This is a genomic window from Neoactinobaculum massilliense (assembly GCF_900604955.1).
Lineage (GTDB): Bacteria > Actinomycetota > Actinomycetes > Actinomycetales > Actinomycetaceae > Neoactinobaculum > Neoactinobaculum massilliense.
Window position 1 is genome coordinate 632,265 of the sequence record NZ_UWPE01000001.1, and the last position, 57,671, is coordinate 689,935.

The window sequence follows — 57,671 nt, forward strand, 5'->3', positions numbered from 1 at the left end:
ACCATCGCGGCAACTAAGTAGCGCAAGCTAGCGGAAAGGGCCCGGCAGTGCCGGGCCCTTTTGCGACGTAACAGCGCCCGCGGACGCGGACTCAACGCCGTACCGCGGCTTCTTCCGTGTCTGATGTTCGCGCACGGACAAGGATGTTCCGGCGTGTCGGCACCACGCGGTATCTTGAACGGGGTGCAGGCGCTGTCTGCCGGCCCCTATTTTCTGGAGGAGACACATGACCAACCCGTTGCGTGCGGTGCCGGACCGGCGCCTGGAGAAGATAGCCGGTCCAAGCGGCGTCGTACTGTTTGGCATCACCGGTGACCTCGCCCGGCACAAAATTCTGCCGTCCATCTATGACCTGGCCAATCGCGGCCTACTCCCGCCCTCCTTCTCTCTTATCGGTGTGGCACGGCGTCACATCGAGAACATCTGGGACAAGGTCACGGACTTTATCCGGGCCGGCGCGAACACGGAGGTCACGGACGCCACGCTGGCCCAGCTGCGGTCCGGTTTTCGCATGGTCGAAGGGCTCTATGAGGAGCCTTCCACCTACGCGGAAATCGGCCGTGTCATGGAAGAACTGGATGAGCACCGCGGGACGGCCGGTAATTTCGCCTTCTACATGGCTATCCCGCCCAAGCTCTTTGAAACGGTGGCGGACGGCCTAGCGGGTGCCGGTATTGCGCGCGCACCCGAGGGCTCATGGCGCCGCGTGGTGATCGAAAAACCCTTTGGCCATGATATTGCTTCCGCACGCGAGCTCAACGGCGCCATTACGCGTGTTTTTCCTGAAAACTCCGTGTTCCGCATTGATCACTATCTGGGCAAAGAAACCGTCCAGAATATTCTCGCGCTTCGTTTTGCCAACGAAATGTTCGAGCCCATCTGGAACGCGCAGCACGTGGATCATGTCCAGATCACCATGGCGGAAACGGCCGGTATTGGGAGCCGCGCCGGCTACTACGACGGCGTGGGTGCGGCGCGCGATGTCATCCAGAACCATCTACTTCAGTTGCTTGCACTGACAGCCATGGAGGAGCCGATCTCCTTCGACGCCGCTGCGTTGCGCGCCGAAAAAGAGAAGGTGCTCTCCGCCACCCACCTGTGGTCGACGGCCGCGGAGTCCTCCATTCGTGCCCAGTACACGGGTGGCTGGCAGGGTGGCCGCTGGATCAAGGCGTACCGGGATGAGGATAATATTCCCAAGGATTCGACGACGGACACCTACGCGGCTCTTAAACTCGCGGTCGATACCCGCCGCTGGGCGGGTGTGCCATTTTACTTGCGTACCGGGAAACGCCTTGGCAAGCGTGTTTCCGAGATCGCCATCGTGCTCAAAAAGCCATCCTTCCTCCCATTCCCGGAGCAAGCAGGCCTGGAACGGAACGCTCTGGTGATGCGCGTCCAACCGCATGAGGGCGCCACCTTCAAGTTCGCCTCCAAGGTGCCAGGTCCGAACATGAAACTCCGTGATGTCACCATGGATTTTGCCTACGGCCACGCATTCACCGAGTACTCGCCGGAGGCTTACGAACGTCTTATTCTCGACGTACTGCTGGGAGAACCACCGCTGTTCCCGCAGTGGCGTGAGGTGGAGGAATCGTGGCGCATCCTCGATGTGGCCGAAGCATATTGGGAGGCACATCCTGAAACGCTTGAGTTCTACTCACCCGGCACCTGGGGGCCAGCTGGTGCCGAGGCCATGATTGAGACAGATGGCTACGCCTGGCGGCGTCCGTAGGCTGGAGGAAGCATGAAGAAGACCATTACTGACACCACATCGGCCGCCGTTGATCTGGAACTTAATTCGCTGCGCGAAACCGTGGGTAGCTCGGCCCTGGGCCGCGTACTCACCCTCGTCGTCGTGAAGAGTGAAGCGGCTGTTAAAAAAGCGCTTGATGCCGCCTACGAATCCTCTCAGGCGCATCCTTCCCGCGTGATCGTCATACTCCCCCAGCCCGGCGGCGAGCCGCGGCTGAACGCAGAACTGCGTGTGGGCAGTGACGCCGGCGCCTCAGAGATTGCCATCCTGCGGGCACGCGGCGGAGCGGCCGACAACCTGGATACCCTCGTCACCCCGCTACTACTTTCAGACACGCCCGTGGTGGTGTGGTGGTTGGATGAGATTCCGGCGGATCCCGGGCATTCCGCGCTGGGGCGGATCGCTACCCGTCGGATCACTACGCTACAGCGTTCCCATACAAATCCGGCGACGGCGCTGCGCAGCCTCCGGGCCACCTATACGCCGGGCGATACCGATCTCGCCTGGGCCGCCACCACCCGGTGGCGCAACTATCTGGCGGCGCTGCTCGATGAATTCCCTACTCGGCAACCGGCTTCCGCACGTGTGGTAGGCGAGAAGGATCGCGGTGCCACGCTCATGCTCGGCGCGTGGCTGGGGCTGAGGCTGGGCGTACCCGTCGCTCTTGAGCATGAGGATGCAGCAGGCCTCATTACCTATGCAGAAATCACTTTTGCCGACGGCGAGGCCGTGTCCGTCCACCGCCCCACCGGAAATACCCACGCGATGCTGCACCGTCCCGGTCGTCATGATCAACAGGTCGGCCTGGCGCCCCGCACTCTTGACGCCATGCTGATTGAGGAACTCCAGGAGATGGGCCGGGATCATGCCTATGAGGACGTGCTGCTGCACGGCCTGCCGGCGGTTGGTATCAGCTAGGGCCGCCGGTACAAATAATGGGGGCGGCTAAGCCGCCCCCATTATTTGCATGGACTTTACTGATACTTAACGATGAGGCCCATGATGGCCACCACGACCACCCACACGATGGCCACAGCCACGGTGATGCGGTTGAGGTTTCGCTCAGCCACACCCGAAGAACGCATGGAGGTGGAAATGCCACCACCGAACATCTCCGAGATGCCACCTCCCTTGCCCTTGTGAAGCAGGATGGACAGGGTGAGTAGGAGGCTGGTGATGATCAGCAGTACCTCGCACACAATGAGAATGACATGCACTGTGGTTGTTCCTTCCTCGATAGGGACAGCATACCTTAGGAGCCAAGCGCTCCTAAGGTATGGGGCGAGTTACATCTTCTGATACTCAGCCATAGCGGCGAAATCCTCCGGTTTGAGGCTTGCACCGCCCACTAGAGCACCATCGATATCTCGCTGTGCCATGAGTTCCTTAATGTTGCCGGGCTTCGCGGAGCCACCGTACAGCACACGTATGGATTCTGCCGCCCCCGCGCCGAAGCGCTCAGAGATGCGAGCGCGGATAGCGCCGCACACCTCCTGGGCGTCAGCCGGCGTAGCTACCTTCCCGGTGCCGATGGCCCAGATCGGCTCGTAGGCTACCACCACGCGGCCAACAGCATCCGCCTCCCAGCCGGAGAACATGGCGTCGATCTGCCCCAGCACGTGTTCAACGTGCTTACCGGCCTCGCGCACCTCCAGCGCTTCGCCACAGCAGATCACGGGCACGATGCCGGCGGCGAGGGCCTTCGCGGCCTTCGCTCCCACTTCCGTGTCCGTTTCGCCGTGGTACTGACGGCGCTCCGAGTGCCCCACGATCACGTAGGAGCACCCGAGCTTGGTCAGCATGGACACCGAGATATCACCCGTGAATGCCCCGTTATCCTGGGCCGACACATCCTGCGCACCATAGGCGATTTTCAACTCATCGGAGTCCACGAGGGTTTGCACGGAACGAATGTCCGTGAACGGCGGAAACACCGCCACCTCTACCCGGTTGAAGTCATGCTGGGCGTCACCAAGCGTCCACGCCAACTTCTGCACCAGATGCGTGGCCTCCAGATGATCCATATTCATCTTCCAGTTGCCCGCAAGGAGCGGTGTGCGTGCCATTAGTCCTCCAAAACAGCGATACCGGGGAGTTCCTTGCCCTCGAGGAACTCGAGGGAGGCGCCGCCACCGGTGGAAATGTGGTTGAACTTGCTCTCGTCAAACCCTAGCAGCCGGACCGCAGCCGCAGAATCTCCACCGCCCACGATGGTGAAGCCGGGCGCATCCTGAATGGCCTCGGCGATGCCCGCGGTGCCCTTGGCGAAGGTGGGGAACTCGAACACGCCGACCGGCCCGTTCCACACCACCGTCTTCGCGTCCGCAATCTTGGAGGCAAACAGCTTGACCGTTTCCGGTCCAATATCCAGGCCCATCTTGTCCGCCGGAATGTCATCAACGGACACTACGTCGCCGGCGGCGTCGCGATCAAACTTTGCCGCAACCACCTCATCGACGGGCAGGACGATCTCCACGCCCTTCTCCTTGGCCTTGGCCAGGTACTCCTTGGCGGTTTCCACCTTGTCCTCTTCCAGCAGCGAAGTACCCACTTCCTTGCCCTCAGCCTTAAGGAAGGTGAAGGCCATGCCGCCGCCAATAAGAATGCGGTCCGCCTTCTCAATGAGGTTATCGATCACCGGGATCTTGTCCGAAACCTTGGAGCCGCCCAGTACCACCGTGTAGGGGTGAGCCGGATTGTCCGTGCCCTTGGAGAGCGCCTCAATCTCCTTCTGGACCAGCAGGCCCGCGGCGGATGGAAGCTTGGAGGCGACGTCGTAGACGGACGCCTGCTTGCGGTGCACCACACCGAAGCCGTCGGACACAAATACGTCGGCCAGGGACGCATACTCCGCGGCGATCTCTGCGCGCTCGGCATCGTCCTTCGAGTTCTCACGGCCGTCAAAACGGACATTCTCCAGCAGGAGAATCTCGCCGTCCTTGAGAGCGGCCGCCTTGGCGTGCGCATCCTCGCCCGTGGTATCCGCGGCGAGTACTACCGGCTGACCCAGCAGCTCGGAGAGACGCTTGGCAACGGGAGCCAGGGAAAGCTTGGGGTTCACCTGCCCCTTCGGGCGGCCAAGGTGAGCGGCATTGATGATACGGGCCCCATCGCCCAGCAGCTTCTTCAGCGTGGGGAGAGCGGCGCGGATACGGCCGTCATCCGTGATTTCGCCATTCTCATCCAGTGGCACGTTGTAATCCGAGCGGACAAAAACCTTCTTGCCCGCGAGGTCACCCAGAGATTCGATCGTCTTCATTTTGGTTCCTTACCTTGAAAGCTTAAGAAAAGGGTGCCCGCTAGAGCCTTGAACTCTGGCGAGCACCCTTAATCGCATTGAACTAGGCGAGCTTGGAGCCGACATACTGGGTGAGCTTCACCAGGGAGGTGGCGTAGCCCCACTCGTTGTCGTACCAAGCGCCGATCTTCACGAGGCCGTCCACAACCTTGGTCAGGCCGGCGTCGAAGATGGATTGGTTCGGGTTGCCGATGATGTCAGAGGATACAATCGGATCCTCGGTGTACTGGAGGTGACCCTTGAGATCGCCCTCAGCGGCAGCCTTGAACGCAGCGTTGATCTCCTCAACGGTGATGTCCTTCTTCTCCGGGATGAAGGTCAGGTCCGTGAGGGAGCCGGTGATGACCGGCACGCGGAGCGCGTAGCCGTCAAACTTGCCGGCCAGCTCCGGGATCACCAGGGCCACGGCCTGGGCAGCGCCCGTGGACGTGGGGATGATCGAGTAGGTGGCGGCGCGAGCACGGCGCAGATCCTTGTGCGGGCCGTCCTGGAGGTGCTGATCCGCGGTGAAGGCGTGCACCGTGGTCATGAGGCCCTTCTCGATACCGAAGTTGTCCACCAGTACCTTGGCGGCAGGCGCCAGGCAGTTGGTGGTGCAAGACGCGTTGGAGATGACGTTGTGCTTCTCCGGATCGTAGGTGTTCTCATTGACGCCCATCACGAAGGCGGCATCCACGCCCTTGCCCGGGGCGGAGATGATGACCTTCTTGGCGCCGGCCTTGATGTGGGCCGAAGCAGCCTCAGAGGTGCGGAAGCGGCCGGTGGACTCGATGACCACGTCCACGCCAAGATCCTTCCAGGGGAGGTTGGCGGGATCCTTCTCCGCAAGCACCTTGATGAGCTTGCCGTCCACCGTGATGCCCTCATCGGTGGCCGCAACCTCGTTCTCAAGGACGCCGTTCGCGGTGTCATACTTGAGCAGCGTGGCCAGCGTCTTCACGTCGGTCAGATCGTTGACGGCGACAACCTCGAGGTCAAAGTTGTACTTCAGGATCGAGCGGAGAGCAAGGCGACCGATGCGGCCAAATCCGTTGATACCAATACGAGTGGTCACTATTTTCCTCCTCCTGCAGTTCATGCAGATCGGTTGATTCTCACCAGACGTGAGAAGTTGAGTGCTGGTTTTCACCAGAACCATGGACATTCTAGCGAAAGGCCATACTTAGCGGCAGGCCAAGGGTCCTGAGAATCCGCGGGTAGGAGAAAACTAGCGTCCGGTGGCCAATCCGTGCTGTTCAGCCACCGCATCCATGGTGGTGGGAATGCCCTGCCGCGCTGCTTCCTTATCCGCGAGCGATGTGAGGCGCCGTAGGCGCCCGGCCACGGCGTCCTTTGAGGCGGGTGGATCCAGGTGCTCGCCCAGTACAGCGAGGGAATCGCTCGGATAGGCCAGCCGCACATCACCAGCGGCCCGCAGATTATCGGGAACGGAGGCGCCCAGAATCTCAAAGGCACGCTCCACCCGAATAACGGTGGTGACCGCCGCTGCGGCCGAGCGTCTGATGTTCGCATCGTCAAAGTTGGCCAGTCTGTTCGCTGACCCCTTGACCTCACGCTCTACTCGCAGTTCCTCCCACTGCAGCACGGCGTCATGCGCCCCCATCCGCGCCAGCATGTCGGAGATCGCCTCTCCACCCCGAATATCCACGCGGGCACTCCCCCGTGACTCGCGGACACGGTAGGGAATATCAAGCCGCCTCGCTAATCCGCCCAGCGCGTAGGCGGCCTCCATACGGGGGCACACCACCTCCAACGCCGCATTACGCCCCGGTTCCATGAGGCTGCCCCGCGCCAGAAACGCCCCGCGCCAGGCCGCGGCCGCGTCCGCCTTGGTGCCGGACATGATCCGGTGGGACAGGCCCAGTACCTGGCGTCCATGCATGTCCAGAAGCCCGAGCTTGCGCGCGATACGTTCGGCGTCGTCCGAAACGGTGACCACGAAACGCTGCCCGTTACGCATCTCCCCGGACACCTCAATAAGCGCCGGCTCCACATTGAAAACGCGTCTCATGCAATCCCACAGGCGCTCCGCACTGGCGCGATGCGAGAGGCCGGCTTCCAGATCCAGGTGCCGTTCGTGAATGGAGATGCCGCCGGCAACGCGAAACATGGCGGACATCTCGGCTAGTACGGCACTGGTGCCCACGGGCCGCACGTGCACTAGTTCTTCTTTGACGGCGGTGGTCATTGCCGGCATTTACTCCTCCTCCACATCGCCCACGGCGCCCTCGAAGGCGTCACGCAGCGCCGCGGCAAGTCGAATCGAATCATGCCGTGCGGGTTCACCGCGCATACTCACCTGCCGCAGCATAAGCGTGGCGCCCAGTTGCTCGGCCGCGGTTGTTACGGCGTCGATATCCCCCACCGCCGCAGGATCGGCTATGACGACGTCGACGCCGAGGTCGGGCGCGTACTGGTGGAAGGAACGGAGGTGGCCGGCCGCGTCCATGCCCTTCGTTTCCCAATCCGAGCACAGGTTAAGTACCAGCGCCTTGCGGGCGCGCGTGGTGCGTAGAGCGTGCTGAATCTCCGGAACCATGAGGTGCGGAATGACGGAGGTGTACCAGGAGCCGGGGCCGAATACGGCCCAGTCCGCGTGCTCGATGGCCTCCAGCGTCTCGGGAACAGCCGGCGGATCCTCGGGAAAAATGCGGACGCGCTCCACGCGGCCCTCAGCCGTTGCCACGGCCACCTGGCCGCGCACGACTGTGTGGACGCCATTATTGTCCACGTCCGCCTCCACCGTGAGCGGAATGGCGGCCATGGGCAGCACGCGGCCCGTCACCTTGAGCAGACGCCCCACCCAGTCCAGGCTGGCTACGGTGTCCCCCAGTTCCTCCCACAGGGCCACAATGAGGAGATTACCCAGCGAATGGCCGTTAAGCGGTCCGTTCGAGGTAAATCGATGCTGAAGCACGTCCCGCCAGATAAGGCCCCACTCGCCATCCTCCGTGAGCGCAGCCAGTGCCATGCGCAGGTCCCCGGGCGGGATCACGTCAAATTCTTTACGCAGCCGTCCCGAGGAACCACCGTCATCGGCGACCGTCACGACGGCGACGATATTGCGGGTGAGGACCCGCAGCGCGGACAGGGTGGCGTAGAGCCCGTGTCCCCCGCCGAATGCGACCACGCGTGGTCCGCGCGCACCACGGCCCAGGAACGTCGGTTCCACGCCCAGATGCGGCCCGCTACTCACCTGCGCATCCGTCCAAGGATCCGCGGCGGTAGGAGGAACCCCGGGAATAGCAGGCGTAGGAACCCGGTGTTTCGCCGCGCTTCCTCCTTTTTCGCGTTTCGCCGCGGTCTGTTGTTCGCGCATTACTCGCGCCCCAGGTCCCGATGAATAGTGCGCACGTTGTGCCCGCGGCTGCGCAGATACTCGGAGATCGCATTGGCGATGGCAACCGAGCGGTGCTGCCCGCCCGTGCACCCAATGACGATGGAGGTAAATGGCTTCATTTCGCGCTGATAGCCGGCCAGCACCGAGTCCATGAGATGACCATACTGCTCCACAAACTCACGTGCCCCCGGCTGGGCCAGCACGTAGTCTGCCACCGGGGCATCATTCCCGTTGAGGTGCCGCAATTCCGTCACCCAGTACGGGTTCGGTAGGAAGCGCACATCCGCCACGTTGTCCGCATCCAGTGGAATACCGTACTTGAATCCGAATGAGGTGACCGTCACGCGCGGGGCGGCGGCGTCCTCCCCCACCAGTGTGCGTACCTTCCGCGCCAAATCATGGACGGATAGACCCGTCGTGTTAATGACGTAGTCCGCACGCCGCGCCAGATCCGCGAGAATTGCGCGTTCCTTGACAATGCCATCCAGGAGACGACCATCCCCCTGCAGCGGGTGCGGCCGGCGCACACTCTCGTAGCGGCGCACCAGCTCTTCATCCGAGGCATCGAGGAAAATGATCCGGTAGGCAATACCGCCGGTCTTGAGCTCGTGGAGGGCATCCACCAGCTCCGCGAAGAACTCCCGCCCGCGCACATCCACCACCACGGCCAGGCGGTTAACCCCACCGTCCGGAGTGATAAGGCCGGCCAGCGCCCGGATAAGCCGCGGCGGAATATTGTCCACCACGTACCAGCCCAGATCCTCAAGTGTGGCTGCGGTGCGGGAGCGGCCGGCGCCGGACATACCGGTCACAATGAGCACTTCCGGCACATTGGGCACAATTGGCGTGGCAGCCTCATCTTTGGCCACCACGGCGGGGATATTGGCCGTGGCCGACGGATCATAACGGCGAGTTTCACTCATGGGGCCATCTTGCCACAGGCACCACGCGGTGAGCGGGCGGCGCTAAGCCCGCGGCTGCCCGGGCGTGGTATCGGAAATCTCCGGCGAGGAAGCATCCTGACCGGGCTGACTTGACGTCTCTGCATGAAATGCCCGATATACGGTGTCCGCCAGCTTGGGGCCGATACCTTCCACCGCCTCCAAGTCCGCACGGTCCGCCTGCCGAATTCTGGCCAGTGAACCAAGAGCCTTCAGTAGGGCCTTTTGCTTAGCCGGGCCCAGACCCGGGATGGAATCAAGCGCCGAGCGCGTCATATTCTCCCCGCGCTTCTTGCGGTGGAACATAATCGCGAAACGATGGGACTCGTCGCGCAGCTGCTGAAGTAGCCGGAGCGCCGGCGAGGTGCGCGGAAAAATCACCGGGAATTCCTCGCCGGGGATCCACACTTCTTCCAGGCGCTTGGCAAGGCCCACAATTTGCACGTCCGCGTGGAGTTCGTCTACCACCTTTTGGGCGGCGTTCACCTGCGGTAGGCCACCGTCCACCACAATGAGGTCCGGGTGATAGGCGAAGCGCCGCGGCCGCGAACTGGATTCATCGGCGCCCCGTGCGTGCAGCTCCGCGGCGCGGGCCACGTCCTCTTCACCGCCGGCGTCACTGGCCGCGGCGTCGTCGTCCTTTAAGCGCGAGAGCCTACGCCGCAACACCTCATCCATGGCCGCCGTATCGTCCGGAACACCGTGTCCCTCCGGACCGCGCACGATGTAGTGACGGTAATCCGCTTTCTTTTTCAGCCCGTCCTCAAATACCACCATCGAACCCACCTGCTGATTTCCCTGGGTGTGGGAGATGTCGTAGCCCTCGATCCGGAGCGGGGCACGCGGCAGATCCAGTCCATCCCGCAGTTCCTCAAGCGCCTGCGTCCGCACGGTCATATCCTGCGCGCGAGCCAACTTGTTGCGCTGGAAAGCCTGCCGCGCATTCTCGTGCACAATTTCCGCCAGATGGGCCTTCTTGCCACGCTGGGGACGCTTGAGGCGCACCGGTCCGCCACGCCGATCCGAAAGCCACCGTTCCATCGCGGCCCGGTCCGTGGGAAACTCCGGCACCCAGATCTCCGCCGGAATCGCGCCGGTGGGCACATGATCCCGATCATCCACCGCATTACCCGCCTCCACCGTACGATCCCCCTGGGTGCCCACGCCCCGATAGGCGTCATACGCCGGATCGCCGTATACGTGCAGGAGTAGCTGGTTGACCACCTCCGCCGGGGAGGTACCGTCTGTTTCGCTCACCCAGCCGCGCTGCCCGCGGATACGGCCCCCACGCACGAAGAACAACTGCACGGAGGCGTCAATCTCATCGGCCTCAAGGCCCACCACGTCCGTGTTGAGATTGCCCTCAAATACCACGTCATTACGCTGTACGGCTGTTTCCAGCGCCTTCACTTCATCGCGTAGCTTCGCCGCGCGTTCGAAATCCTCCTGCGCGGCGGCCAGGCGCATCTGCCGTTTCTTGGCATTAATGATCGTGGAACCGTCCGAATCCATGAAGTCCACGAACGCCTGGCACTGTTCCCGGTTGTAAGCCTCGCTCACACGCCCGGCACAGATCCCGTTACACAGCCCAATGTGCGTATTAAAACAGGGTCTCCCAGAGCGGCGCGCCTGCTTGAACTGCGCATCCGTGCACCCGCGCATGTGAAACACGGGGCGCAGCGAATCCAGGGTCTGCCGGATCGCCCACACCTTCGTAAACGGACCGAAATAAACGGAATCGCGGCGATGCTTCTCCCGGGTGATATACGGGCGCGGATACCGCGATCCCATGGATACCGCTAGGTACGGATAGGACTTATTGTCCCGGAACATCACATTAAACGGCGGTTCCAGCTGCTTAATGAGCGAATACTCCAGCGTGAGTGCTTCAATTTCGGAGCCTACCACCACCCACACCACGTGAGTGGCTGAAAAAACCATTTTCCGGATACGCGGAATCAGGTTTTCGGGGGGCTGGAAATAGTTGGCCAGCCGTTGGCGCAGGTTTTTCGCCTTCCCCACGTAGAGCACGCGCTCTTCGGCATCGAGAAAACGATAGACGCCCGGGTCCGTGGGGATGGTGCCCTGTGGCGGCCGGTAGGACTGCGGATCGGCCACCTAGGCACGCCCTCCCTTCAGCATCTCCGCCAGGTAGTGCCCCGTGTAGGAGTCCGGCACCTTCGCCACCTGTTCCGGCGTGCCCGTGGCCACCACGGTGCCGCCGCCGTTACCACCCTCCGGCCCCATGTCAATAATCCAGTCCGCGCACTTAATAACGTCCAGATTATGCTCGATCACAATCACCGTATTGCCCTGCTCCACAAGGCCTTGAAGCACCAGGAGCAGCTTGCGGATGTCCTCAAAATGCAGCCCCGTGGTGGGTTCGTCGAGGATATATACGGAGCGGCCCCGCGTCCGGCGGTGAAGTTCGGAGGCTAGCTTGACGCGCTGTGCCTCGCCTCCGGAGAGCGTGGTGGCGGATTGCCCCAGCCGCACGTATCCCAGGCCCACCTGTTCCAGCGTGGCCAGGTAGCGGGTGATGGACTGCACCGGCTCGAAGAACTCCCGCGCCTCATGAATGGTCATGCCCAGCACTTCGGAGACGTTCTTGCCCTTGTAGTGCACCTCCAGTGTTTCGCGGTTGTACCGCGCACCATGGCACACCTCGCAGGGAACGTACACATCCGGTAGGAAATTCATTTCGATCTTGATGGTGCCGTCACCCTTGCAGTTCTCGCAGCGACCGCCCTTCGTGTTGAAGGAGAAGCGGCCCGGCCCATAGCCGCGCACCTTCGCTTCAGGGGTCTCGGCGAAAATGTTGCGCACCTTGTCCCATAGACCCGTATAGGTGGCCGGGTTGGAGCGCGGTGTCCGGCCAATGGGTGACTGGTCAACGTGCACCACCTTGTCCAGGTCCTCAGGCACCTCCACACTCCGATGCTTACCCGGCACCAGTCGGGCTCGATTCAGCTGATTGGCGAGCGCGCGGTAGAGAATCTGATTGACCAGGGTGGACTTGCCCGAGCCGGATACGCCGGTCACGGCAATAAAAGTGCCCACGGGGAATTTCACCGTAATGTTTTTAAGATTGTTCTCCGCCGCTCCACGCACGACAATCTGCCGCTTCGTGTCCCGCTTACGGCGTTTCGCGGGAACGGCAATGGCGCGGCGCCCAGCCAGGTAATCCCCGGTGACCGAATCTTTGCACTCGATCAACCCGGCCACGTCTCCGGCGTAGACAATCTGGCCGCCCAGTTCACCCGCACCCGGGCCCACATCCACCACATAATCGGCGCTGCGAATGGTGTCCTCGTCATGCTCGACCACCAGCAGGGTGTTCCCGAGGTCCCGCAACTTTTTGAGGGTGGCAAGCAGCTTGTCGTTATCGCGCTGATGCAGCCCAATGGAGGGTTCGTCCAGCACATAGAGCACGCCCACCAGCCCCGAACCAATCTGGGTGGCAAGGCGAATACGCTGCGCCTCCCCTCCCGAGAGCGTGGACGCCGAGCGCGCCAAGGTGAGATAGGAGAGCCCCACGTCCTCAAGGAAGTGCATACGAATCTTGACTTCCTTTAGCACCTGCGCGGCGATCTGCGCCTGCCGGGAATCGAGGGTCACGGTTTCAAGGAAACGGGTGGCCTCGTCGATGGGTAGCCGCGTGAGCTCGTCAATGTTCAGTTCTCCGAGCCGCACGGCCAGTACTTCGGGCTTGAGGCGCGCGCCGTGGCAGACCGTGCAGGGTACCTCCCGCATGTAGCCCTCATAGCGCTGCTTCGACCAGTCCGATTCGGTCTCTGCCCGCTTGCGCTGCACGTAGTTGAACACGCCCTCAAATCCCGTGGAGTAGGTGCGCATTTTTCCCCACCGGTTGCGGTACTTGACCTGCACCTCGTAGTTGGAGCCGTGCAGCAGTGCGTCCCGGGCGCGCTTGGGTAGGGCCTTCCACGGTGTGTCGACGTCGAAGCCGAGCTCTTCCCCCAGCGCCTCCATCTGACGGGTAAAGAAGTCACGATGCCCGGTCCAGGGCGCAATCGCGCCATCCCGGAGGGTTTTCGTGGGGTCAGGAACCACCAGGTCCTCGGCCACCTCCAGCTTGGACCCGATACCGTCGCAGGCCGGGCAGGCGCCGTAGGGAGCGTTAAAAGAGAACGTACGCGGCTGGATTTCCTCGAGAGCCAGCGGGTGGCCGTTAGGACACGCACGCTGCTCGGAGAAACGCCGCTGCCGCTCCGGATCGCCGGGATCCCTGTCCGGCAGCTCCACCACCAGGCCCTTGGAAAGCCGGAGCGCCTGCTCCACCGAATCCGTGAGTCGGGTACGAATACCATCGCGGATCACCATGCGGTCCACCACCACATCGATGGAGTGCCGCAGCTTCTTATCCAGCTTGGGCGCCTCATCGAGACGCACAATCTCCGAGTCCACGCGTGCTCGCGTGAAGCCCTCGGTGCGCAGATCGTTAAATAGTTCGGTGTACTCGCCTTTGCGGTCCCGGATCATGGGTGCGAGAACCAGGAACCGGGTGCCTTCCGGATAGGCGAGTACGGCATCCACGATCTGCTGTGCGCTCTGCGCCTGAATTCGTGCACCGCAGACGGGGCAATACTGAATACCGGCACGCGCGTAGAGCACGCGCAGGTAGTCATAGACTTCGGTCACCGTCCCCACCGTGGAGCGCGGGTTGTGATTCGTAGATTTCTGATCGATCGCCACGGCGGGTGAGAGTCCCTCGATGAGGTCCACATCCGGCTTATCCATCTGCCCGAGGAACATGCGCGCATACGAGGAGAGTGATTCCACATAACGCCGCTGTCCCTCGGCAAAAATAGTGTCAAATGCCAGCGACGATTTTCCCGATCCGGACAATCCGGTGAATACGGCGAGCGTATTGCGAGGGATTTCCAGCGACACGTCCTGGAGATTGTTCTCTCGAGCGCCCTTAACGCGAATCACATCATTCACGCCGGACACTTTACACAACCGAACAGTTGTTCGGCATTCCGAGGCTCACCGTCACCGTCTTGCGTGAGAAGCCCGACGACGCCGAACGCGAGCGTACTAACTACGCGCGCGCCCACGACGTCGTCGCGCTACTTCTCCGTGGAGCGCTGCTTAAGCCACGACGCCACAACCGTAATCACCAGGACCACCATGATGACCGCCAGTGAACTGAGCGGGCTAAACGCGGGGATAACCGTCAGCCAGCCGTAGGCATGGCATGCCTCGACCACCAGTTTCAGGCCGATGAAACCGAGGATAACGGCGAGTCCGTAATGCAGGTACACGAGACGGTTGAGCAGTCCATCCACCAGGAAGAACATTTGCCGAAGCCCCATGAGCGCGAATGCGTTGGCCGCGAAAATGATGAGCGGCTGCTGGGTGAGGCCAAAGGAGGCCGGGATGGAATCGAGGGCGAACATGAGATCCGCGCCGCCGATCGCCATGATGCAGAGAATGTAGGGGGTGAGCTCTTTCCGCCCCGTCGCCGGGTTGAGGGTGCGCGCACTGTCGTCGGTAAAGTGGTCGGCCACCGGGTAAAAACGGCGCACCAGCTTTACAAAACCGTTCTCGTTGTGCGTTGTTTCTTCGGTTTCCTCCTCCTCGCCGGTACCCTCCCGCGCCTGCTTGATGGCCGTGTAAATAAGGAAAGCAGCGAAGATAAAGAAGACCCAGGAGAAGCGGGCAATGAGCGCGGCGCCGGCCAGAATGAACACCAGGCGGAGCAGGAGCGCGATAATGATGCCCCAGAACAGCACCTTTTGTTCATATTTCCGGGGCACCGCGAAGGAGCCCATGATGATAATGAACACGAAAATGTTGTCCACGGACAGCGAAAGCTCCGTGAAGTAGGACGAGTAGAACTGGACGCCAAATTCGGGAGCATGCTGCCACATCAGATACAGGCCCAGTACCAGCGCCAACGCCACGTAGAATCCGAGCCAGCCGGCGCTTTCCTTCATGGACGGTTCGTGCGGCTTACGCACGTGCGATACCAGATCAAATCCAAGCAGACCGATCACCACAACGGCCAGGATGCCCCACTCAAGAGGATGCACCGCCATTTGGGCGGCCGACGCCGCGGACACAGTGCCCGCCATAAGTACAGAGTTCAAGAGATCCTCCGGTTGCTAATAGACCGGAGGTCTTCTCCGCCCCGTGGGCGATCCGCCCGGGCAGAGCCGTGATGACGAACGAATACTTATGGAGTACTCCCCTCCGGAGGCGAGTCTATCCGCCCGGAGCTACGGATCACCTGGATGTGAGCAATTTCCGGCTACTTCTGCGCCTGCTGGGAGTGCCACAGCTCCGATTTAAGATCCTTAATCTCATCGCGGTAGCGGGCAGCGAGCTCGAATTGAAGGTGATCAGACGCGGCGTGCATTTGTGCTTCCAGGTCCTCGATCATCTTGCGCAGCTCGGCCCCGCCTTTGGCACGTGCAATCTCCGCCGCCGACGCGCGCCCCTTCGCGCTGTCCGGCTCCTGCCGGTAGCCGCCCTCCAGGAGCGTTTCCGTGTCCACGTCCTCCCGCGCCAGCATGTCCGTGACATCCGCGATCTTCTTGCGAAGTGGTTGCGGATCGATGCCGTGTTCCTTGTTGTAGGCGATTTGAATTTCACGACGCCGGTTTGTCTCGTCGATAGCCTGCTTCATGTTGGGGGTGATCGTGTCCCCGTACATGTGCACCTCTCCGGACACGTTTCGGGCCGCGCGGCCAATGGTCTGGATGAGCGAGGTGGTGGAACGCAAAAAGCCCTGCTTATCCGCGTCCAGAATCGCAACGAGCGACACCTCCGGGAGGTCCAGACCCTCACGAAGCAGATTGATGCCCACCAGAACGTCAAACTCGCCGAGTCGCAGCTCACGCAGCAATTCCACGCGCCGCAGGGTTTCGACGTCGGAATGCATGTACTCCACCCGTACCCCGCGGTCCGCGAGGTAGTCCGTGAGGTCCTCGGCCATCTTCTTCGTGAGCGTGGTGACCAGGACGCGCTCGTTCTTCTCCGTTCGCTGACGGATCTCCTCCAGTAGATCGTCGATCTGGTGCTCGGTGGGTTTGACCTTGATGAGCGGATCCACCAGACCGGTGGGGCGGATAATCTGTTCCACATAGCCATCCGAACGCTCGCGCTCGTAATTGCCGGGCGTAGCGGACATGTAGACGGTCTGCCCCACGCGCGCCTCGAATTCGGCAAATTTCAGGGGACGGTTATCCATGGCGGAGGGCAGGCGGAACCCGTACTCGACGAGTGTGCGCTTGCGGGACATATCGCCCTCATACATGGCCCCAATTTGCGGCACGGTCACGTGGGACTCATCAAGAATGAGCAGGAAATCATCCGGGAAGTAATCCAGTAGCGTGTTTGGCGGCGTGCCCGGCCCGCGCCCGTCAATGTGCCGCGAATAGTTCTCGATGCCCGAGCACGTGCCAATATTGCGCATCATCTCCAGGTCATAGGTGGTGCGCATCTCCAAGCGCTGCGCCTCAAGGAGCTTGTTCTCACTGCGCAATTCCGCCAGGCGCCCATCGAGCTCCTCCTCGATGGAATGGATGGCGCGTTCCATGCGCTCGGGGCCGGCAATGTAGTGCGACGCCGGGAAGATGTGGGCCGTTTCCACCCGGTCTATTACCTCCCCCGTCAGGGGATGCAGGGTGGAGAGCGAATCTATTTCGTCCCCGAAGAACTCAATCCGAATGGCCAGCTCCTCATAAACGGGGATGATTTCCACCGTGTCCCCGCGCACCCGGAATGTGCCGCGAGTGAAGGCAATGTCATTGCGCGTGTACTGCATCCCCACGAAGGTGCGCAGTAGTTCATCCCGGTCCACCCGGTCCCCCACGGTGAGCTGGACCATTCGGTCCACGTACTCCTGCGGCGTGCCCAAACCATAGATGCAGGAAACCGAGGCCACCACCACCGTGTCTCTGCGCGTCAGCAGCGAGTTTGTGGCCGAATGCCGCAGCCGCTCCACCTCGTCATTGATCGATGAATCTTTCTCAATGAAGGTGTCCGTTTGCGGTACGTAGGCTTCCGGCTGGTAGTAGTCGTAGTAGGACACGAAGTACTCCACCGCATTGTGTGGGAGTAGCTCGCGGAATTCTGCCGCCATCTGCGCGGCCAGTGTTTTATTCGGTTCAATAATGAGCGTGGGGCGCTGCACCTGCTCCACCAGCCAGGCGGCCGTGGCGGATTTGCCGGTGCCCGTGGCACCCAGGAGCACAATGTCCTTCTCACCGTTGTTCAGGCGTTCGGTGAGTTCTTTGATGGCACGCGGCTGATCGCCGGACGGGGTGTAGTCCGTGATTACTTCGAAGGGGTTTTCCGCGCGCCGAATGTGAGTCTCGAGGGCCATACTGGCCATCGTAGCGGTATACGAAGGGCCCGCAGCAGCGGGCCCTTACGTTATGAGCAAACGGAACGGCGCAGTGGGACTGCTCGGCCGCTTGCCGGCACGTCCTAGCTCAACGCCGCATGGAGCGTGAGGATAGCGCTCTCGCCCGCGTGGAGCCTCGGCGCGCCGTCGCGCACGCGGGTGGCCTTCACACACACAAAGTGCTCCCACGCGTCATCGGGCATGTCCGTGTTGGACTGTGACCCAGCTGTGCCTGGGTTCCACACCACCGTCTTGTCCGATTCCGGTGACGTCACGGTGATGGTGCGGCCGGCGGTCCCGTCCGCGATGGCGATGGGGCCGGTGAACGGGTAGAACCGGTCCACTGTTTGCCCCGTGAGCGCTTCGAAGGCACCGTCCGGGAGCGCTGCGTTTCCGTTCAGACGGTCAACACCGCCCGATTCCACACCGCTGAGGCTCACGTGCCTTGCGTCCACCGCCCAGTACGCGTGCAGCGCCAGCTCGGGTTGCACCTCGCCGCCGCCAGCGTTGGTCACGGCGAACTCAATGCCTAGCTCCCGGCCAAACACCACCGTGTAGCGCAGCGAAAGCGCCGCAGAATCACGCTCACCCGGACGCTCACCAGCGAGAGTGAGTACCACGGTGACGGTGCCGGCGTCGTTACGAACGTCCTCGAGCTCCCAGGTGTGGATACGCGCCCACCCGTGCAACCCATCCTCCGAGGGGCCAAACCATGGTGTAATGACCGGAATGCCGCCGCGAATGGGCTCTCCCTGAGTAAAGACGGAATCCGGGCTCATATAGAGTGCGGACGGCTGGCCAGCCGGTGCCCACGCGGCCACGTGCGCCCCATAGAGATACACCAGGCCGGTGGCCACATCCGTCTTCACCTCGACGGCCTGCAAACCGTGCTTCGTTACCAGTTGCACCCCATCGAGTGCCGAAAAATCAACCATGCTTCTCCTTTGAACAATCCAAGTTTAAGGGGTACCGAGTACCTCCCCGGCGTCGCGCTAGTGGATGAATACGGACAGAACCATCACGTAGGCGAGGGACGCCAGCGAACCCGAGGCGAGCAGGCCGCACCATGTTCTGAACGTGTCCTTAATGGACAGGTTGAAATACTCCTTAAACAGCCAGAACGAGGCATCGTTGATGATCGTCATGAAGTTGGAGCCGGCCGCCGTGGCCAGTACCAGGAGCGTCGGATTAATACCGGCCATCATGGCGCCGGTGGACGGATCCACCACCGCAGCGGCAATAATACCGGCCGACGTGAGTGCCGCCACCACACCCTGGCCGGTTGCTAGCCGAATGAGCACGGTGATCAGCCACGCCATAATGTAGGGCGAAATCGAGGAGGCCGTCATGAGGTTACCGATGTAGTCGCCCACGCCAGAATCGATCACCACCTGCTTGAAGGCGCCGCCGCCGCCAATGATCATGACCACGCCGGCGATGGTGCCGATCGCGCCCGTGAAGGCCTTCATGCACCACTTGGAATCGTGGTGCTGCGCCGTGCCAAACAGCAGGAAGGCGAGCACGAGGGCGATGGACATGGCCACCGGGGAGGAGCCAAAGAAGTTAATCCACTGCCCGGCGGCTGATTCCTTGTCAATGAACGTATTGAGGATGGTCACCGCGATCATGATGAGCGCCGGCGAGAGCGGCACCAGCAGGGATACCCAGAACGACGGCGGATTGGTCGCCTCGGTCGCGGCATCCGCATCCTGCTCCATGAATTCCGGGGTGGGACGCTCCAGGTTTCCAATCAGCTTCGGCCACAGGAGCCCGCCCACCAGCACCCAGATAATGGCCATGGGAATGCCGAGCAGGTACACCATGCCGGTATCCGCACCGTAGGTTTCCACGAGCGCCACGGGGCCGGCCTGCGGCGGGAAGATTGAATGCGCCACGGTGGTGGCCGCGACGGCTGGAATAGCCAGGCCCAGCCACGGGACACGCGCTTCCTTGGCGATGGAGATCACCAGCGGCGCGATCATGATGAACGCGACCTCGTAGAACATGGCGAGACCGAATACAAGGCCGATGATAATGACTGCGGCCTTCACCCATCGCACGCCAAACTTGCGAATGAGCGTGGAGGCGAGCACATGGGAGGCACCAGAATCCACCATAAGTTTGCCGATCGCGGCACCGAACACCACGATGATGGCCAGTGAGCCCAGCGTGGAGCCAAAACCATTCGTGATGGTGGTAAGCGCGTCACCCGGCGCCATGCCGTTCAGTAGTGCAACGGCCAGAGCCGAGAGCAGGAGCGCCAGCATCGAGTTGACGTTGAACTTAATGTTGAGAAACAGCATCAACGCGATGCCGACCACGAGCCAAACTATGGGCAAGATATTCCCCCTCAAAATTGCGTGGAGCCCGTAAAGGGCAAACATTTCTCAATATAGGCAAAATCGAGACCGGAAATTCGGGACCTTTGTGGAGCGCGACGACGCCGTTGCGGGCACCCGCTACCACGCGCGTATGCCCACCACCACGCATGTAGCTCTTAAACGCTCATCCCCAGCCAGGTACGCGCGAGATCCGCAACAAGCTCCTCTAGTTCCGGCGTGCTCCCCGCATTGTTCACCCAGATATGCGTCACCTCCCGGCGTTGCGCATCACTCACCTGGGCGCGAATCCTGGCCTGCGCCTCCTCGCGCGGCAGGCCGCGCTCCTCAAGCCGCTTCAACCGGAGGCGAAGGGGTGCCGTCACCATGACGACGGCGTCGTACTCCCCCGCCGTGCCCGTCTCCACCAGCAACGGGATATCCGCAACGCCCACCGCCCCCGTGGGGAGCGCGTCAAGGCGGCGTTTCGTTTCCGCCAGCACCCACGGAACGATAATGTCCTCAAGCGTGTGGCGGCACGCCGCGTTGGCGAAAACAAGCTGCGCAAGGCGGCGCCGATCTAACTGGTCCCCCGCGAATACGCCCGGACCAAATGCCTCCCGCACCCGCTCTGCGCCCGAAGAACCCGGAGCGGTGGCCTCACGCGCCAATTCATCGTTATCCACCACCACGGCACCCAAACGCTTAAGAACTCGGGAAACCGTAGACTTCCCGGTCCCAATCCCGCCCGAGACAGCCACATGAAGCGCACGATGGGCCGGCAGTGTAATGGGGCGGAGGAGTTCGGCGCGCGCAGCGCCGCGAGTAAGCATTCCGGGCATAGAAAAAGGGTAGCGGGAAATGAACGGCTCCCTGCCTATCGGAACTGAATTGCACAGTCCAACAAACAGGGAGCAGCTCAATCCGCTACCCGGCGGGTAACGATCCGCACGCCGCGGCGGCGTGCTTAGTTGTTCGTCAGCTTCTCACGAAGAGCGGCCAGCGCCTCATCGGCGTCGGAATCGAGCGAACCCGCGGACTCCGACGTGGAGGAATAGCTGGTTTCGTGGGACACGGACGCGGTATCGGCCGAGTGGCCGGCATCCGCCTCGAAAGCGCGGGAAACCTGAGCCTTGTGGCCCTCCCAGCGCTCCTGCGCGGCCGCGTACTCCTGCTCCCAGGCCTGACGCTGCTTCTCGTAACCCTCGAGCCACTCGTTGGTTTCCGGATCGAAGCCTTCGGGGTACTTGTAGTTGCCGTTTTCGTCGTACTCCGCAGCCATGCCGTAGAGCGACGGATCGAAATCATCAGAGTTCGGATCCACGCCCTCGTTCGCCTGCTTGAGCGAGAGGGAGATGCGGCGGCGGTCGAGATCGATATCGATCACCTTGACGTAAATGGTCTCGCCAACCTTGACCACTTCCTCCGGGGAATCCACGTGGCGCGGAGCAAGCTCGGAGATATGGACCAGGCCCTCGATGCCGTCCTCGACGCGAACGAAGGCGCCGAACGGAACCACCTTGGTGACCTTGCCCGGCACGATCTGGCCGATGGAGTGCGTACGAGCGAAGGACTGCCAGGGATCTTCCTGGGTGGCCTTGAGGGACAGGGACACGCGCTCGCGATCCAGGTCCACATCCAGCACCTCGACCATGACCTTCTGGCCGACCGACACGGCGTCGGACGGGTGATCGATGTGCTTCCAGGACAGCTCCGAAACGTGCACGAGGCCGTCCACGCCACCGAGATCCACGAAAGCGCCGAAGTTGACAATGGAGGACACAACGCCCTCGCGTACCTGGCCCTTGTGCAGCTGGTGAAGGAATTCGCCACGAGCCTGGGACTGGGTCTCCTCCAGCCACGCGCGGCGAGAGAGCACCACGTTGTTGCGGTTCTTATCCAGCTCGATAACCTTGGCTTCGAGCTCGCGGCCGATGTACGGCTGCAGGTCACGGACGCGACGCATCTCCACCAGGGAGGCCGGCAGGAAGCCACGCAGACCGATGTCCAGGATGAGGCCGCCCTTGACGACTTCAATGACGGTTCCGGTAACAACACCTTCATCCGCCTTGATCTGCTCAACCTTCTTCCAGGCGCGCTCGTACTGGGCACGCTTCTTGGAGAGGAGCAGACGGCCTTCCTTGTCCTCCTTCTGGAGAACCAGGGCTTCGATGGTGTCACCCACCTCGACTACATCGTCGGGGTCAACGTCATGCTTGATCGAGAGTTCCTTGGAGGGAATAACACCCTCGGTCTTGTAGCCGATGTCGAGGAGAACCTCATCACGGTCCACCTTGACGACAGTGCCTTCGACAATGTCGCCGTCGTTAAAGTACTTGATCGTCTTATCGATCGCGGCGATAAGTTCTTCCTCGCCGCCGATATCGTTAACGGCGACCTCGGGAAAAGTCGAGGACTCGTTGGTGTTATTGGCCATAAATTAATGACTCCGGTTAATTAGAGTAATAGTTCGGGAGCGCTACGCGCCCAGTGGCAGCGGGTGCCGGCACCAATCCCTCACTCTACGGCCTGATAACGGCCCGAGCAAGCCAATTTGAGCGAATCTAACTAGTGGGCTGCGGCACGCGAACCGCGGCCGCCTGGCTAGTGAGCCGCGGCACGCCAGTCTGTCCCGTATCCCACACCAACCGAGAGCGGCACGGCCAGCGGGTAGGCGGAGCCCATTTCCCGCCGCACAATCGCCTCAACCGCTTCCCGTTCACCCGGCGCCACTTCAAGCACCAGTTCGTCGTGGACCTGAATGAGGATCCGCGAGGAGAGGTGCGCGTCCCCGAGCGCTGCCGCCACCTGCACCATCGCCACCTTGATGATGTCCGCCGCGCTGCCCTGGATGGGTGCGTTAAGTGCCATGCGTTCCGCCGCGTCCCGCAGGCGCGGGTTCTTGGAGGTGAGTTCGGGCAGATACCGACGCCGTCCGAGGATCGTTTCGGTGTAGCCGTCGCGTTTCGCCTGTTCCACCAGCGAATTGAGGTAGGTGCGCACATTGCCGAACCGAGCAAAATACGCGTCCATTAGTTCCTGCGCCTCGCGGGTGGGCACATGGAGTTGGGCGGCCAGTCCGTAAGAGGAGAGGCCGTAGGCCAGTCCGTAACTCATGGCCTTCACTTTGGAACGCTGGGCTGGCGTCACGGATTTCTCCGGAATGTTGTATACAAGCGAGGCGACGTAGGAATGGAGATCCTCACCCTCCTGGAACGCTTCGATGAGCCCCTCATCCCGGGAAAGCGAGGCCATGATGCGCATCTCTATTTGCGAGTAATCGGCGGTCAGCAGGCCTTCAAAACCCTCACCCGGGATAAATACGGAGCGGATTTGGCGTCCTTCCTCTGTGCGCGCGTGAATATTCTGCAGGTTGGGTTCCGTGGAGGAGAGCCGGCCGGTCGCGGCCACCGCCTGCTGGAAGGTGGTGTGAATGCGCCCGTCCGGCTGCACGGCGGCGCTTAGCCCCTCGACCGACTGCCGGAGTTTCGTCACTTCTCGGTGAGCCAGTAATGCGCCGAGGAACTGCTGTCCCGCCACGGCCTGTGCGTCCTCACGCGCCGCGATCTTCTCCGCCAACGTAGCTAGCGCATCCGCATTTGTGGTGTAGCCGGATTTCGTCTTCTTCGTTTTCGGTAGCCCGAGCTCGTCGAAAAGCACGGCCTGCAATTGCTTCGGACTGGCCAGGTTTACTTCATGCCCGATAGCGGCATAGGCCTCCTGCGCCGCCATGGACACGCGGGAATCAAAGTCCTTCCACATGCCGTCCAGCTTGACCTTGTCCACCGCGATCCCGGTTGCCTCCATGCGCTCGAGCGCCCTCTCCACGGCTAATTCCAGCCGCGTGAGATCCCCGTTTTCGCCGTGCTTAGCCAATTCCTTATCCAGGGCTTGCGCCAGCGGCACCTCAACGGCAGCGAGGCGCGCCAGTTGATCGTCACCGGCCTCCAGCCCTGGAATCTGGCCGGCGGATTCGGGCGCATTGACTTCCACACCAAGGTGACGAATGGCCAGGTCCCCCACGTCATAGGTGCGCTGTCCCGGATAAAGCAAATACGCCGAGAGCATCGTGTCCCGCGCCACGCCATTCAACTCGTAACCTGCACCGTGCCAGGCATGCCAGGCACCCTTCGCGTCATGGACAACCTTCTTGGACTCACCGCTGAGGAACGCGGCCAGCGCCTTCGTGCCCTTCTCATCCACATCGGCGAGGTCCACTGACAGCACATCCTGGCCGGCTGCGATCGCAAACCGTTCCACGTCGCCCTGACCAGGCCCGAAGGCGCCGCGAACCGCCATGCCGTAGGCGGGCGCATCCCGGTGCGCCTCCAGCCAACCGGCCACATCATCGGTACTTACGCGGAGTTCGTCGGCTCCGGATGGCTCACCGGTGCCACCTTTCTCCGGAAGCGCCGCGAGCACGCGCCGTCGCAGTCCGGTGAAGTCAAAACTGTCAAAGAGCGCGTGCATGCGCTCCCGCTCCACCCCGGCGGGCCGCAGTTCCTCAAGATCCGCCACTATGGGCAGGTCCCGTACGGACTGATTAATACGGCGGTTGAGCCGTACCTGCTCCTCGCTGGCTCGTAGTGCCTCGCCAGCCTTTCCGCGAATATCCGCCGCGTTGGCGAGAATTCCCTCGAGGTCCCCGTACTTGGCGATCCATTTGGCGGCCGTCTTAGGCCCCACGCCCTTCACCCCGGGAATGTTGTCCGCGCCTTCTCCCACCAGTGCGGCCATATCCGGGTACTGCGCCGGGGTGACGCCGGTGCGCGCCACAATCGCGTCCGGGTCCAGCTCTACCATGGCCGAACGCGGCATGGGGTAGAGCACGTGCACGTGATCCGAAACTAGCTGATAGGAATCCTTATCCCCGGATGCGACCCAGACCTGCCACCCGGCCGCTTCACCGCGCGTGGCGAGGGTGGCCACAATGTCATCCGCCTCGAAATCCTCCACGGTGAGCCAGCGGATGCCGAGTACATCCAGCACCGCCTGGATGAGGCTGATCTGTCCCTTGAATTCCTCCGGCGTGGCCGCACGCCCACCCTTGTAATCGGGGTACTCCCTGGTACGGAATGTGCCACCCGGCAGATCAAAGGCCACCGCCACGTGTGTGGGGTGATGATCCTCGATCATCTTGAGCAGCGTGGAGGTGAACCCGTAGACGGCATTTAGGTATTGTCCGGCGGCATTGCGGAAGTTATCAGGCCGCAGTGCGTAGAAGGAGCGAAATGCCATGGAATGGCCGTCAAGTAGCAGGAGCGATTCAGTCACTCCCCCACCTTACCGTGCCGGCGCCCCATCACCGGGGCGCCACGACGTCGTACTACCGCGCAGGTACGGGCCTACTTTGAGCGACCCACCTGCTCAATGACAGCGTCCGCAACTTCGCGCATGGTGAGGCGCCGGTCCATGGATGTCTTTTGGATCCAGCGGAAGGCTTCCGGCTCCGTCAGGCCCATGTGGCTCTCCAGCAGACCCTTTGCGCGGTCCACCCGCTTACGGGTTTCAAACTGCTCACTGAGTGAGGACACCTCGCTCTCCAGGGCAGCGATCTCCTCATTACGGGATACAGCGATCTCGATTGCGGGTAGCAGATCCGCGGCCGTGAAGGGCTTGACCACGTAGGCCATGGCGCCCGCGTCGCGGGCGGAATCCACCAATTCCTTCTGCGAGTATGCCGTAAGCATCACGATGGCCGTGCGCTGGTTGTCGAGGATCTGACCGGCCGCCGTGATGCCGTCCATACCGGGCATCTTGACGTCCATGATCACCACATCGGGTTCTAGTTCGGCCGCAAGTTTGACCGCCTGCTCACCATCGGAGCCTTCGCCCACAACTTCGTAGCCCGCATCCTCAAGCGTTTCCACGATATCCAACCGGATAAGTGTTTCGTCCTCCACTACCAGAGCACGAGTTTTCTCCTGCTCCTGTGTGGCATTGGCCTGCGTCATCCTCGACTCCTTTCGGCCTTAGTGCTTAGTGCTTCGGGCGGGACTCGAACCCGCATGCCTTGCGGCGCTGCATTTTGAGTGCAGTGTGTCTACCATTTCACCACCGAAGCGTGGCGGAGGCCGAAGCCCCCAGCAGCTTACTAATACCGGTCGTCTTCTCCAACCTTGATGAGACGCAAGGTATTCGTGGAACCGGACACACCCGTGGGCATACCCGTCACGATCTCCACGCGCTCGCCCTCACCGGCAATGTGCAGGGACTGCAGACGCTCGGACACCTGGTGCACCACCTCGGCCATTGAGCGAGCCGGATCCACCGTGTAGGCCTCCGTACCCCAGAGCAGGGAGAGCTGGTTACGCACCTTGTCACTCGGGGTCAGCGCGATGAGGCGAATGTGGGACCGCTGCCGTGCCATGAACCAGCGGTGTGCCCCGTGCTCGTGTACACCACCATGGCATTGACATCGAGCTCCTCGGCCACCTTGACGGCAGCCTTCGTCAGCGCGCGGGTACGCCCACCGTGCTCATCGTCGATTTCCGGAATACGATCCAGGCCATTTTCCTCGGTGAAGCGAACAATGTTCGCCATGGTTTCCACCGTCTTCGTGGGATAGAGGCCCACGGAGGTTTCGCCGGAAAGCATCACCGCATCCGCGCCGTCCAGGATCGCGTTAGCGCAATCGGACGCCTCAGCGCGAGTGGGCCGCGGATTGGTGGTCATGGAATCGAGTACCTGGGTGGCGAGAATCACTGGCTTTGCGCGCAGGCGAGCCAGTTCAATCGCCTTCTTCTGCACCAGCGGCACCTGCTCCAGGGGCAGTTCCACGCCCAGATCACCACGGGCCACCATGATGCCGTCGAACGCATCCACGATCTCCTCGAGGTTCTCCACGGCCTGCGGCTTCTCAATCTTGGCAATCACGGGGAGATGAATATCGAGCTCATCCATGATCGCGTGCACCGGCTCAATATCCTTAGCGCTCCGCACGAAGGACAGCGCAATCACATCCGCGCCGTACTGGAGGCCCCAGCGCAGATCCGCCGCATCCTTATCCGTCAGTGCCGGCAGCGACACCGGCACGCCGGGAAGATTGACACCCTTGTGGTCAGAGACCGGACCCGGCACCACCACGGAGGTCACCACGTCCGTATCCGTAACCTCCTCCACGCGGACGGCCACCTTGCCATCGTCAATGAGGATCATGTCCCCCTGGTGGCAATCTCCCGGCAGCCCCTTGTAGGTGGTGGAAACGCGCTCCTTCGTACCCTCCACGTCATCAACGGTGATGGTGAACTTGTCACCAGCGGCCAGCTCCACCTCGTGGTCAATAAACGTACCGAGACGGATCTTCGGACCCTGGAGGTCAACCAGCACGGCGATCGACCGGTCAATATCCTTGGCCGCCTGGCGTACGCGATCGATGCGCTCCTCATGCTCCGCGTGGGAACCGTGGGACGCGTTAGGGTGCATACAATCTTTGCTTTGCGCATGGCCTGATTCTAACGGAGAATGGACATGCGTGCGGACCATAGACCTAGATGCAGTCATTCTCTCACGTTGACGCGGTACCCGCGCAAAGGCTCATCCGATAGACGGCACCGCGGACCATAGGACCTTCCGGCACCTGTCACATCCTAAAGCGACTTCGCGCGGCGATGGTTATGCCGCCGCTCCTTGCGCACCTCTTCCCGGCGCTCCTCCTCCGCAATCTTCTGTTCGAAGGTGACCCGGGCGGCGTCGGACATCCACACCTCCCCCATCTCAGGATGCTGACGCAGGCGCCGCGTCAACCAGATGAAGAGGATAAGGCCCAGCGCAAACACGATAATGCTGGTCCACACGTTAAGCCGAAGGCCGAGGATGTGGTTAGCGGTGTCAATGCGCAGATTCTCAATCCAGCACCGCCCTGCCGTATAGATCATGATGTAGGCCGCGAATACCTGGCCGCCACGCAGACGGAACCGCCGCTCCAGCCAGACCAGGGCGGCCGCGCCAAGCAGACACCAGATCATTTCGTAGAGGAACGTGGGGTGGAACAGCGTGCCCGGCGCGTATCCGACGGGCAGGTGAGCGGCGTCGATTTCCAGGCCCCACGGCAGCGTGGTGGGCTTCCCGAACAACTCCTGGTTAAAGTAATTACCCAGTCGACCAATGGCCTGCGCCACAAAGAGAGCAGGTGCAATCGCGTCAGCCAGCGGGGCGAGCCGAAGCCCCATGCTTCGGGCGGTCAACCATACGGCAAGCGCGCCGAATAGCACGGCACCCCAGATGCCCAATCCGCCCTCCCAGATGGCGAAGGCGCGCCACGGATTACGGCCCGACCCAAAGTAGAGCTGGTGATCCGTCACCACGTGGTAGATACGTGCGCCAATAATGCCCACCAGCACGGCCCAGAACGCAATATCGGGCAGTGCGGCTACCGGACCGCCCCGCTTCACGTAGCGGCGTTTAAGGATCACGTAGGCCACGATGATGCCCACAATGATGGCCAGCGCGTAGGCGTGGATAGAAACCGACCCGAGGTACAGCGCAGAACGGGACGGAGACGGGATCGATGCGGAAATCATGGTGCCTCCCTGATAGCGACGCGCCCACGCTACCATTTGGCGTTACCCTTGCCGGGTGATTGACATCGACTCCTACCTGGCCGTTATTGAAGCGCGCCACCAGGCTGCCGGCCGGCAGATTTATGCGGCCCTGGACGGGCGTAGCGGAGCGGGGAAAACATCCACCGCCACCCGCATGGCGGGAGCATTACGCGCTCGCGGCCTCACCGTCACCGTATTGGAGGTGGAGACGTTTGTGGCCGGCTGGGATGGCCTGGAGGCGGGTACGCACCGCGTTGCGCACACCATCCTGGCCCCGCTATCCCACGGCGAAAGTCCCCTGGTGGCGAGCTGGAACTGGGTAGAGAACCACTGGAATGAGCCCGCGCCCATTCCGCTGACCGACGTACTGGTACTGGCCGGATGCGGTGCGACGTCCTTTGCCTGCGCGCCCTACATGGACGTTACCGCCTGGCTTGAGGCGCCCGAATCCGTCAGGCGCGCCCGCGTTGCCAAGCGCGACGGCGATCCATCCGCGTGGTGGGAGCGCTGGGCCCGTCAGGAAACCCAGTTGCTTGCAGAGCGAGATTCCCCCGCACTCGCCGATTTTTTGTGGACGACGGCGTAGCGGGATCCGGCCCGGGCCAGTCATTCGGACCGGGCCGGGCTCACCTAAGCCGCCGCGGCCATCTGCGCGATGAGCGCATCCACACTCGCGTCCGCCGCCGCCAATGGGTCCGGTAGCGAGATGGCCGTAGCAATACCGGGCAGTTCTACCTTTGCCCAATCCGCCTTGATATCACGGTGATGGCGCTCCGCGGCCGCAATGAGATCCCCGCGCACTTTCGCCCTCGTGGTTTGCGGTGGCGTAGTCACAGCGATCCGCACCTGTTCGGGGGTGACCAAGCGGGCCAGGAGGCCCCCGGCTTCCATCCGGGCACCGAGACCGTCCTCGGTGATGTCGTGGTAGGCCAGCTCTAGACGTGCTAGGCGTGGGTCATCCCAATCGGCTCCGCTGCGTGCCCGATAGCGCTCAAGCAGCCGCCGTTTTGCCACCCAGTCAATTTCTGTTTCCACCCGCTCGGGATGTCCATCCGCAATGGCGTCCAGGGCGCGCGTCCACAGATCAAACAGATGCCGGCGTGTTGTGTCCAGCTCTGCTGTGTAACCGTGACGGTCGTAGTAGCGGCCGACGGCGTCACGCATCGTGCGTTGAATATCCAGCGCCGTAGTATCCGCGCCGTCTGTTCGCTCAATCTTCGCCGTTCCCGTAGGATCCGCGCTAATCCGCCGAATGGCCGCCATCGAGTCCGTGAGTTCGAGATCCGGAATGATGGCACCTTCCTCCAGCATGGTGACCATCGCCTCCGTAATGGCCACCTTCAACCCGGTGGTCACCGTGCTCACGTTGGAATCGCCGACGATCACGTGCATACGGCGCACTTTGGCGGCGTCGCCGTGAGGTTCGTCGCGCGTATTAATCATTGGTCGGGACCGCGTGGTGGCCGAGGAGAGCGCCTCCCACATTTCATAGGAACGCGAGGAGAGTTCAAACCGCGCCGCACCGCCCGCAACACGGTGAATGAAGCCGGACCCCGCCACCAGTTGCCGCGACACAAAGAATGGCACCAGCCGGTTGATACGCACCTTGAAATCGCTGCGACGGCGAAGCATGTAGTTCTCGTGGCAACCAAACGAATGTCCCGCGCTGTCCTCATTATTGCGGAACACGTGGAGCTTTCCCGCCACACCCCGGGCCGCCAGGTTGGCATTGGCAGCCCGAGTCAAGCGGGCCACAAGCTCCTGTCCCGCAGCATCCTGGGCTACGAGATCCGTGATGGAGTCGCACTCCGCGGAGGCGTACTCGGGGTGAGAACCAACATCCAGGTAGAGCCGGCCTCCGTTTTTCAGGAATGCACTGGTGGAATGCCGCTCTACGTTGACCGGGGCAAACATGAGTTCGGCGGCGGCATCCGCATCCAGTGGCGGTTCCCCACCATTGATAGCCGCACACGTCACGCCGTACTCGGTTTCAATGCCCATTACACGGCGCGTGCTCACTCCCCACCCTTCTGCACGAAGCCCTGCACAAACTCGGATGCGTTGGTTTCAAGTACCGAATCAATATCATCCAGGAGTGCATCAACATCCAGGTCCTCGTGGCGAACCTGAACCTCCTCCTGCTCCTGTTCCTGCTCCTGGGGCGCCTGCCGCTGCGGCTGCGCAAATTCCTGACTACTCATATTCCTCCCTTTCATTCGGCGGTCACCGAAGTGGCCGTCGCTTCCCGTTTTCACACCGGCCCATGACCGTAGAGCCCACGGCCTAGAGTCCGGCGAAAATAGTTACGGCGCAACGGAGCTGTGCCGTCTAGCCTGCCTCCGGCTAGTGTCTAAGCCGATGTACGGCCTCGCCCGCACTGTTCGCCCCCGCAATCGTGGCCTCAATTTCCGTACGGGTGAATCGCGCCGGATCAGGCATGGCAAAGCGGGTGAGCTCCTCTCCGCCCTCATCAAGGATCATTTCGCTCCAGGAGCCGGCCACCACCTCATTCGGGTAGCGGTCCACCAGGGCGCCGCGGAGGAAGGCACGGGTGGAGTCTGGCGGATTTGCCACCGCCCAGCGCACCTCATCCTCGGTAAACAGCCGCTCTACCCGGCCCGCGGTGTCAAGACGCCGGACCAGTGAATGTTCCGGGCGTAGGTCATGCCACTGGAGATCGACAGCACGAAGTTTCGGGGCATCCCAGCCCAACCCACCGCGTTCCTTGAGCCCAGAAAGTAACTGGTACTTGGCTACCCACTCCACCTGCCGGGCCACGGAGAATATGTCTGTCCGCAGGCCGTCCAGCACTGTCTGCCACCGCGTGAGGATCTCCGTGGTGTCCCAATCCGGGCCCCCGTTCTCCTCGATCGCATCCGCCACGGCGTCGTGATAGATCTGCTGCACATCTAGCGCCGTCAGCGGCGTACCCGTGGTTGCAAGCGGTTCCGAAAGTGTGAGATCGCGGGATACCACGTGGGCGGCTGGAACCGGGGCGCGTAGCACGGCCGCCTCGATGTCCAGCGGCACATCATCCTGCTCCAGCAGCCACAGGACCAGCGAGGTGGTCCCCACCTTGAGCAGGGTGGAGACATCGAACAGATTCGCGTCTCCCTCAATAACGTGCAGCCGGCGATAGCGTTTGTCATCCGCGTGGGGCTCATCGCGGGTATTGATAATGGGGCGGTTAAACGTGGTTTCCAGCCCCACCTCCGCCTCGATGTAATCCGCTCGCTGAGAGATCTGGAAACCGGGCATCTCTGAGCGCTGCCCCAGGCCCACGCGCCCCGCCCCGCAAATCAGTGGCCGAGTAACCAGGAACGGCGTCAGGTAGCGAATGATGTCCTGGAAGGAGACGGCGCGCTCCACCAGGTAGTTTTCGTGGCTGCCGTAGGCGGCGCCCTTCCCATCCACGTTGTTCTTGTAAAGAACGAACTCGCGCCCGTGCCGGCTGCCAATTTCCATGGCCTCCTGGGCGATCGCCTCCCCCGCCCGGTCCCAGAGTACGGCCTCCCGCGGATTCGCGGTTTCCGGGGACGAATACTCGGGATGAGCATGATCCGTGTAGAGGCGCCCGCCGTTGCGAAGCACCGCGTTGGGCGTGCGCGGCGCCGCGAGCTGTGCCGCGGTAGGCCGCGCGATGGTGTTCCCGGCCCCGGAGGGGGCGGGGTGGAGCGGATCGTCGGTCAGCTGCGAGGGATCCGCCGCGCTCCGGTCCATGTGAAAGCCCCGCGCATCCCGCAGCGGGTCCTCGCCAAGGTAATCCCACATGATGGCGCCCCGGCGGGAGGTAGCCGTGCCCTCCGCGCCGTAACCCGTCACCACGGCGTTCGACTCCTCGACAACATCCCCGCTGCCGTTCTTTTCCTGGATGCCGAACTCGGTTTCTAACCCGACAATTCGCCTTGCCGTCATCTTTTCTCCTATTCGGCGTGTAGGGGACGCACGGAAACAAGCTTGCCGAGATGCCGGTATCCGTTCACGCGTGCCCACTCTTCAGGATCCTGAATGGCTTCCAGCTGCTGATTCTCCACGACCTCATCGCGTACAGCGGCCAGTATGTGTGCCTCCCCAATACCGCGCTCCCCGGTGGCCAGTAGCGACTTGATAGCTCCCTTCTTGGCACGGTCGACGATAGACGCAAGCATGGCCCCGGACGTCACGTCACCGATGTAAAGCGTTTCGCGGCGCCCGCTCGCGTAGGTGAGTTCAGCGAACTCATTCTCTTCGGTGCGTGCGTAGAGCGCGTGGGCGGCTGTTTCGCCCAGCGCTACCACCTCGGCGTCTACACCGCCGCGCGCCGCCACTTCCGTAGCCAGGTAAGGCAGCGAGGTGGTGAGGTACTTCGAAAGGATGTCCACCGCCGCCGCCTCATCCGGGCGATCGATACGAATCTTGATATCTAACCGGCCCGGACGTAGCACGGCCGGGTCAATCATGTCCTCACGATTGGACGCACCGATCACGATGACGTTCTGGAGTCCCTCCACGCCATCAATTTCCGCCAGTAGCTGCGGAACCACGGTGGTTTCCACGTCCGAGGAGATCCCTGACCCGCGCGTGCGGAACAGCGCCTCCATCTCATCGAAGAAGATCACCACGGGAATGCCCTGGGTGGCATGGTCACGGGCGCGGGAGAAGATTTCCCGGATCTGTCGCTCGGTTTCACCCACGTACTTGTCCAGCAGCTGCGGCCCCTTGATGTTAAGGAAGAAGGAGCGTTGACCGCTGCCGCCGGCGCGTTCGGCAAGTGAGGTGGCCACGGCTTTAGCAATCATGGTTTTACCGTTTCCGGGCGGGCCGTACAGCAGTACGCCCTTGGGCGGCCTCAGTCCATGTTCCCGGTAAAGCTCCGGATGCAGGAAGGGCAGTTCCACAGAATCCCGGATTTGTTCCACCTGCGGCCCCAGCCCGCCGATATCCGCATAGGACACGTCCGGAATTTCTTCCAGCATGAGGTGACGCAGGTCCGGCCGCTCCACGGGTGCCAAAATGAAGCCGGTTTTAAGGTCCGCCAGCATGGTGTCACCAACGGAGATTTCGGTAGCGCGCACATTATCCGAGAGGGTGAATACACGCGAATCATCCGGGTGTACCTTGACCAGCACGCGCCGAGAGTCCAGCACCAGCTCCACGCTCACAGTGGAGCCGGTATCCGCGTAATCCCCCGCGCTCACAATGGTCATTTCACTGTTAAGGCGCACCTGCTGGCCGGGATGCAATTGGCTGAGATAGAGCTCCTTAGAGGCGGACACGTTCAGTTTGCGCGAACCCACCTGTACGTCTACCGTGGCATCCCCGGTGCGCACGCGATCCACAATCCCATAGGTGAGCGGCGGCGCCGAAAGATCCTGAAGCCGTTCATCGAGCTCTTTAATCTTTTGGCGCGCGCCGAGGAGAGCGGAGGTGAGGCGTTGATTTCGTTCCCTCAAATCCGCCACGTCAGGCGTCACTTCCGGTTCCATAGCTGCCTTCCTTTACGTTGCAATTAGTCTACGCGGGAGCCCCGACATCGTCGGTGCCGCTCACCTCACCCCCGGTGTCACGCCCGTTCCTGCGCGCCTCCGTTTTTCCGACGACGACGGCCGCACCCGGGTCGCCCGCCTCACGCTGCATGTTCCGCGCGGCCAATTCCTCGTCAATCCGCTGCTGCATGCGTTCCAGGTGCACGTGAGAGCTCGTACTGCCCGTCTCTTCAATATCAGCGCGCTCCGCAATGTCACGCCGGACACGCCGCAGCTTCCTCGGTGCGATGGCGCGTTCGCCGAAAGCATCCTCATCCCAGGTTTGCGTCTCCCACGGCATCGGGCCGGCGTAGGCACCTTTTGAGGGACGGCTTACGAGTGTCATCTCCGCGCCGTCCGCCAATCGCCTCGCCTGCACAAGGAAGCCGGTGTGCGCCACCATCCGGTGATCGGGGCGAACAGCCAGTCCTTCCGAGTGCCAGGTGCGCACCAGTGTTTCGCTCGCTTCCGGCTCAGTAAATCTTCCCGAACCACGTAACGTTTCTACGGTCCGGGACAGCTGCGTCGTCGTCGCGACATAGGCGAGGAACACACCACCCGGACGCAGGGCATGCACGGCACTTGGGATCATTTCCCAGGGCGCCAGCATATCCAGGATCACGTGGTCGAAATGGGCCCGCTCCCCGGCCAGCAAAGCCTCACCCGCCTCCCCCACTCGAATCTCATAGCAGGAGGGGCGCGTGCCAAACCAGGAGATCACATTGGCAGCCGCGATCTCGGCGAACTCGGGACGGCGCTCAACTGAAAGCAACTCCCCCGCCTCACCAATGGCATCCAGCAGAGAGATTGAGAGCGCACCCGAGCCCGCACCGGCCTCGAACACGCGCGCGCCCGGAAATACATCTGCACCGTGCGTAATCTGAGCGGCATCCTTCGGATAGATGACCGTCGCACCGCGCGGCATAGAGAGTACGTAATCGGAAATTAACGGCCGCAGTGCGAGGAACGGACGGCCTTCTCGCGAGATAACAACACTGCCTTCCTCCTTCCCAATGAGCCAGGCGTGCGGGAAGGAACCGCGATTGGATTGGAACTGGCCATCCGCTGCAAGCGAAATGGTGTAGTGACGTCCCTTCGGATCCGTCAACTGCACACGTTCGCCAGCCTGGAATGGGCCGCGATGAGGTCTGGTATACACAGCCGGCACTCTACCGGCGCGAGCTCACTTGAGAACACCGTGGGTATCCGAGCCGGCCACGAACCTGTGGGAGGCCCCGGCTAAGGTGGGGGCATGGCAACACACGCAGCGCTTTCGCCCTCACGCACCAAAGATTTCAAGCAGTGCCCGCTTCTTTTCCGGTTCCGCTCGGTCGATCGACTCTCACAGCCGCCCACCAAGGAACAGTTGCGCGGAACCATTGTGCACTCGGTTCTTGAGCATCTCTTTGACTACAGCCCGCAGGAGCGCACGCCGGAAACCGCCCATGCCCTGCTCCCCACCCGCTGGAATAGCCACGTGGAAGCGCACCCGGACGTCATAGAAATCTTCACCTCGGAAAACGAATTGGCGGAGTGGATGGATTCGGCCGGTTCCCTGCTGGATAACTACTTCCACATGGAGAATCCGCAGTTCCTGCAGCCGGTGGCACGGGAGCGCTTTGTGAATGCGAGGCTCACATCCGGGCTGGCCATTCGCGGCATCGTAGACCGGCTAGACGCCACGCCAACAGGTGAACAGCGCGTGGTGGATTACAAGACGGGGAAATCACCGGCCGCGCGCTTTCAGGATGAGGCGCTGTTTCAGATGCGCTTCTACGCGCTGGCGCTGAAACTTGCCACCGGCACCATGCCTATCAGAACACAGCTTGTGTATCTCAAGGACGGCCGCACTCTCACGTATGATCCCACCCCGGAGGATTTGCCTCGCCTGGCAGAGGACCTCAATAACACCTGGGAACTCATTGAGAAGCGGCTTGATTCTGGCGATTTCGAACCACACACATCCCGGCTCTGCGATTGGTGCTATTTCAAGCGCATTTGCCCGGCGTGGGGTGGCACGCCGCCGGACATCTCCGCGGATGGAGTGGAGTACATGCGCACCGCGAAAGCGTAGCGGCGCAGCCTACCTAAGCAAATCGATGCCCAGCAGCGCCCGCACGGTGAGCACCACGGGCATGGGATAGCCGGATGGAGCGGCGGCCCAGCGGTCCACGACCGCCAGCGCGCGCGGTGTATCAAGATCCGCGGCGATGGCCGCGGCAACGCTGCGTGCCGAGATGCTGCCGCCGTCCCCGGTAGACGCATCATGCCCCGCCGCGTGGCGCCAGGCGGCCAGGCGCTGCTCCGCACGGCGCATATCCTCATCCGTGTATTCCCAGTCATCCCGGTAATGATGCGCGAGGATCATGAGGCGAACGGCCTGGGCATCGTGGCCGGCTTTCATCAGTTCGCTGACTCGCACCAGGTTGCCCAGCGATTTGGACATTTTTTCTCCCCGGTAGGCCACCATGCCGGCATGCATATGGAATGTCACCGTGGCCGGCGCTCCGAATGCCGTTCGGAGGAGCGATTCGCTCATTTCGTGGTGAGGGAAGAGCAGATCGCGCCCACCCGCCTGGACCGCGATATCTCGGCCCAGCACGCGGCGAGCAATATACGCGCATTCAATATGCCACCCGGGGCGCCATGCGCCGGGCGCCCCACCATCCGGCCGGAAATTATCCCCACGCACGCCCTTCCACAGTTGCTGGTCAAGCGGATGGTGCTTACCCGGGCGGGTGGAATCACCGCCGTGCTCATCGAACAGTGCCGCAAGATTACTCTGAGCGAACACGGGGGCCTGGGCGAAATTCGGGTCCGCCGTCAGATCCAGATAAATGTCCTCCGACCCGTCACCGTTGGGCAGCCGATAGGTAATATGACGGGCTTCCAGTGCCCGCACGGTTTCCTCCAGCGGATCCAGAATCTCCGACACCGCAATCCAGCGGCTCGGCGGTACCACACCCAGGGCAGCCATATCCGAGCGGAACAGCGCAATCTGCGAATCGGCAAGTTGCCGCCAATCCACCCCCGTCGCAGCGGCACGTTCAAAAAGAGGGTCATCGATATCCGTAACATTCTGGGCATACACCGGCGCTTTTCCGGCCGCCAGCCAATAGCGCAACAGCGTATCGGCCATGAGATAGGTGAAAGCATGCCCCAGGTGGGTGGCGTCGTACGGTGTGATGCCGCATGTGTAGAGGGTGGGATGGGCGGCATCGACCTCGCGCACTGTCTGCTGGGCTGAATCGAAGAGCCGCAGCGGCGGCAATTCGCCCAGTTGCTCCAGGTCCTGACACGCCCACGTTTCCATCCTGTCCATCCCTTCTGTTCGGCTACGCGCCCAGGATTGCACGCCGCGGGTTGCCCGCTTGTCCGCCCGAGGCCGTCCGACGCACACCGGCGTCGTAACGTGCCCACCCGGCGTCGCGGACCGGGCGAGCACCCCACTAATACGCGCCGGCTATCGCGGTCCTAATACACAGAGAGCGCCCCGAAGGCGAGACCCACCATCACGAGGATACCGACCACCACGCGATACCATACAAACCCCTGGTAGGACTTCGTGGATACCAGCTTAAGGAACCAGCCAATGATGACGTAACCCACCACGAATGAGATGATCGTGGCCACGATGGTGGGACCGGCTACAAGCTGAGCCGTGCCCGCGTACTTGAAGAGCTGATAGAAACCGGACAGCACCACGGCCGGGATGGCGAGGAGGAAGGAGACGCGGGCTGCAGCCTCGCGCGTGTAACCCAGCAGTAACCCGGTGGTAATGGTGCCGCCCGAGCGGGATACACCCGGGATGAGCGCCAGCGCCTGGCCGAGGCCCATCAGGAAACCGTCGCGCAATCCCATCTTTTCCATTTCCTTCGTGCGCCGGCTGTAGCGGTCCGCCCACCCCAGAATCAGGCCGAACACAATGAGCACGGTGGCCGTAATGTAGAGGTTTCGCAGCGTCGTCTCGATGACGTTCGACAGCAGCAGTCCAAGAATGCCGATGGGCAGGGTGCCAATAATCACGATCCAGCCCATGCGAACATCCGGATCCTGCTGCGTCACGCTTGACTTCTTTGAAAGCGCGCGGAACCACTTGGAAATAATGCGAACAATATCCTTCCAGAAGAAGGTAATAACCGCCGCTTCCGTACCCAATTGGATGACAGCCGTGAACGCCGCCCCCGGGTCACCCCAGTTGAACAAGTCCCCGAAAATGCGAATGTGCGCGGAGGAGGAAATAGGGAGAAACTCCGTGAGCCCTTGAATAAGGCCCAGTAGGGCCGCTTCGATGTAAGTCACGGCGAAAGCATAGGGCACCGTTCTGTACATGCACGAAACTCGGCGCGTTGCACCGCTCACGCTAGGCTTGCCCTATGCAACAACGTCATGTGGGATCCAGTGGCCTTCAAGTTTCGGAGGTGGGACTCGGCACGCTCACGTGGGGACGTGACACCACCGAGGATGAGGCGGCCGGACAGTTACAGGCGTTTCTCGACGCCGGCGGCACCCTCGTTGATACCTCACCCGCGTTCGGGGGTGGCGCGGCCGAGACCACGGTGGGGCATCTGCTGGACGGCGCGTTCGATCGAGCGGACCTGGTGCTGTGCGCACGAACGGGCTATCACGGGGCATCCCCCGCTTCTGGGCGCAGCGCCATTTTGGATGGACTAGATGCCACGCTCATGCGGCTCGGCACGGATCACGTTGACCTGCTGGTGCTTGCCGGCCCGGATCCGGTAGCCACCGATGAGGAAACAGCGCTGGCGCTCGCATCCGTGGCGGCCTCCGGGCGGGCACGCTACATCGGTATTTCCGGTTATCCGGCGTGGCGTGCGGCGGCGGTGGCAACGCTCCTCAAGGAGCGCAGGGTGGAGCCCCTGAGGGCCGTGATGACCGAGTACTCGCTGCTAGAGCGCTCTCCCGAACGTGACCTACTGCCGCTGGCCGCCCATCTCGGCATGGGTGTGCTGGCTACCTCTGCACTGGGGCGCGGCGTTCTCACTGGAAAGTACCGTCATTCCATTCCACCCACGTCCCGTGCCGCATCTGAGCATCTGGCCGCGTTCGTGGACCCCTATCTAACGGAGCCTGCGCGGCGCATTGTCGAAGCCGTGGTACGCGCCGCCGATGGACTGGGACGTTCCGCAGCCGACGTCGCTCTCGGTTGGCTGCTCTCCACCTCAATTTCATCCGCCGTGGTGGGTGCTCGCACAGCCGCGCAACTGGCAGCCACGCTCGAAACCGTGGATACGCTTCCGCAGATTGTGATGGAGGCGCTTTCGGACGCGTCTGTGAGCGCGCTCTAGCGACTCACTGGCCTCGCTAGCACCTACTCGTCGTCGACGTCGTCCTCATCGAAGTCGACGTCATCATCTAGCTCATCATCGCCGTCGTAGTATTCATACTCGTCGGCGTCATCCTCATCGTCATCATCGGCATAGATATCCAGCGGGGACTCCACGCCGAACTCCGTGAAAATGACGTCATCGTAGATGGTGTAGGCGTCCGCTAGGGCATCCGACGCCTCGATCACCGAGTCCGCGTCAGGATCCCCCGCCGTAGTGGCGGCCTGGTGGAACGTTTCAAGGGCTCCGATCAGCCGGTCAAGCGCGGAGCGAGGGTCAGTAGCCATGGCGCCATCGTAGCGCGGTACGCCACCGTCGCGCCAACCGTTTCGCGCTGTGTTTCCGGGGCCCGGCTTCGCCTTTTTGCCGACGCCGATGCCCACGCTCGCCCGGGTGATCGCGTCACCTACCTGGGCGAGCGGGCGGCGTCGTACTAGAGCCCGAGGACACGACGCAAATCGGGACGGAAGTAATGCGAACCCTTGAGCACCTTGCCGTCCTCCCGGTAGATGGGCTTGCCGTCATCACCCAGCTTGGAGAGGTTGGACGCCTGGATTTCCGCCAGTACATCGCGCATGGGGATGCCGAGCTCAAGAGCCATACCGTAGATGACATAGACCAGATCACCCAGCGCATCCGCTACTTCCACGGTGTCGCGTGTGTGGTCATCCATTTGCTCGGCCTCACGGAAGGCGGCCACGATGCGTTCTCCGGCTGCACGTCCGTAGCTGGCCGTCACGAGTTCGCTGAACTCCTCGGCGACGAGCCTAAGACGCAGATGAATACGCTCTCGATCAGCATTGGGGCCGTCCGTAACAATAGGTAGACCGTAGATTTCATGGAATTGGCGTACCAGGGCTTCGGGCTGGCGCGCATCACCGTAGGCGGGATGGCGCGGATCCGGACCGAACCATGCATGTTGGGGCCGGCGGGGCTCATCCCTACGCAGGGACGCGGTGAACAGATCCACCACCCGCCCCTTATTGGTCTGGGCTGCACGCTGACGACCCTCGAAGGTGAAGCCCAGTTTCCAGGCCACCCTGAGCGAGGCCCAATTAGGCTCCCCGTCACTGTATTCAACGCTCCAGCGCACGGCCGGCAGACCGAGCGTGTCAAAGGCATAGTCAAGGATTCTGTTAACCGCCTCCGTGACGACGCCGCGGCCACGCTGCTCTGGTGCGACCCAGATGGCGGGGCTTGGAACACCTGCACCATTGCTGGAGAGTCCAACACAGGCGATGGGATCCCCATCCTGTTGCTCACGCACAAAGAAGGTGGGCAACTCCGGATTCCAGTTGGCTCCCGAATTCGCCGCAATGAACGCTTTCGCATCCGATTCCGTGTAGGGGCTGGGCACCGTGGTCCAACGCTGGATCGTGGCGTCGGAGCAAATCCGCGCAACAGCGGACGCGTCGGCCTCGCGCGGTTCGGTGAGAACAAATCGCTGAGTATGAAGAACTGGAGCAGTCATGCGGCATAGTCTAAGCTGCATGACTCGACGCCGCCCGATAGCAAAAATCCCGCGACACACTTTACTGTGCCGCGGGACCTCTGTGCGCGGAGGGGGACTTGAACCCCCACTCCCTTTTTGTTCAGGAACTAGCACCTCAAGCTAGCGCGTCTACCTATTCCGCCACCCGCGCGGGTGAACAACGGATAAAACCTTAGCACGGGATATGCCGCTACTCCACCGCGGAGATTCTCAATTTCGCGTGAAGTATCTCGCACTGGAACTATTCGTTGCCATCTACTAGATGCGCATCTTCAATATCCTCCCCGAAGGTGGCCGACAGAATTTGCACGGATAACCGGTCGAGACGCTGTTCGAGGGAGCGGCGTGTGGCTCGCCGCCGCGCAGGGCTCATTGCGTCGAGGACAGGAAGCGCGGCGCTGATGGACTCAAGTTCCCGGCGCCACCGAGAAGCGCTCTCGGCCGCCTCGGCCGTTTGAGCGGAGGCGAACATATAGGTGACGTGCTCACGCAGCACTTGGACGCGCTCCTCGAGCACCACCCGGGTGCCGCGGCGCCACTTGCGCTGTGCGCCGGTGCCACCGTGGTCCTGCCGTCCGCCGCCGCGGGAGAGCTTAGAGCGGAGCGCAGCCCGCAGCTTCGGGTTATGCCTGAGAAAACGCTCCACCTCCGGACCGGCCGTCACCAGCGCAGTAATGAGAAGTGGGCCGCCGCGTTTCGCGATCTGCCACAGAGATTTCCATGCTGACATGTACCCTCCTCAATTCTCGCGAAAGTCTATCGCGCGGACCATTACGCGCCCCTAGCGGAAATCACGCGACTTAAGCGGGAGACGAAGCGGAAGCGCTTCTAGCCCATCCGCCACAAATACCACGGCGCCATCGGACTTCTCCACCACGCCGCGCACCACCAAAGCTTGCGCAGTGCATGCGACCGTTTTATGACGCTCCCACAACGCCGGAGAACAGAGCACGTTAAGAAGTCCGGTTTCATCCTCGAGAGAGAGGAAGGTGATGCCATTGGCCGTCATGGGGCGCTGCCGGTGCGTAACGATCCCGGCCACACGAATGCGCGTATGTTCCTCGGCGTTGACTGTATCGGCCACAGTCACCACGCCCCGCTTCGTAAGCGCAGGCCGAAGAAATTCCGTGGGATAGCGCCCCGTGGACAGACCGGTGGAGACAAGATCCGCGGCCACCTCCTCCGCCTCGGTCATTGTTGCGAGTGCAGGCGCCTTTCCCACCGGCTCAGTACCGGGGAGCGCGGGCTGATAGTAGCGACCCGCGCGTTCTGGTTTCTGCCCGAGTGTGTGCGCCAACCACACGCCCCGCCGCCGGCTCATCCCCAGTGACCGCAGCGCACCGGCCGTGGCCAGCGCTTCGAGGTCATGTTCCGAGAGCCCCGCGCGTCGCGCCAGGTCAGCGGTGTCCGTAAACGGTGTAGCGCGGGCTGCCACAATGCGTTCGGCCGCCTCCCCCAGCCCTTTTACCGTATTGAGCCCCAGCCTTATGGCGCGGGTGGGGCACGCGTCCACCAGCGGGTGAGGCCGCAGTGGCCGCGGCGCCGTTTCCTCCAGCGAGGCCTGTGCGGCTGACACAGTCACATCCGGAGGTAGTACGGATACGCCGTGGGTGCGTGCATCTGCCACCAGCGTTTGCGGCGAATAGAAGCCCATGGGCTGCGCATTCAGAATGCCCAGGTAGAACGCCTCAGGATGATGCACCTTCAGCCACGCGGAGGCATACACCAGGTAGGCAAAGGAAAACGCGTGTGATTCGGGGAAACCAAACTCGGCGAATGCTTTAAGCTTTTCATATATGCGTTCTGCCGCATCGTATGAAATACCGCGTTTCTTCATACCCGCCATCAGATCCATCCGGAGCGCCTCCATTTTCTCTAGAGAGCGTTTGGATCCCATAGCTTTACGCAACCGATCTGCGGCAGCGGGGCTGAACCCGGCGGCATCGATCGCAATCTGCATGAGTTGCTCCTGGAACAGTGGGATGCCCAGCGTTTTCTCCAGTGCGGGTTTAAGCGAGGGATGAAGATAGGTAACCGGTTCCTCCCCGCGTCGGCGGCGAATGTAGGGGTTGACGGAATTTCCCTGAATGGGACCGGGACGGATAAGCGCCACCTCGATAACGATGTCGTAGAACGTTTTGGGGCGAAGTCTGGGGAGCGTAGCCATTTGGGCACGTGATTCAACCTGGAAAACACCCACCGTATCCGCCGCCTGTAGCAGTGCATAAACGCGCGGATCCTCCTGCGGGAGGTTGTGCAGACCCAGCTCGTTACCATCCGGGGCCCGCAACCCGCGAGCGCCGAGCTCCGTGAATGCCAGGCGCAGCGCGGTGAGCATTCCTAGGCCCAGTAGATCGAATTTGACGAATCCGGCGGCCGCGCAGTCGTCCTTATCCCACTGGAGCACCGTGCGCCCGGGCATGGTGGCCCACTCCACCGGGCATACGTCGATGACAGGCCGATCCGCAATCACCATACCGGAGGAGTGAATACCCAGGTGACGCGGTAGCCGTTGAAGGTGAGAGGCGAGGACAGCGACGTCGTGGGGAACATGGGACGTGTCCCAGCGTGCGGTGAACGTGGCTGACCGTGGCAGGGCTTTTTCGGCCGCGGCATGTGCCTCCTTGGTGGGGTCTGGAACGCGTCCACGCTGACGTGGGGTGCGGTGTTCGATGGATCCGGACCATCCTTCCGCCTGGCCGGATGAATACCCCAGTGCCTTGGCCACATCGCGAATGGCGGAACGGGGCCGATAGGTGACTGCGTTCGCCACCTGGGCGGCGCACATGCGTCCATACCGCTGATAAACGTGCTGGATTACTTCTTCACGCCGTCCGGATTCAATGTCCAGGTCAATATCCGGTGGGCCGGAACGGCCGGGTGATAGGAAACGCTCGAAGAGCATTTTGTGGCGCACTGCGTCCACCGCCGTAATGCCCAGCGCGTAGCAGACGGCGGAGTTTGCCGCCGAGCCGCGCCCCTGACACCAGATATTACGGGCGGCGCAGAACTCCACGATTTCGTGGACAATAAGGAAATAGCCGGGGAATTTAAGCTGCTTAATCACGGTCATTTCGTGGTCGATCTGCGCCCAGGCGGTGGGGTTGGCGGCGCGGGTGCTGTAGCGCGCGGTTGCTCCCCGGCGTACCAGTTCGGCCAGCCAGGTGGTTTCCGTATGACCTGCCGGCACAGGGAACGGCGGCAAGCTGGGTGCCACCAGGGCCAGATCGAAAGCACAGTCCTGCGCCAGAGCTGCGGCAGCCTCAATATTGCGCTGCCTGCCGCCATGCAGCGCCAGCATCTGCTCCCCTGAGCGTAGGTAGGAGCCGGCAGCCGGCAGATAGCCATCCATATCCGCGAGCGCACACCCCGCGCGGGTGGCGGCCAGAATGTCCGCTATCTTGCGGTCCTGCGGCCGGGCATAGTGCACGTTGCCGGTAACGATGGCCGGGGCTCCGGCACGCCGAGCCACCCGGACAAGCACGTCGTTTCGTTCCGCATCCAGCGGTTCACCGGTGGCGGTCAATTCCACCGCTACGTTATCCCTACCGAAGAGGTCCTGCAGTTCGGTTAATGCACGCCCCGCAGCGTCCTCCGCCCAGACAGGTTCGGATTCAAGGGCTCGACGCACGGAGCCTTTTCGGCATCCTGTGAGCACCATCCAGTCCTGCGCACACCCCGCTAATTCGGGCAGCGTATAGTGCGCCTCACCCTTTTTACCGCTGGCTAGTTGTGCCCCGCCCACCGCTCGCGACAGCGCCGTATAGCCTCGGGGCGAGCGCGCCAGGATAACCACGTGATCGCCAGCGGGATCCGGGCTCCCCACCCGCGGCTCGGCGGTGCCTACCGCCAGTTCTGTTCCAACGACGACGGGCAGCCCCACGTCACGGGCCGCTTCCGACAGTTGAATGATCCCGGGGAAACCATTGTGGTCTGTGAGTGCCAGAGCGCTGAGGCCCAGTTCTACGCTGCGCTCGACAAGTTCCTCGGGCAGCGATGCGCCGTCAAGGAATGAGTAGGCGGAGTGGGCATGTAATTCCGCGTAGGCAACGCTAGACATAGCTGCCCGCCTCTCGCCATGTGCCATGTTCCGTGTAGAGGAGCGCTGCTCCCTCTGATAGCACTACCTGAAGATAGGCGCGCCGCTGCGCTGTGTGTGGATCCCACCAGCGCTGTTCCATGACCCAGGGGCCGGCGAAATTAGTAATGCGGGTGGCGCGTCGCCCGGAGATAAGGGCGGTGGGTACGGCCGTGGCACAGCCTGCCGTGCACACCAGTTGCCCGTTACCGGATACACCCAGTGCGTGGCCGCATGCCCCGGTGAGTGCCACGGATACCTCGCCTGTTGGGATCACCACGGGTGCGGGATCGGGGATGTGCCCGGGCCAGGGTAGATGCGGGGCGGGCGTTTCTGGCGTACCCCATGTTTCTTCCCGATAGCGTTCCTGAGGTGTACGTCCACCTTTGTCCCGTGGCGCACGCACGGCATCTTCGCCAAGGATGGATTGAATGCGCTCAGCCCCGCGTGCCGCCGCTACCGCATGTTCGCCGCGCCCACCCCACAGGGTCTCCGGCCGGCTGCCCAGCGCCACCGTATGGGACAGACACAGGGTGAGTCGAGAAAGGGCGCCGCCGCTTTCCCCGCTATTAATCCAGGCGGCTAGCTGCCAGCGCACCCGATCCGTCAGGTCCTTTTGTTGCCCGCCATCTATCATCCAGCTGCGGGTGAATTCTCCTGCCTCCGTGGTGGCTGTAATAGCCAGCTCTCCCCCGCCAACGCCGCGTACGGCCATCGCCTGCGTTAGTTCTTCGCTCATGGCACGGGCGGCAAATGCGGCCTGTTCTGCCACATCAAGTGGCGGTTCGAACGCACGAGTCACATTGATTACCGGAATGGAGCGTTTCCCCAATACCTCTGTTATGTCCTGCCCCGAGGCGAGGTTCCACGCTGTCACACCGTCCATGCCGAAACGCGTGATGAGTGCGCTACGTCCCAGGGCGTGTACGGCTCCCAGCGTACGCACCCCCAAGCGGTCCAGAAGATCCACCACGTGGCTCATATCCGCACGGGCCGCAGGCGAAGTGGCACCTAACAGCAGCGTGCTTACCGGCTGAGAGGCAAGAAAAGCTCGCGTAGATGCGGCGGGCACCAATCGCTCGGATCGAGCTGCCAGTAGCGCAGCCAGCGTCCCTTCAGCAACTCCCACCCGAGCTTCGCAGCCGGCAATAGTGGCTACTTCTCCCCCTACGGCGTCCGCCAGTGCCTCTTCACCACCATTAGCACGCGCCGCCCCACACACCGGGAAGATCACATTGCCGGGCTCACGTATGGTAAGCCGAGCCACCAGTCGATCCAGGGCGCGGAGCACGGGTTCAAACATGCGGGTATCCCGCGCAGTGTCCACCGGGATTACCGTGAGTTCTGGGCAGAGGGACTGGGCATGCCGCTTCTTCATACCCGCACTGATACCCAGCGAGCGCGCCCACGCGTTCGCCGCCACTATCCCACGCCCGCCCAGCACCGCCGCCGGTTCGCCCACCGGCGCCACGCCCGCCATTTCTGCGGCCGTAATAGGCCAATCGGGGATCCATACGGCCATTTGCCTCATGAGGCCACCACGTGGAGTCCGCTCCGGCTGGGCGTATCTACCCCCGCTTCCCTTCCCGTGGGCACAGTAGTAGCGGCCGCGGGTACAGGCATGTCCACCGCACCGGTGGTTACAGCCGCAGGAGCCGGTGCAACATCGGGTACAGCTGCAAGCACCGGATTATCAAGCTGCCAGCCTTGATCCGTGAGAAGAATGCGCAGCGCCGCCCCGCCGCCCCGCAGTTCCACCCGGAGCGCACGCAGATGTCCTTTACCGGCGTTCATTCCCTCCGCGCCGATGAACCGTGCGGCAAGTTTTTCGCGCGCCGCCCATTCCTCACCGATCAGCAGCGTGCCGCGGGTGAGAGCGCGCCGCGCCAGTGCGCGCCGCGCCCCACGATCTAGGCGTACACCGCACCCCACTATCACCACCTGGAAACCGTCAATAGCGGCCGTGAGTACGCGGGATGCGTTTACCTCCCCTACGCGGGGCACCGTTACCGTATGAGAAAGGTCCACACCGAGCCCGGCTGCCGCTCCCCACCCCATATCCGGAATGCCGATACACGCCATCCAGGCACCCTGCGAGGAAGGAATAGAGGCCAAAAGAACAGCAGCCAGCCGCGAGCCAAAGGTGGCAAAAGTTTGTCCGGGTGCCACGCCACGCGGAAAGAGCACACCCAATTCCTCCGGCACATGCCATCCGCCTGCGGCAACCTCCCATTCTTTTCCACGCGGATGCGCAGTCACCAATCCCACGGATTCTTCCGCAGCCGCCAGCACCGCACGCGCTGCGTCTAGTTTCGTTGCCGCCATGGTTTCTCCCTTCAGCACATACTGTAATCGAACAAGTGTTCGAATATGAGAGTAGAGGCAGGCTCCGACAGTGGTCGCACACCACCACATGTGCACCCACCAACCACGGCCCGCCACACACGTTGACCGTCGCCTCCACTAGGCTGTGGCACCGTGTTCCATATCGTTTACTATGAGCCGCGAATTCCCGGCAATACCGGTGCCGCCATTCGCCTCGCCGCATGCACCGGCGCCACCCTCCATCTCATCGAGCCGCTCGGCTTCGATTTCTCGGATAAGCATTTGAAGCGCGCCGGCCTTGACTATCACGATCTTGCCGACGTCCATATTCACAAGAATTTCGACGCTTTCCTCGCGAATGTCGCCCCCGCGCGCATTTTCGGCTTCACGGGCCATACAGAAAATAACTACGCGGATATTGCCTATCGGGACGGCGATGCTCTCATGTTCGGCCCCGAACCCACCGGCATTCCCGCTCGCGTTCTCGCCCGCCCCGAGGTCACCATGGCACTACGTATCCCCATGCTGCCCCGCCGGCGCTCACTTAACCTCTCAAACGCTACCGCCATCGCCGTTTATGAAGCCTGGCGACAGGTGGGATTTGATGGCGCCACGAATTTTTCCTAGCGGACTAGGCCCATTTACGCCGCAAGCGAACATGGTTCGTTTCTTCCTTATGCCGACGTCGTAGGTTTTCGCTCACGTCCAGTGCAAGCGCACCGTCCGTACACAAGCGGTGCACACCCCGCTACTGTGTGCTTTCCTCCGCCAGCCGCGCTTTTTCGAAATCGTAGCGCTCCTGCACGGGCTCAAGCAGTTCAGAAACGGGAAGATCAAGCGCGTCGGCGAGACGCAGAATAGTCATCATGCGCGGGTTTGCCGGCCGCTCCGACTTATGATCCGAATGCCCTGACTCTAAGTCCTGAATAGTGGAGCGATTCACGCCCGAGGCAAGGGAAAGCTGCTCCTGCGTCATCCCCAAGGATTCCCGCCGACGGCGTACTGTACCCGCCATCGCATAAGCCACCCGGCTTTCGAGAATCGAATCCGCCACGCCCACACTTTGGGCCGAAAATGCCCACCGGAGCGACCGGGCATACCCGGCTTCCCACCGTGAAGGTGGCACGCAGCTCGCACTCCGGCCATACACACGCGCCCTACGGTAGGAACGTTCTTGGAAGCGAAGAGAACAGCTACACGCGTAACTCCCAGCACGCCACGGCGCTCGCGGCCGCTACATTAAGCGAATCCACTCCGCCGGCCATCGGAATAATAACGGAATAGTCCGCGTGGGCAATCGTCGCGTGCTTAAGACCGTCCCCCTCGGTACCCAGAATGAGGGCCACCTTCGAATCCGGGCTGCTCACCACCGGTAGCGCCGCAAATTCATCGAGCGATACCGAATCCGCCGCGAGCGCCAGTGCGGCCGTGGTGAATCCTTCAGCTTTCAGCAGGTCCATGGAGCGCGGCCACGCCGGGATACGCGTCCACGGCACCTGGAATACGGTGCCCATGGATACACGAACAGAGCGCCGGTAAAGCGGATCGGCAGAATCGTCGGTCACCAGCACCGCATCCACGCCCAACGCCGCGCAGGAACGGAAAATCGCGCCGACATTCGTATGGTCCACCAGCGCCTCCAGCACCACCACACGCCGCGCCGGTTTCCCGCCGCGGGCAGTACGTAGCAGTTCGGTCACGTCCGGCAGCATCGGCCGGTTCATGGCAGCCAGAGCACCGCGGTGCACCTTGAATCCAGTGATCGAGGTGAGCACCGTCTCGGGTGCGATGTATACCGGGACCGGTCCGCCGTCGTCCTGGCCGGTGGCCATCCGCACCCAGGGGGTGAGATCCGGGAGCCACTTAGGACTGGTGAGGAAGGAGCGTGGGGAGTGCCCCGCCTGAATGGCCCGCATAATGACTTTGGTTGATTCGGCCATGTAGAGGCCACGCTCGGTTTCCAGGTGGCGGCGGAGATTAACATCCGTGAGCCGCACGTAGTCGTCAAGTGCGGCATCCATCGAATCAGAGAGATATACGTACACTTTCTTATTCCGCGCGAACGCCCACGGTATCCCCCTTCCGGCCTGTGTTAACACCCTGCGCATCAGCTGCGGCATCGCAGCGTTTCACCCGGGAATGCTGGAGGCCGCTCAATACCGCACCCCCGATCATGCGTCTTCTCGCACCAGTCGAGCCGAGTATCGCCCGCTCTCATAGCTGACGCTAAGCGGTAGCTTAAACAGTGTCGATAGATGCTCCGCGGTGATGACCTCACCAATGGGCCCCTGGGCCACGATTCGACCACTATCCATGAGGAGCGCATGCGTAAAGCCCTCCGGAATCTCTTCCACGTGGTGTGTCACCATGATGAACACCGGCGTAGAAGGCTGGGAGGCAAGGGCGGAGAGGGAGGCCAGCACACGCTCACGCCCGCCCAGATCCAACCCCTCCGTCGGCTCATCAAGCACCAGAAGTTCCGGGTTGGGCATGAGTGCGCGGGCGATACCCAGCCGCTTGCGTTCACCGCTGGAAAGCACCCCCACCCTGCGCTGCGCGATGCCCTCCAAGCCGAGCGCCGCTAGGAGCCGGCCCGCCCGCGCGTCGTCGGACTCATCGAATTCTTCCCGCCACGCAGCTAGGTGACCGTAGGCGGCCGTCCGAACGGACTCAAAAACCGTCTCATCATCCGGGACCATCGCATCAACGGCGGCGGATGTCATGCCAATAAAACTGCGCAGTTCGGACAGGTCCGTTCCACCCAGTTTCTCCCCCACCACCTCGGCCTGACCGGAGGTGGGGAACACGCGCCCGGCAATGAGCTGGACCAGGGTGGATTTCCCGGCGCCGTTGGGCCCCAGGATCACCCACCGCTCCCCCTCATTCACGGTCCAGGAGACGGAGTCAAGAATGGTGGTTCCCGAGCGGCGCACGGTAGCTCCGCGGACTGTCAACACATGCATATTTCCACCCTAGCGGAGCAGATCCGCACTAGCCGAGAATGTCCGTGTAGAAACGGAGCGTTTGCCGGGCAATTTCATCCCAGGAGAATTCGCGCTCCACCCGCTCCCGTCCGGCCCTGCCCATGGCGGCCGCGCGCTGCGGATCACCAACCATTGCCGCCAGGCGCTCACCCAGATCCTTCTCAAACTGCTCCGGATCAAGCGGCGTGCCCGTGCCATCCTGTTTCTGCTCAATCGGCACCAGGAGACCGGTTTCTCCGTCCACGATGCAGTCCGGTATTCCGCCCGTGTTCGTGCCCACCACCGGCAGGCCGCAGGCCATCGCCTCCAGATTGACGATGCCGAGCGGCTCATAGATGGAAGGCGTGACAAACGTAGTGGAGCAGGATTCGAGGGCCACAATGTCCGCGTGGGGCAGGTGTTCTTCGATCCACACGACGCCGGGGCGGGAAGCTTGAAGATCGCGCACGAGGGTACGTGTTTCCGCCGCAATTTCAGGGGTGTCCGGCGCGCCGGCCAGGAGAATTACCTGCGCCTCCTCCACGTAGCGCAGCGCCCGCAGCAGGAACGGAACACCTTTCTGACGGGTAACTCGCCCTACGAAGATGACGGTGGGCTTCTCCGGATCGAGTCCCGTACGCGTCCGGAAAATTGCGCGCGCCTCCTCCCATTCCGTCTCACTGTGGGGCGCCCGCCAGGCCTCCAGATCAATGCCGTTGTGAATCACCCGCACGCGATTCGGGTCCACAGATGGGTAGGCGCGCAGAATGTCCTCGCGCATGCCACGCGATACGGCAACAATGCCCGCCGCATCCTCGTAAGCGGTGCGCTCCGCCCAGGAGGAGAGCTCGTAACCCCCACCCAGTTGCTCACGTTTCCACGGACGCAGCGGTTCGAGGGAATGAGCGGATACCACGTGGGGAATACCGTGGTAGAGATGGGCCAGATGCCCGGCCATATTTGCGTACCACGTGTGTGAATGGACAATGTCTGCACCGGCAATGTCCTCCACCATGGTGAGATCCGTTCCCAGCGCCTTGAGGGCACCATTAGCCTTCCCCAGCGCGTCCGGTGCCGAATATCCGGTGAGATTCACGCCGTCCGGCACATCCGCCAGCTCCGAAGGACTGCGTTCGCCGTCGAAGGCACGCACGTGTACCTCCGCCAGTGGAGCAAGAGCACGCGACAATTCCGTGACGTGCACGCCAGCGCCGCCATACACGTGGGGCGGATATTCACGAGTAAGAAGATCTATGCGCATAATCACACCCTACCGGTTCCGGACTCACACGCCCACAAAGTCCACACTCCGCACCGCTGCGTGGCATGCGTCACCATCCGCTAGGCTATAGATATGACAAAGAATCCGAGGGTCCTCGCTATCGTCTTGGCCGGCGGCGAGGGCAAGCGTCTCATGCCTCTCACCAAGGACCGAGCAAAGCCGGCCGTCCCCTTTGGGGGAATCTATCGGCTCATTGATTTCTCTCTATCAAACATTGTTAACTCCGGTTTTCTCCAGGTAGTGGTGCTCACCCAATACAAGTCCCACTCCCTGGATCGCCATATTTCCCGCACCTGGCGTATGTCCAATCTGCTGGGAAACTACGTGGCCCCGGTGCCGGCCCAGCAGCGCGTGGGTAAGTCCTGGTATTTAGGCAGCGCGGACGCCATCTACCAGTCCCTCAACGTCATTGAGGATGAAAAACCGGACTACGTGGTGGTGACGGGTGCGGACAACATTTATCGCATGGATTTCTCACAGATGCTCGAGCAGCACCTGGAGATGGGATTTGATCTCACCATTGCGGGTATTCGCCAGCCCATGGAACTGGCTCCGTCCTTCGGAGTGATTGATACGGATAAAGAGGACGCCCGCAAGGTCACCCGCTTCCTAGAAAAGCCGCAGGACACCACGGGGCTGGGGCTACCGGACGCGCCGGACCAGTTCCTTGCCTCCATGGGCAACTACATTTTCACCACGGATGCGCTCTACGACGTGCTCAATCAGGATGCGGAGGATTCCTCGTCCGCGCATGACATGGGCGGCTCGATTGTGCCCATGTTCGTTGAGGCCGCCAACTGCGGCGTCTACGACTTCTCGAAGAACCGCATCCCCGGGGAGGGCAACGAACTGGATCGCGACTACTGGCGTGACGTGGGCACCATTGACTCCTATTACGCGGCGAACATGGACCTCATCTCCGTGGTACCCGAATTCAACCTGTACAACGATCGCTGGCCCATCTACGCGGGCTACACCGGGCTTCCACCGGCCAAGTTCGTCTATGGGCACCATGAGAGGCTCGGGCACGCCCTTGACTCCATCGTCTCCCCCGGCGTGATCATTTCCGGCGGCGAGGTGATGGGCTCCGTGCTCAGTCCCGGCGCACGTATTAATTCGTGGTCATCCGTACGCGAATCCGTACTGTTTGACCACGTCAACGTGGGGCGCAACGCCACCGTCATTCGCTCCATCGTGGATAAGAACGTGCAAATCGAGGAGGGCGCTCAGCTGGGGGTCAATCACGACTATGACCGCGAGCGCGGCTTCTATGTGAGCGATGGCGGTATCACCGTGGTACCGAAGAACGCGGTGGTACACCGGTAGGATGCCGCGTTCGGGGCCGGCGTGCCGGGCCGGTGCCCGCCGGATAACCCGGGCGCGGTCTCGAGTTTGCCCGCGCGCGAATAAGGTGCCCGGGCGCATCGCCCACTCAGATGCCCGGCCGCACCACGGCGTCGACCCGAAGCATCCGCGCGTCCAGGTCCGTCCAGTCCTCCGCGGTCACCAGGCGCCCCACGGAGAAGGTGGCCGTCGAGAAGCTCGCGTATCCCGCGGTCACACCGGGCGAATCCGGGGCCGCGAGCAGCGCGGTGGCCGCACTCATAGTGGGTTCGTGACCCACCACCAGTACGGTGTCCGCCTCCCCCGCGGTCGCTTTCACCAGTGCGACGACGTCGCGCCACCCCGCACTGTAGAGGTCCCGTTCTACACGCACCGCGCCGGCTTTGATACCCGCGCGCGCAAGCGTCTCCCATGTTTCCTGCGTACGCGTGGCGCCCGAGACAAGCGCCAGGTCAATCGGAGTGAACTTCTCCAGGCGCGGCGCTTGGACGCGTACCTGGTCCCTGCCGTGCGGGGTGAGCGGACGGGAAAAATCTGAGGCGCCGCCGCCGGCCAGCCCGTGCCGCATGAGAATGAGCGTTTTCACGTCCCGACCCTATGCCAGCGAGATGAGATCCAGGTAATCCTCTGACCAGAGATCCTCATCCCCATCGGGCAGCAGTAGCACGCGCTCAGGCTTCAATGCGGCCACCGCACCCTCGTCGTGAGAGACCAGGATTACCGCACCCTCATACTTGGCAAGCGCGGCCAGCACCTCGTCACGGGAGGCCGGGTCAAGATTGTTGGTTGGTTCGTCAAGCAGCAACACGTTCGCACCACTCACCACCAGCATGGCCAGGGCCAGCCGTGTCTGTTCACCGCCGGAGAGCACGCCAGCGGGTTTGTCGGCGTCGGCCCCGGAGAAAAGGAAGGAACCCAGCACGGAACGCAGGCCCGTCTCGTCAAGGTTCGGGGGCGCCACGAAACGGAGATTGTCCACCACGGTCTTGTCGTTATCGATTGTTTCGTGTTCCTGAGCGTAGTAGCCAAGCTTAAGGCCATACCCGCGGATCACGTCACCCGAATCCGGCTGCTCCACGCCGGCCAGAATCTTGAGAAGCGTGGTTTTACCCGCGCCGTTGAGCCCCAGCACCACCACACGGCTGCCACGATCAATGGCCAAATCGATACCGGTGAACACCTCAAGCGACCCGTAAGTTTTCGTCAGGCCCTTCGCCTGCAGCGGGGTGCGGCCCGCCGGGGCCGGATCCGGGAAACGCAGGTTCGCCACCCGATCCTCCTGCTGCACCTCTTCGAGCCCCTCAAGCAGTTTCTCCGCGCGGCGCGCCATCTGCTGGGCGGCCACCGCCTTCGTGGCCTTCGCGTGAAGTTTCTCCGCCTGCGCCCGCAGCTGCGCCGCCTTCTTCTCCGCGTTCGCGCGCTCGCGGCGACGGCGCCGCTCATCCGTCTCACGCTGCTTGAGATAGGCGTTCCACCCCATGGAGTACTGATCGAGTACGCCCCGGTTCGCATCCAGGTGCCAGATTGCCGTGGCCGTATCCTCCAGTAGTTCCACCGAGTGGGAAATCACCAGGAACCCGCCGGCATACGTTTTGAGGTGATCTCGCAGCCACACGATCGAATCATGGTCCAGGTGGTTGGTGGGCTCGTCCAGCAGCAGGGTGTCGGCCTGAGAAAAGAGGATGCGCGCCAATTCCACGCGCCGCCGCTGCCCACCGGAGAGCGTGTCCAGCGGCTGGTCGAGGAGACGCTCGGCCAGCCCCAGCGCCGCCGCCATCTGGGCCGCCTCCGCATTCGCCGCGTAACCGCCAGCCGCCGTGAATTCGTCATTGATACGCACGTAGCGCTCCATGGCCTTTTCCTGCTTCGCCCCGCTCAGCGTGGACATCTCATGTTCGGCTTTGCGCAGCCGGCGAAGCAGCGCACCAATTCCACGCGCCTCAAGAATGCGATCACGGACACGCTCCTGGCCGTTGCCCACATGCGTATCCTGCGGGAGATAACCAATCGAACCGCCGCGCCCCACCGTACCCTCATGCTCCACCAGCGTGGAGGCGTTCGGATCATCCGCAAGCAGCCTCATGAGCGTAGTTTTTCCCGCACCGTTACGCCCCACCAGCCCGATCCGGTCCCCCTTGGCAATCTGGAACGTGGCGTGACAAAGGAGCGCGCGGGCTCCAATGCGGATACTGAGGTCATTGGCGGTAATCATCCCGGCAACTCTACCGCGCGGCATACTGGTGGCATGCGCGATGCGGAACACAAGGCCATAACGGACGACGCCGAATCGATCATGGGCAGCGCCACGGGGATCGGATCGAATCCGCCCGTGCCTGGCGCACGCCGCGTCTCACCGGCTCCGGCACCGCGTGCGTTTCGGGTACTGGTGGTGGTCATGGCAGCCAGCGTGGTGGCTGCTGCCGTGGCGGACTCCGTGCCCGCACGGCTCATCGCGTGGGGCGTGGCGGCACTGGCCTTCGTGTGGTGGGCGGCGGCGCTGGGCCGCGAGCAGGCACGGCTCCACCACCGGGGCGAATCAATGAATCGCCGAGCCGGCATGGCGGTGGGGGTGACCGGCGCCACCGGGTTTATTGCCGTGGCGGCCACCGGCGTGCTGCTGGCGCAGGCACTGGTAGCCTAGCGGGCCCGCCGTGCGCTAGATATTAAAGCCCAGCGCGCGGAGCATATCCCGGCCGTCATCGGTGATGCGCTGAGGTCCCCACGGTGGCAGCCACACCCAGTTAATCTGAACCGAAGAGACAATCCCTTCCGTGGCCGCAGCCGTTTGCTGCTCAATAAGATCCGTGAGCGGGCATGCAGCCGATGTGAGCGTCATGTCAATGGTCGCGTCCGTGCCATCCGTGGTGACGCCGTACACCAGTCCCAGGTCCACCACGTTGATGCCCAGCTCCGGGTCAATGACGTCCTTGAGTGCTTCGAGCACAACATTCGGATCCACGTCCTCCTCCACCTTCCTGGTGAAGTCTGTGACCGCATCCTCACTCATCGCCTCTCTCCCTTCTTGCCAGGGCCTGATCGGTGGCGTCGCGAACAGCCATCCAACCGAGCAGCGCGCACTTAATTCGCATGGGGAATTTAGCCACTCCCTCAAAAGCGGCCGCATCCTCCAGCGCGGACATTTTTTCCGCCGTTAAATCATGCCCGCGCGAGTCCATGAGTTCGCGGAACGTGGCGTAGAGATCCGCCAGTTCGTCAATGGACCTGCCCTCCACCAGGTCATGCATGATGCCAATCGAGGCCTGCGAAATAGAGCAGCCGTCCCCCTGCCAGCCGAGTTTTTCCACCCGGCTACCGTCCTTGGACAGCTTCACCTTGACGGTGATGCGATCCCCGCAGACGGGGTTCATCTGGAAACTCTCGCCCTCGGCATCCGCCAGGTCCTCCTCTCCGCTCCGCTCCCGCGCGGCGTCAAGAATGATCGCCTGGTACATCTCATCCATATCACTCATTACTTCTCCACTCCAAAGTACGCACGCACCCCCGCAAGCGCATCCAAGAACGCGGCCACGTCGTCGACGTCGTTGTAGGGACCGAAGGACACCCTGTTCGACGCCGTCACGCCGAAGTGCGCGTGGATAGGTTGCGCGCAGTGATGACCGGTACGTATGGCCACGCCGGCGGCGTCGAGCACCTGACCGACGTCGTGGGGATGCACACCGTCCACGGTGAACGCGATAATGCCGGTGCGGTTCGCCCCATCCGCGGGGCCGAGCACCCGCACGCCCGGTATCTCCGCCATGCCGGCGAGCGTGCGCGCGGTGAGAGCCCGCTCCGAGGTGGCCACGTTTTCCATGCCGAGTTTCTCCAGGTAGCTCACCGCCTCAGCCAACCCGATGGCCTGCACCACCGGTTGGGTGCCCGCCTCAAAGCGGGCGGGCGGCGCCGCAAAGGTGGTGCGCTCCATGGTGACCAGTTTGATCATGGAACCACCCGTGAGGAACGGAGGCAGGGCATTGAGCAGTTCGCGGCGCCCATAGAGCCCGCCAATCCCCGTGGGTCCCAGCATCTTGTGGCCGGAGAAGACGGCAAAATCCACGTCCAGCGCATGGACATTCACCGGCATGTGTGGCACAGACTGACACGCATCCAGCACCGTGATGGCGCCCACCGCTTTCGCCGCCGCCACGATCTGGGCAACGGGCGAGACCGCACCGGTCACGTTGGACACGTGCGTGAAGGCCACAATCTTGGTGGTGCTGTCAATCCGGTCCAGTGTGGCCGGGTCAATGCGCCCCTCGGGATCGAGGTCCAGCCAGCGCAACGTGGCCCCCGTGCGGGCCGCCAGCTCCTGCCACGGCACCAGGTTTGCGTGATGCTCAGCACGGGTGGTGACGATGGAATCACCCGGTGCGAGGCGAAACTTCTCCGTCAGCGCCGGATCATAGGCGCCGGCGTGGTCCGAATCGGCGAGCGCCTCCCCACGCCCCAGTGAGGCGTTGGAGCAGGCATAGGCGAGCAGGTTGAGCGCCGCGGTGGAACCCGAGGTCCACACAATCTCCCCCGGGTCCGCCCCCACGAAGGCGGCCACCGTGGCCCGCGCGTCCTCGAAGGCCAGCGTGGACTCGGCCGCGAGCGTGTGCGCGCCGCGCTTGACCGCACCATTGGTTTCGCTATCAAAACGAACCATGGCGTCCATCACCGCGCGGGGACGCTGAGAGGTGGCCCCGGAATCCAGGTAGACGAGCCGGTGCCCGTTCACCCGCCGGGAGAAAATAGGGAAATCACTACGCGGCGCTAGCACCTA

At 62.4% G+C, this 57,671-nt stretch carries 50 protein-coding genes, 2 tRNA genes and 1 pseudogene (2 of these 53 cut by a window edge); 9 read left to right on the forward strand and 44 right to left on the reverse strand.

From position 1 onward, the window contains the following. The 3 genes from tkt to EIH27_RS02815 all read left to right on the forward strand — a co-directional run. Positions 1-21 carry the final stretch of a transketolase gene (gene tkt, locus EIH27_RS02805; RefSeq protein ID WP_124039454.1) on the forward strand. 2,055 nt of this gene lie to the left of the window's left edge, so 21 of the gene's 2,076 nt are visible here — the last part of the coding sequence; its start codon lies beyond the left edge, outside the window; the stop codon is at positions 19-21. Positions 22-226: 205 nt separating this feature from the next. Next, the gene (gene zwf, locus EIH27_RS02810) at positions 227-1,735 is read left to right on the forward strand and encodes a glucose-6-phosphate dehydrogenase (RefSeq protein ID WP_124039455.1); all 1,509 of its coding nucleotides are present in this window, start codon (positions 227-229) and stop codon (positions 1,733-1,735) included. A gap of 12 nt (positions 1,736-1,747) precedes the next feature. Beyond that, the gene (locus EIH27_RS02815; RefSeq protein ID WP_124039456.1) at positions 1,748-2,674 is read left to right on the forward strand and encodes a glucose-6-phosphate dehydrogenase assembly protein OpcA; all 927 of its coding nucleotides are present in this window, start codon (positions 1,748-1,750) and stop codon (positions 2,672-2,674) included. Between the two features lie 56 nt (positions 2,675-2,730). On the opposite strand, the gene secG is transcribed toward EIH27_RS02815, so the two are convergent. The 20 genes and pseudogenes from secG to lgt all read right to left on the reverse strand — a co-directional run bounded on the left by secG (position 2,731) and on the right by lgt (position 28,549). Further along, a complete protein-coding gene (gene secG / locus EIH27_RS02820; RefSeq protein ID WP_124039457.1) occupies positions 2,731-2,973 on the reverse strand; it encodes a preprotein translocase subunit SecG in 243 nt (80 codons plus the stop codon). Positions 2,974-3,042: 69 nt separating this feature from the next. Continuing rightward, the gene (gene tpiA, locus EIH27_RS02825) at positions 3,043-3,822 is read right to left on the reverse strand and encodes a triose-phosphate isomerase (RefSeq protein WP_124039458.1); all 780 of its coding nucleotides are present in this window, start codon (positions 3,820-3,822) and stop codon (positions 3,043-3,045) included. Next, positions 3,822-5,015 (reverse strand): phosphoglycerate kinase, encoded by a 1,194-nt coding sequence (locus tag EIH27_RS02830; RefSeq protein ID WP_124039459.1) that lies wholly within the window; start codon positions 5,013-5,015, stop codon positions 3,822-3,824. Before EIH27_RS02830 ends, tpiA begins: the two co-directional genes overlap by 1 nt. 82 nt (positions 5,016-5,097) lie before the next feature. After that, positions 5,098-6,108: a type I glyceraldehyde-3-phosphate dehydrogenase gene (gap, locus tag EIH27_RS02835; protein WP_124039460.1), complete on the reverse strand. Its 1,011-nt coding sequence runs from the start codon at positions 6,106-6,108 to the stop codon at positions 5,098-5,100. Between the two features lie 153 nt (positions 6,109-6,261). Next, entirely contained in the window at positions 6,262-7,251 is a 990-nt protein-coding gene (whiA, locus tag EIH27_RS02840; protein ID WP_124039461.1) for a DNA-binding protein WhiA, read from the reverse strand. Next, entirely contained in the window at positions 7,252-8,373 is a 1,122-nt protein-coding gene (locus tag EIH27_RS02845) for a gluconeogenesis factor YvcK family protein (protein WP_124039462.1), read from the reverse strand. Then, positions 8,373-9,317 (reverse strand): RNase adapter RapZ, encoded by a 945-nt coding sequence (rapZ, locus tag EIH27_RS02850; RefSeq protein ID WP_124039463.1) that lies wholly within the window; start codon positions 9,315-9,317, stop codon positions 8,373-8,375. The genes EIH27_RS02845 and rapZ overlap by 1 nt, the downstream gene beginning before the upstream one ends. A gap of 42 nt (positions 9,318-9,359) precedes the next feature. Then, positions 9,360-11,453: an excinuclease ABC subunit UvrC gene (gene uvrC, locus EIH27_RS02855; RefSeq protein WP_124039464.1), complete on the reverse strand. Its 2,094-nt coding sequence runs from the start codon at positions 11,451-11,453 to the stop codon at positions 9,360-9,362. Beyond that, complete coding sequence (uvrA, locus tag EIH27_RS02860) at positions 11,454-14,297, reverse strand: excinuclease ABC subunit UvrA (protein WP_124039465.1); 2,844 nt, start codon at positions 14,295-14,297, stop codon at positions 11,454-11,456. Positions 14,298-14,425: 128 nt separating this feature from the next. Then, entirely contained in the window at positions 14,426-15,433 is a 1,008-nt protein-coding gene (locus EIH27_RS02865) for a TerC/Alx family metal homeostasis membrane protein (protein ID WP_241152943.1), read from the reverse strand. A gap of 176 nt (positions 15,434-15,609) precedes the next feature. Next, complete coding sequence (gene uvrB, locus EIH27_RS02870; protein ID WP_420892135.1) at positions 15,610-17,697, reverse strand: excinuclease ABC subunit UvrB; 2,088 nt, start codon at positions 17,695-17,697, stop codon at positions 15,610-15,612. Between the two features lie 95 nt (positions 17,698-17,792). Next, positions 17,793-18,644 (reverse strand): aldose epimerase family protein, encoded by an 852-nt coding sequence (locus tag EIH27_RS02875; protein ID WP_124039467.1) that lies wholly within the window; start codon positions 18,642-18,644, stop codon positions 17,793-17,795. Positions 18,645-18,701: 57 nt separating this feature from the next. Then, positions 18,702-20,048 (reverse strand): gluconate:H+ symporter, encoded by a 1,347-nt coding sequence (locus EIH27_RS02880; protein ID WP_206424865.1) that lies wholly within the window; start codon positions 20,046-20,048, stop codon positions 18,702-18,704. Between the two features lie 158 nt (positions 20,049-20,206). Then, a complete protein-coding gene (coaE, locus tag EIH27_RS02885) occupies positions 20,207-20,869 on the reverse strand; it encodes a dephospho-CoA kinase (RefSeq protein WP_206424866.1) in 663 nt (220 codons plus the stop codon). A gap of 125 nt (positions 20,870-20,994) precedes the next feature. Continuing rightward, entirely contained in the window at positions 20,995-22,464 is a 1,470-nt protein-coding gene (gene rpsA, locus EIH27_RS02890; protein ID WP_124039469.1) for a 30S ribosomal protein S1, read from the reverse strand. A gap of 167 nt (positions 22,465-22,631) precedes the next feature. Further along, positions 22,632-25,301 carry a DNA polymerase I gene (gene polA / locus EIH27_RS02895; RefSeq protein WP_124039470.1) on the reverse strand — a complete coding sequence of 890 codons (2,670 nt, stop codon included), beginning with the start codon at positions 25,299-25,301 and terminating at the stop codon, positions 22,632-22,634. A gap of 71 nt (positions 25,302-25,372) precedes the next feature. After that, on the reverse strand, positions 25,373-25,981 hold the full coding sequence (locus EIH27_RS02900) for an ANTAR domain-containing response regulator (RefSeq protein WP_124039471.1): 609 nt from the start codon (positions 25,979-25,981) through the stop codon (positions 25,373-25,375). A gap of 29 nt (positions 25,982-26,010) precedes the next feature. After that, positions 26,011-26,091 (reverse strand) — tRNA-Leu (locus tag EIH27_RS02905). 30 nt (positions 26,092-26,121) lie between these two features. After that, positions 26,122-27,452: pseudogene (gene pyk / locus EIH27_RS02910) on the reverse strand (pyruvate kinase). 164 nt (positions 27,453-27,616) lie between these two features. Then, positions 27,617-28,549: a prolipoprotein diacylglyceryl transferase gene (gene lgt, locus EIH27_RS02915; RefSeq protein ID WP_124039472.1), complete on the reverse strand. Its 933-nt coding sequence runs from the start codon at positions 28,547-28,549 to the stop codon at positions 27,617-27,619. Positions 28,550-28,604: 55 nt separating this feature from the next. Between lgt and EIH27_RS02920 the strand changes: the two genes are divergently transcribed. Next, the gene (locus EIH27_RS02920) at positions 28,605-29,156 is read left to right on the forward strand and encodes a nucleoside/nucleotide kinase family protein (RefSeq protein ID WP_124039473.1); all 552 of its coding nucleotides are present in this window, start codon (positions 28,605-28,607) and stop codon (positions 29,154-29,156) included. Positions 29,157-29,200: 44 nt separating this feature from the next. Here EIH27_RS02920 and EIH27_RS02925 read toward each other — a convergent pair whose 3' ends face one another. From EIH27_RS02925 to EIH27_RS02945, 5 genes are all read right to left on the reverse strand, one after another. After that, positions 29,201-30,589 carry a proteasome accessory factor PafA2 family protein gene (locus EIH27_RS02925; RefSeq protein WP_241152944.1) on the reverse strand — a complete coding sequence of 463 codons (1,389 nt, stop codon included), beginning with the start codon at positions 30,587-30,589 and terminating at the stop codon, positions 29,201-29,203. Beyond that, positions 30,586-30,771 (reverse strand): ubiquitin-like protein Pup, encoded by a 186-nt coding sequence (locus tag EIH27_RS02930; RefSeq protein ID WP_164461583.1) that lies wholly within the window; start codon positions 30,769-30,771, stop codon positions 30,586-30,588. The genes EIH27_RS02925 and EIH27_RS02930 overlap by 4 nt, the downstream gene beginning before the upstream one ends. Before the next feature lie 142 nt (positions 30,772-30,913). Beyond that, the gene (gene dop / locus EIH27_RS02935; protein ID WP_124039475.1) at positions 30,914-32,485 is read right to left on the reverse strand and encodes a depupylase/deamidase Dop; all 1,572 of its coding nucleotides are present in this window, start codon (positions 32,483-32,485) and stop codon (positions 30,914-30,916) included. An 8-nt stretch (positions 32,486-32,493) separates the two neighbouring features. Further along, the gene (arc, locus tag EIH27_RS02940) at positions 32,494-34,035 is read right to left on the reverse strand and encodes a proteasome ATPase (RefSeq protein WP_124039476.1); all 1,542 of its coding nucleotides are present in this window, start codon (positions 34,033-34,035) and stop codon (positions 32,494-32,496) included. Between the two features lie 28 nt (positions 34,036-34,063). Beyond that, positions 34,064-35,233, reverse strand: a complete 1,170-nt coding sequence (locus EIH27_RS02945; protein ID WP_206424867.1) for a tRNA (adenine-N1)-methyltransferase — start codon at positions 35,231-35,233, stop codon at positions 34,064-34,066. A 93-nt stretch (positions 35,234-35,326) separates the two neighbouring features. Here EIH27_RS02945 and EIH27_RS02950 point away from each other — a divergent pair, with 93 nt between their 5' ends. After that, the gene (locus tag EIH27_RS02950; protein WP_124039478.1) at positions 35,327-36,148 is read left to right on the forward strand and encodes a RecB family exonuclease; all 822 of its coding nucleotides are present in this window, start codon (positions 35,327-35,329) and stop codon (positions 36,146-36,148) included. Positions 36,149-36,157: 9 nt separating this feature from the next. Here EIH27_RS02950 and EIH27_RS02955 read toward each other — a convergent pair whose 3' ends face one another. Beyond that, positions 36,158-37,396, reverse strand: a complete 1,239-nt coding sequence (locus tag EIH27_RS02955; RefSeq protein ID WP_241152945.1) for a class I tRNA ligase family protein — start codon at positions 37,394-37,396, stop codon at positions 36,158-36,160. A 152-nt stretch (positions 37,397-37,548) separates the two neighbouring features. Further along, positions 37,549-38,376, reverse strand: coding sequence for an undecaprenyl-diphosphate phosphatase (locus EIH27_RS02960; protein ID WP_124039479.1), 828 nt, complete (start codon positions 38,374-38,376; stop codon positions 37,549-37,551). A 74-nt stretch (positions 38,377-38,450) separates the two neighbouring features. On the opposite strand from EIH27_RS02960, the gene EIH27_RS02965 reads away from it, so the two are divergent. Beyond that, a complete protein-coding gene (locus EIH27_RS02965; protein WP_124039480.1) occupies positions 38,451-39,383 on the forward strand; it encodes an aldo/keto reductase in 933 nt (310 codons plus the stop codon). A gap of 23 nt (positions 39,384-39,406) precedes the next feature. On the opposite strand, the gene EIH27_RS02970 is transcribed toward EIH27_RS02965, so the two are convergent. The 7 genes from EIH27_RS02970 to EIH27_RS03000 form a co-directional block, all read right to left on the reverse strand. Then, entirely contained in the window at positions 39,407-39,709 is a 303-nt protein-coding gene (locus EIH27_RS02970; RefSeq protein WP_124039481.1) for a hypothetical protein, read from the reverse strand. Positions 39,710-39,855: 146 nt separating this feature from the next. Further along, positions 39,856-40,893 carry a GNAT family N-acetyltransferase gene (locus tag EIH27_RS02975; protein WP_124039482.1) on the reverse strand — a complete coding sequence of 346 codons (1,038 nt, stop codon included), beginning with the start codon at positions 40,891-40,893 and terminating at the stop codon, positions 39,856-39,858. Positions 40,894-40,976: 83 nt separating this feature from the next. Next, a tRNA-Leu gene (locus tag EIH27_RS02980) sits at positions 40,977-41,065 on the reverse strand. Positions 41,066-41,155: 90 nt separating this feature from the next. Then, positions 41,156-41,644, reverse strand: a complete 489-nt coding sequence (locus EIH27_RS02985; protein ID WP_124039483.1) for a hypothetical protein — start codon at positions 41,642-41,644, stop codon at positions 41,156-41,158. Between the two features lie 51 nt (positions 41,645-41,695). Next, positions 41,696-44,974 (reverse strand): error-prone DNA polymerase, encoded by a 3,279-nt coding sequence (locus EIH27_RS02990; RefSeq protein ID WP_124039484.1) that lies wholly within the window; start codon positions 44,972-44,974, stop codon positions 41,696-41,698. Continuing rightward, positions 44,967-46,523, reverse strand: coding sequence for a Y-family DNA polymerase (locus EIH27_RS02995; protein ID WP_124039485.1), 1,557 nt, complete (start codon positions 46,521-46,523; stop codon positions 44,967-44,969). The genes EIH27_RS02990 and EIH27_RS02995 overlap by 8 nt, the downstream gene beginning before the upstream one ends. Next, entirely contained in the window at positions 46,520-47,317 is a 798-nt protein-coding gene (locus tag EIH27_RS03000) for a hypothetical protein (RefSeq protein ID WP_124039486.1), read from the reverse strand. Before EIH27_RS03000 ends, EIH27_RS02995 begins: the two co-directional genes overlap by 4 nt. A gap of 153 nt (positions 47,318-47,470) precedes the next feature. Between EIH27_RS03000 and EIH27_RS03005 the strand changes: the two genes are divergently transcribed. Next, on the forward strand, positions 47,471-47,944 hold the full coding sequence (locus EIH27_RS03005; protein ID WP_124039487.1) for a tRNA (cytidine(34)-2'-O)-methyltransferase: 474 nt from the start codon (positions 47,471-47,473) through the stop codon (positions 47,942-47,944). 121 nt (positions 47,945-48,065) lie between these two features. Here the strand turns inward: EIH27_RS03005 and EIH27_RS03010 are convergent, their stop codons facing one another. The 4 genes from EIH27_RS03010 to glgA form a co-directional block, all read right to left on the reverse strand. Further along, on the reverse strand, positions 48,066-48,371 hold the full coding sequence (locus EIH27_RS03010; protein WP_124039488.1) for a helix-turn-helix domain-containing protein: 306 nt from the start codon (positions 48,369-48,371) through the stop codon (positions 48,066-48,068). 139 nt (positions 48,372-48,510) lie between these two features. After that, complete coding sequence (locus EIH27_RS03015; RefSeq protein WP_420892143.1) at positions 48,511-49,338, reverse strand: TrmH family RNA methyltransferase; 828 nt, start codon at positions 49,336-49,338, stop codon at positions 48,511-48,513. Between the two features lie 150 nt (positions 49,339-49,488). Then, on the reverse strand, positions 49,489-50,280 hold the full coding sequence (locus tag EIH27_RS03020) for an ABC transporter ATP-binding protein (protein ID WP_124039490.1): 792 nt from the start codon (positions 50,278-50,280) through the stop codon (positions 49,489-49,491). A gap of 28 nt (positions 50,281-50,308) precedes the next feature. Beyond that, positions 50,309-51,541: a glycogen synthase gene (gene glgA, locus EIH27_RS03025; protein WP_124039491.1), complete on the reverse strand. Its 1,233-nt coding sequence runs from the start codon at positions 51,539-51,541 to the stop codon at positions 50,309-50,311. A 93-nt stretch (positions 51,542-51,634) separates the two neighbouring features. On the opposite strand from glgA, the gene glgC reads away from it, so the two are divergent. After that, positions 51,635-52,888: a glucose-1-phosphate adenylyltransferase gene (gene glgC, locus EIH27_RS03030; RefSeq protein ID WP_124039492.1), complete on the forward strand. Its 1,254-nt coding sequence runs from the start codon at positions 51,635-51,637 to the stop codon at positions 52,886-52,888. Positions 52,889-52,994: 106 nt separating this feature from the next. Here the strand turns inward: glgC and EIH27_RS03035 are convergent, their stop codons facing one another. Together EIH27_RS03035 and EIH27_RS03040 are read right to left on the reverse strand one after the other, a co-directional pair. Then, the gene (locus EIH27_RS03035; RefSeq protein ID WP_124039493.1) at positions 52,995-53,492 is read right to left on the reverse strand and encodes a SixA phosphatase family protein; all 498 of its coding nucleotides are present in this window, start codon (positions 53,490-53,492) and stop codon (positions 52,995-52,997) included. Positions 53,493-53,501: 9 nt separating this feature from the next. Beyond that, the gene (locus EIH27_RS03040) at positions 53,502-55,118 is read right to left on the reverse strand and encodes an ABC-F family ATP-binding cassette domain-containing protein (RefSeq protein WP_124039494.1); all 1,617 of its coding nucleotides are present in this window, start codon (positions 55,116-55,118) and stop codon (positions 53,502-53,504) included. Between the two features lie 33 nt (positions 55,119-55,151). Between EIH27_RS03040 and EIH27_RS03045 the strand changes: the two genes are divergently transcribed. Then, entirely contained in the window at positions 55,152-55,547 is a 396-nt protein-coding gene (locus EIH27_RS03045) for a hypothetical protein (RefSeq protein ID WP_124039495.1), read from the forward strand. Positions 55,548-55,562: 15 nt separating this feature from the next. Here the strand turns inward: EIH27_RS03045 and EIH27_RS03050 are convergent, their stop codons facing one another. The 4 genes in view from EIH27_RS03050 to sufC are tightly spaced (each overlapping or abutting the next) and all read right to left on the reverse strand, a layout consistent with a single transcriptional unit that may run on beyond the window. After that, on the reverse strand, positions 55,563-55,913 hold the full coding sequence (locus EIH27_RS03050; RefSeq protein ID WP_124039496.1) for a metal-sulfur cluster assembly factor: 351 nt from the start codon (positions 55,911-55,913) through the stop codon (positions 55,563-55,565). Then, entirely contained in the window at positions 55,906-56,376 is a 471-nt protein-coding gene (gene sufU, locus EIH27_RS03055) for a Fe-S cluster assembly sulfur transfer protein SufU (RefSeq protein ID WP_124039497.1), read from the reverse strand. The genes EIH27_RS03050 and sufU overlap by 8 nt, the downstream gene beginning before the upstream one ends. Then, a complete protein-coding gene (locus EIH27_RS03060) occupies positions 56,376-57,668 on the reverse strand; it encodes a SufS family cysteine desulfurase (RefSeq protein WP_124039498.1) in 1,293 nt (430 codons plus the stop codon). The genes sufU and EIH27_RS03060 overlap by 1 nt, the downstream gene beginning before the upstream one ends. Further along, positions 57,669-57,671, reverse strand: the 3' portion of a protein-coding gene (sufC, locus tag EIH27_RS03065) for a Fe-S cluster assembly ATPase SufC (RefSeq protein ID WP_124039499.1). The gene runs 753 nt beyond the window's last position; the window shows 3 of its 756 coding nt (coding positions 754-756); its start codon lies beyond the right edge, outside the window; it ends in the stop codon at positions 57,669-57,671.

Coding starts and splice junctions, on each gene's coding strand:
- lgt (WP_124039472.1), bottom strand. CDS start 28,549: ATGATTTCCGCATCGATCCCGTCTCCGTCCCGTTCTGCGCTGTACCTC.
- EIH27_RS02950 (WP_124039478.1), top strand. CDS start 35,327: ATGGCAACACACGCAGCGCTTTCGCCCTCACGCACCAAAGATTTCAAG.
- EIH27_RS02955 (WP_241152945.1), bottom strand. CDS start 37,396: ATGGACAGGATGGAAACGTGGGCGTGTCAGGACCTGGAGCAACTGGGC.
- rapZ (WP_124039463.1), bottom strand. CDS start 9,317: ATGAGTGAAACTCGCCGTTATGATCCGTCGGCCACGGCCAATATCCCC.
- rpsA (WP_124039469.1), bottom strand. CDS start 22,464: ATGGCCAATAACACCAACGAGTCCTCGACTTTTCCCGAGGTCGCCGTT.
- EIH27_RS02865 (WP_241152943.1), bottom strand. CDS start 15,433: ATGGCGGGCACTGTGTCCGCGGCGTCGGCCGCCCAAATGGCGGTGCAT.
- arc (WP_124039476.1), bottom strand. CDS start 34,035: ATGGAACCGGAAGTGACGCCTGACGTGGCGGATTTGAGGGAACGAAAT.
- coaE (WP_206424866.1), bottom strand. CDS start 20,869: ATGCCCGGAATGCTTACTCGCGGCGCTGCGCGCGCCGAACTCCTCCGC.
- EIH27_RS02970 (WP_124039481.1), bottom strand. CDS start 39,709: ATGGCTACTGACCCTCGCTCCGCGCTTGACCGGCTGATCGGAGCCCTT.
- EIH27_RS02830 (WP_124039459.1), bottom strand. CDS start 5,015: ATGAAGACGATCGAATCTCTGGGTGACCTCGCGGGCAAGAAGGTTTTT.
- EIH27_RS02930 (WP_164461583.1), bottom strand. CDS start 30,771: ATGAGTAGTCAGGAATTTGCGCAGCCGCAGCGGCAGGCGCCCCAGGAG.
- glgC (WP_124039492.1), top strand. CDS start 51,635: ATGACAAAGAATCCGAGGGTCCTCGCTATCGTCTTGGCCGGCGGCGAG.
- EIH27_RS02815 (WP_124039456.1), top strand. CDS start 1,748: ATGAAGAAGACCATTACTGACACCACATCGGCCGCCGTTGATCTGGAA.
- whiA (WP_124039461.1), bottom strand. CDS start 7,251: ATGCCGGCAATGACCACCGCCGTCAAAGAAGAACTAGTGCACGTGCGG.
- EIH27_RS02995 (WP_124039485.1), bottom strand. CDS start 46,523: ATGAGGCAAATGGCCGTATGGATCCCCGATTGGCCTATTACGGCCGCA.
- EIH27_RS02990 (WP_124039484.1), bottom strand. CDS start 44,974: ATGTCTAGCGTTGCCTACGCGGAATTACATGCCCACTCCGCCTACTCA.
- EIH27_RS03000 (WP_124039486.1), bottom strand. CDS start 47,317: ATGGCGGCAACGAAACTAGACGCAGCGCGTGCGGTGCTGGCGGCTGCG.
- EIH27_RS02965 (WP_124039480.1), top strand. CDS start 38,451: ATGCAACAACGTCATGTGGGATCCAGTGGCCTTCAAGTTTCGGAGGTG.
- EIH27_RS02975 (WP_124039482.1), bottom strand. CDS start 40,893: ATGACTGCTCCAGTTCTTCATACTCAGCGATTTGTTCTCACCGAACCG.
- glgA (WP_124039491.1), bottom strand. CDS start 51,541: ATGCGCATAGATCTTCTTACTCGTGAATATCCGCCCCACGTGTATGGC.
- EIH27_RS03015 (WP_420892143.1), bottom strand. CDS start 49,338: ATGGATGCCGCACTTGACGACTACGTGCGGCTCACGGATGTTAATCTC.
- EIH27_RS02845 (WP_124039462.1), bottom strand. CDS start 8,373: ATGCGCGAACAACAGACCGCGGCGAAACGCGAAAAAGGAGGAAGCGCG.
- EIH27_RS03050 (WP_124039496.1), bottom strand. CDS start 55,913: ATGAGTGAGGATGCGGTCACAGACTTCACCAGGAAGGTGGAGGAGGAC.
- EIH27_RS03045 (WP_124039495.1), top strand. CDS start 55,152: ATGCGCGATGCGGAACACAAGGCCATAACGGACGACGCCGAATCGATC.
- dop (WP_124039475.1), bottom strand. CDS start 32,485: ATGACGGCAAGGCGAATTGTCGGGTTAGAAACCGAGTTCGGCATCCAG.
- sufU (WP_124039497.1), bottom strand. CDS start 56,376: ATGAGTGATATGGATGAGATGTACCAGGCGATCATTCTTGACGCCGCG.
- EIH27_RS02875 (WP_124039467.1), bottom strand. CDS start 18,644: ATGGTTGATTTTTCGGCACTCGATGGGGTGCAACTGGTAACGAAGCAC.
- EIH27_RS03020 (WP_124039490.1), bottom strand. CDS start 50,280: ATGCATGTGTTGACAGTCCGCGGAGCTACCGTGCGCCGCTCGGGAACC.
- uvrB (WP_420892135.1), bottom strand. CDS start 17,697: ATGGCCAGTATGGCCCTCGAGACTCACATTCGGCGCGCGGAAAACCCC.
- EIH27_RS02985 (WP_124039483.1), bottom strand. CDS start 41,644: ATGTCAGCATGGAAATCTCTGTGGCAGATCGCGAAACGCGGCGGCCCA.
- tpiA (WP_124039458.1), bottom strand. CDS start 3,822: ATGGCACGCACACCGCTCCTTGCGGGCAACTGGAAGATGAATATGGAT.
- zwf (WP_124039455.1), top strand. CDS start 227: ATGACCAACCCGTTGCGTGCGGTGCCGGACCGGCGCCTGGAGAAGATA.
- EIH27_RS03040 (WP_124039494.1), bottom strand. CDS start 55,118: ATGATTACCGCCAATGACCTCAGTATCCGCATTGGAGCCCGCGCGCTC.
- EIH27_RS02900 (WP_124039471.1), bottom strand. CDS start 25,981: ATGACGCAGGCCAATGCCACACAGGAGCAGGAGAAAACTCGTGCTCTG.